Below are 57,671 nucleotides of genomic sequence, written 5' to 3'. Positions count from 1 at the left end.
GAGGTCCGCCAGCGTTTCGCATTCGAGCTCGGCGGATTGCGCCTGGGTCAGCGTGCGGTTCGCTTCCATAACCTCGAGGACCTTGGCCGGTGCCGGTGAGGCGTTGGAGGTCTTGGCCTCCACAAAGGCGCTGCCGGCCGCGACGGCGGCCGTCCAGCGTGCAGCGACCTCCGGTGCTGAGGGGTCGACGGCGTTGGCCCGCTCGGGCGCCACGGCACCGGAGATGACCTGCGCGGCCCAGGCGACGGACTGCTCCACGAAGTCGGCCGGTTCGAACATCGCGTCCGCCACGCCGAGCTGGTAGGCCTGCGGCCCGGTGAGGGTGCGGTTGCTGCTCAGCGGGTTCTCGATCATCACCTTGAGGGCGTTCTCGGGGCCGATGAGCCGCGGCAGGATGTAGACGCCGCCCCAGCCCGGGATCAGCCCGATGAACGCCTCCGGCAGGGCCAGCGCGCCGGCGCCGGTGGACACAGTGCGGTAGGTGGACTGCAGGGCGATCTCCAGCCCGCCGCCCAGGGCCAGGCCGTTGATGAAGGCGAAGCTGGGTACCCCGAGGTTGGCCAGGGTGCGGTAGACATCGTGGCCGAGCTGGGCCATCCACAGCCCGTGCTCGCGGCCGCTGATGGACTTGACCGTGGACAGGTCGGCCCCGGCCACGAGGAAGTACGGCTTGCCGGTGACGCCCACGCCCACGATCTCGCCGCGGGCGGCGCGTTCCCGCAGTCCTTCCAGAACGGTGCCGAGCTCGATCAGGGTGTTGGGGCCAAGGGTGGTCGGCTTGGAGTGGTCCAGGCCGTTATCCAGTGTGACCAGCGCGAAGGTGCCGGGGCTTTTGCTGTCAGTCGTCTTCCCACCTGCGGCGGGGAGCTCGATGTCCTGGACATAGGAATGGGTGACCGTCTCGTTCGGGAAGAGATCGGCAAGCTTGCGGAAATCGGCGGCGCTCATGCTGCGGCTCCAGTCTCGGTGGTGGTGGCGGTGGCTGGTTCAAATGCGGTGCCGTAGTCCGCGTGATGCGGGTTTTCCCAGATGACGGTGGCGCCCATGCCCAGCCCGATGCACATGGTGGTCATGCCGTAGCGCGCCGAGGAGTCCTCCTCAAACTGCCGCGCCAGCTGGTTCATCAGCCGGACGCCGGAGGAGGCGAGGGGGTGTCCGACGGCGATGGCGCCGCCGTAGCGGTTGACCCGGGGGTCGTCGTCGGCGATGCCGAAGTGGTCCAGGAAACTGAGGACCTGGACGGCGAAGGCCTCGTTGATCTCGAAGAGACCGATGTCCCCGATGCCGAGTCCGGCGTTCCTGAGAGCCTTTTCGGTGGCCGGGACCGGGCCGATGCCCATGACTTCGGGTTCCACACCGGCGAAGGCGTAGCTGACCAGGCGCATCTTGACCGGCAGCCCGAGTTCCTCGGCGGCGTCTGCGGAGGCCAGCAGGGCGGCGGTCGCGCCATCGTTGAGGCCGGCGGCGTTCCCCGCGGTCACGCGGCCGTGGGCACGGAAGGGGGTCTTGAGCGCGGCGAGGTCCTCAAGCGAGGTTCCCGGCCGCGGCGGCTCGTCCAGGGTGTTGACGGTCCAGCCCTGGCCCGGCTTCATCGTGGCGACCGGCACGAGGTCGGGCTGGATCTGGCCCTTGGCGTAGGCGGCGGCCAGCTTGTCCTGCGACGCGACGGCGTAGGCGTCGGTGCGCTCCTTGGTGATGGCCGGGAAGCGGTCGTGCAGGTTCTCGGCCGTGTTGCCCATATTCAGGGCGGCCGGGTCCACGATCCGTTCGGACATGAACCGCGGGTTGGGATCCGCGCCGGCGCCCATCGGGTGGTTGCCCATGTGTTCCACTCCGCCGGCAATCACGACGTCGTACGCGCCGAAGCCGATGCCGCTCGCCGTCGTGGTCACGGCGGTCATCGCACCGGCACACATCCGGTCGATCGCGAAGCCGGGCACCGTGCGGGGAAGGCCGGCCAGCAGGGCGGCGGTGCGGCCAATGGTCAGGCCCTGGTCGCCGCTCTGCGTCGTGGCCGCAATGGCCACCTCGTCGATGCGTTCGGCGGGCAGCGAGGGGTTGCGGCGCATCAGTTCGCGGATGCATTTGACCACGAGGTCATCTGCTCGGGTTCCGGCGTAGATACCCTTCTCGCCGGCGCGGCCGAACGGGGTGCGGACACCGTCGACGAAGACGATATCGCGGACGGTGCGGGGACTCGCGCTGCTGTGTTTTCCGCTGCGGCTCACGTGTTACTCCTCATTGAGACATGGATGCCGGATCCGCGCCTGCGGCGAACAGCCTGGGGCAGAGCGGATCCGGGCGACATCAATCAACATGTTACTCGTGAGTAACATAGCTGGCAAGGAGTTGTTCGGGGGCCCGTCAGAGGGCGGCGTCGGGCACAGTGCCCGGGGCTGCCCTGACTTCCTTTGCCGGCAGCGGCTCCGGGTTCTGGAAGGCCTCGGCGATGAGCGGCGCGGTGATTTCGATCTGCCACTGCCTGGCGCCGAGGTTCTGGAGCTCCTCGGCCACGCCCTCCTCGCTGAGTTCCGCCGGCGGACGCCACGCGACCCGGCGCAGGTAATCGGGGGTGAGCAGGTTCTCCACCGGCAGGTTCAGTTCCTCTGCCCGGGCCTGCAGCTTGGGCCGGGCGGTGCTGAGCCGGGCGGCAGCCTCGGGATCCCGGTCGGCCCAGACGCGCGGCGGCGGGGGAGCGTTGGTGGGCAGGTGCAGGGGCGGCAGCTCTTCGAGGCTCCGGGCGGTGCTGATGCAGCGCAGCCACCGCGGCGCCTCGCGCTGGGCCGCCCGGCCGTGGAAGCCTTTGGTGCCGAGCAGTTGCGGCACGGTGGTCGGCATTGCCTTGGCCGCGGCCACCAGGGCGGAGTCGGGGATGAGCCGGCCCGGGGCGACGTCGCGCTTCTGGGCCAGCGAGTCGCGTTCCAGCCAGAGTTCCCGGACGGCGGCCAGCTGGCGGCGGTCACGGATCTGGTGGAGTCCGGAGGTCTTGCGCCAGGGGTCGACGCGGGGCGGGGCCTGGCCGGACTCGAGAATGGCGGCGAACTCCTGCTCGGCGAAGTCAAGCTTGCCGTCGGCCACGAGCAGCTCGGTGAGCTCCTCGCGCAGTTCGGTCAGGACCTCGACGTCGAGGGCCGCGTAGCGCAGCCAGGGCTCGGGGAGTGGGCGGGTGGACCAGTCGGCGGCAGAGTGTTCCTTCGCCAGGCCGAAGCCCAGGAGCTGTTCGATCACCGCGGCGAGGCCGACGCGCGGCAGCCCGGCGAGCCGGGCGGCGAGTTCGGTGTCGAAGAGCTTGTCCGGCCACATGCCGAGCTCGGAGAGGCAGGGCAGGTCCTGGCTGGCTGCGTGCAGGATCCATTCCACGCCGCGCAAGGCATCGTTGACGATCCGCAAATCGTCGAAGGGTTCGGGGTCGATCAGCCAGGTGCCGGCACCTTCCCGGCGGATCTGAACGAGGAAGGCGCGCTGGCCGTAGCGGAAGCCGGAGGCCCGTTCAGCGTCCACCCCGGCGGGGCCGTGGCCCGCAGCAAGGGCAGCTGCGCAGCGTTCCAGGCCTGACTGGGTTTCGATCACCAGCGGTACGCCGTCTCGTGGGGAATCGAGGTCGATTACCTCGGGGACCAGGCTGTCGAAGCCTTCCACGGTGATATGGGCTGTGGTCTCAGCGGCCGGAGCGCCGGCCGTGGTGATTTCCGGTATTTGAGGGGTCATGATGAGTTCAGTTTACCGACAACACTGCGGGGAGGGCGGCGCATCGGCCAAAACCGGGCCGATTCGGCCCGGGCTCATGGCTGCTCCCGGCGCCGGCGCGGAAGCGGGGTGACGCCGTCGGGCAGCGGCGGAAGCCCCGCGAAGGTGCAGACCATGTCCGACCACGCCTCGAGGTGTGAGGTGATGTCCGCCGTCGCCGGGGTCCAGGAGGCGCGGAGTTCGATGTCGATGGAGTTGGGCCGGTCGGAGAGGCTGCCGAAGCTTTCGGAGAGCACTCTCGTCGCGGTGCCGCCGGCCGAACGGTAGGGTGCGGCGTGGTTGTCCAGGGCCTCCACCAGCCAGGTCCAGGCGACGGAGCCGAGCATTTCGTCGTTGCCCATCTCGGGCTCGAGCTGGGCGCGGATGTAAGTGACGATCCTGAATTCGCCGTCCCAGACAGCGGAGCCGTCGGGATCGTGGAGCAGGATGAACCGGCCGGTGGCCAGCTCGACGTCGTCGCTCCCCGAGGCCGGTTCGAGGGCTGCTGCGGCCGGACCGTGGATGGCGCCGGAGGTGTTTCCCGGGGCCATGACTTCGGCCCCGAGGGCGACGGCAAAGGGTGCGAGCCGTGAGGGGGCCGGAATCTCCTCCAGGCGCAGTTCACTGCGGCATCGTGCTTGTCGAAGGGTCCCCAAGGCAAAGAGAAAATCTGCCGGAACCTGGTCGAGTGCGCTCACAATGGAAGGCTATGCAACGCGGGCGTCGAAGCCCGGCAGGCTCGCCGCCGCCCGGCCGGGCAGATGCCGGGCGGGGCGGCGGCGGGCCTGGTCCGGGCTGGTGTCAGACGGCAGCGAGTTCGCGCTTGATGGCCGCGATGAAAGTATCAACGTCTTCCTCGGTGGTGTCGAAGGAACACATCCAGCGGACCTCGCGGGCCGCCTCGTTCCAGTCGTAGAAACGGAAGGACGTGCGCAGCCGGTCCGCCACACCGGCGGGCAGGATCGCGAAGACCCCGTTGGATTCGGTCTTCTGGCTCAGCTGGACGCCCGGGATCGATTCGACGCCGGCGCGCAGCCGCGCCGCCATGGCGTTGGCGTGCGAGGCCGAGCGCAGCCACAGGTCACCATCGAGGAGGGCGATGAACTGCGCGGACATAAAGCGCATCTTGGAAGCTAGCTGCATGTTCATCTTGCGCAGGTAGATCAGCCCGTGTGCGGCTACCGGGTTCAGGGCCACAACGACCTCACCGAACAGCAGGCCGTTCTTGGTGCCGCCGAAGGAGAGAATGTCCACCCCGGCGTCGCGGGTGAACGCACGCAGCGGCACGTTCAGGTGCGCTGCGGCGTTGGCCAGCCGGGCGCCGTCCATGTGCAGCTTCATGCCCTTGGCGTGGACGTGCTCGGCGATGGCCCGGACTTCCTCCGGCGTGTAGCAGGTGCCCAGCTCGGTGGTCTGCGTGATGGACACGGCCAGCGGCTGGGCGCGGTGCTCGTCGCCCCAGCCCCAGGCTTCCTTGTCGATCAGCTCGGGGGTGAGCTTGCCGTCCTCCGTGGGCACCTGGAGCAGCTTGATGCCGCCGATCCGTTCCGGGGCGCCGTTCTCGTCCATGTTGATGTGGGCCGTCGAGGCGCAGATGACCGCGCCCCAGCGCGGCAGCAGGGACTGCAGCGAGAGCACGTTGGCGCCGGTGCCGTTGAAGACCGGGAAGGATTGGATCCCTTCGCCGAAGTGCCCCTCCATCAGCTGCTGCAGCCGGGCGGTGTAGTCGTCCTCGCCGTACGACACCTGGTGTCCCTCGTTGGCGGCGGCGAGGGCCGCCAGCACCTCGGGGTGGACGCCGGAGTAGTTGTCCGAGGCGAAGCCCCGGACGGCGGGATCATGGAGCCGCACCGCGGTGCCGGCGGGGGAAGTCTCAACTGTGCTTGTCATCGATTTGCTCACGCTTTCAGTCTAAGGAGGTCCGGGCCCAGGGGCTAAGTCCAGGGTTCGGGTTCAGCGGCCCAAGAGCAGCCGCTGCCCGTTCAGCTCCGCCGCGGGGGTGGTAAAGAGCCCGACGGCGGCGGCGGCCAGGTCTTCCACATCGGTGAAGCCCGGGAATTTGCGTTCGGGCGACTTTGCCCGCATCCGGGCGTCGACGAGCGCTTTGACCACAAAAATGGCGGCGGCGCTGTGCTGCCCTGCGGGAACGCCGGAACTGCCCGCACCGGCGGCCGGGGCGGCCGCGGCCTGGTCCCGGCGGAAGCCGTCAGCCACCGCGAGGATCCAGGCCTCGGCGGCGGCCTTGGCTGCCACGTAGCTGGCGCCGCCCGACGTCGGGCTGGTGACGGCGGTGGACGAGACAATGGCGAAGCGGCCCGTGTCCGAGGCGGCGAGGTCGTCGTAGAAGACCCGGCTGACGTTCCGCACCGTCGTGATGGCGCCGCGTTCCAGGAAGTCCCAGTCCTCGTCGCTTTGGTCGGTGATGCCCTTGGCGCCACGCCAGCCGCCGACCAGGTGGATCACGCCGTCGACGGTCCCGGCCGCCGCGGCGATCGTGGTGTGCAGGGCACGGACCTCCGCGAGGTCCGCGAGGTCGCACACGAGCGGCGTGACGCCGCTGCCGGCTTCGGCAGCAGCCGCCTCGATCCGTGCCGCATCGGAGCCCACGGTGAAGACGTTGTGTCCGGCGTCGTGCAGGGCACGGGCGGTGGCGATCCCCGAGGGGCCGCTGCCGCCCGTGACCACGACGGTCAGGGTGCCTCCGGCGCTCATCCGGCGTTCAGGGCTGTGGTGCCCGGGCCGGTGGCCGTTCCGGTGTCCGAGGAGCCGATGATCCCGGCCGTCGATTCAATGACGGGCCGCATCTTCTTCTCCAGTGCCTCGTAGAACATAGACAGCGGGAACTCGTCGTCGAGCACCTGGTCCGTGAGGCCGCGCGGCGGCCCGGCAATTGGAAGCGCGTCGGGGCCCTTGGCCCACACGGAGGCCGGGTTGGGCGTGACCGTGCCGGAAATCAGCTCGTAGGCGGCCAGCCAATGCGCCATCTTGGGACGGTCGATCGAACGCCAGTACAGTTCCTCGATCTTCGCGCCGAGTTCAACCACGACGTCGGCAGCCTCGTCCCAGTCGATGCTGAGTTTGCTGTCGGTCCAGTGCAGGACGTGGTGCTGGTGCATCCAGGCGAAGAGCAGCTGCCCGCCCAGTCCGTCGTAGTTGCGGACGCGGCTGCCGGTGATGGCAAAACGGAAGATCCGGTCAAAGATGACGGCGTACTGGACCAGCTTGGCGTGCCGGCGGGCCTCGGGATCGGCTTCTTCATCCTTTTCGATTTTCACGGACTCGCGGAAGGCGGTCAGGTCGCAGCGCAGTTCCTCAAGGGAGTAGAGGAAAAACGGCATACGCTGCTTGATCATGAACGGGTCGAAGGGCAGGTCGCCGCGCATGTGGGTGCGGTCGTGGATGAGGTCCCACATGACGAAGGTTTCCTGGGTCAGCTCCTGGTCCTCGAGCAGGGCCGCCGCATCCTCAGGCAGCTGCAGGGAGGTGATGTCCGCCGCGGCGCGGAGCACACGGCGGAAGCGGGCCGCCTCGCGGTCCGCGAAAATGGCGCCCCACGTGAAGGTGGGGGTTTCCCGGACCGCGACGGATTCGGGGAACAGCACCGCGGAGTTGGTGTTGTAGCCCGGGGTGAAGTCCAGGAAGCGGATCGGGACGAAGAGCTTGTTGGAGTATTCGCCCTCTTCCAGCCCGGCGATGAACTCCGGCCAGATGACCTCGATCAGCACGGCTTCGACGAAGCGGCTGCTGCTGCCGTTCTGGGTGTACATCGGGAACACGACGAGGTGCTGCAGGCCGTTGATCCGGTGCTGCTGCGGCTGGAAGGCCTGCAGGGAGTCCAAGAAGTCCGGGACACCGAACCCGGCGTCGACCCAGCGGCCGAAGTCGCTGACGAGGAGGCTGAGGTAGTCCGCGTCATGCGGGAAGGCGGGGGCGAGTTCCCGGATGGCTGCCGTGATGGCTTCAACGTGGCCGGCTGCGGCCGCATGGTCTCCGGCTTCGGGAACGGACCCGTCCTGGGCCTGGAGGGCCTGGAGTGCGGTGGCGGCAGCCTTGAGGCGCAGCCACTCCGGGGAGCCGGCGGTGATGGGGGCTGTGGCGGCGATAGCGGTGGTAGTCATCGTCAGCGGCACCTTTCTGTTTGCTGGGAGCGTCGCTCTTTAGCGTCTATGGCGAGCGTAGCAAGCAAACAGGATTCCTAATGCAAAATTGCCTTGAGCATAAGAAAGTCTGTGGCAAGTGGGGCCGGACGCCCGCCCCAGCTACAGCGGAGGCGTGGCTGCCCGGTCCCAGCCCGGCTCCGGTGCGGAGAGCCGCCGGGCTACTTGCCGGCGTCGTCCGCTTGGACGAGCTTCAGCGAAACGGAATTGATGCAGAAGCGCTGGTCAGTAGGCGTTCCGTAGCCTTCGCCGTCGAACACGTGGCCCAGGTGGGAATCGCACGTGGCGCAACGCACCTCCACACGTTCCATGCCCAGGGTGCGGTCATGGATGTAGCGGACGGTGCCCTCGGCGAGCGGCGCCCAGAAGGACGGCCAGCCGCAGTGGGAGTCGAACTTCTCGTTGCTTGTGAAGAGCTCGGTGCCGCACGCCCGGCACTGATAGACGCCCGCGGTGTGCGTGTCCCAGTACTCGCCGGTGTACGGCCGCTCGGTGCCGGCCTGGCGCAGCACCCGGTACTCCTCCGGAGTCAGTTCCTGGCGCCAGTGCTCGTCCGACTTTCCCGCGGCTTCGGTGGACGTTTCGGCGCCGGCAGCGGAAACGTCAGAGGAAATGTCGGCGGGCAGGACTTTGGGCTTGTTGTGAAAGATGTTCATAGCCTGAATAACGCTCAGGAGTCCCCGATAAATCCCGATCCGGCGTACAGATGCAGGACCGGCAGTCCCAGTTTGTCCTGCGCCTTGTTGGCCCAGTCGGTGTGGAAGGTGTCCGCGACGGCATGCGGCCGGGTGATCACCACAGCCTGCCCCGCGCCGAGTTCCTTGACCTTGGCCACCAGGCCGTCCACCGCCTTGCCCTCGACAATTTCGCCCGAAACGCCGCCGCCCAGCCCGGCCAGGGCCGCGAGCGATGTTGCCAGCGTTTCGGCGGCTTCAGCCCGTTCCCCGGCAGGGTCGGAGTGCGCCGACAGTTCACGGAAGGCCTTGGCGATTTCCAGCAGGGAAAGGTTCTCCAGGAAATCCACCAGCAGGTGCCGCTCGGTGTTGGCCGGAACCAGGACCACCAGGGGAGCGTCACCGCCGGCAACCAGGGACTTGATGTTGACGCGGTCGTCCGCGCCGAGGGGCTCTTCTGTCAAAATGACGATTGGATCACTCATGCCCCCAGCCTAGTCCGGCCCCGCCGGCCCCGCACGAAATTGCCCGTGTCCGGGCCCCTGGTCAATCCCGGATGCCGCTGTGAGCGGCGACTTCGGTAAGAATGGTGCCATGGTTTCCTCCCAGCGCCTCCTGCCGGACCCGCACCGGATCCCGACCACCCGCGGCAAGGTGGCCTCCGCGGCCGCCGGGGCCGAACGTTCCCTGCCCGTCGGCGCCAAGTGGGCCCTGGGCGGCATCATCGGCGGGAGCGCCGCGGCCGGACTGCTCGCCGCCGGATCCTCCGCCCTGGCCGTGTACTTCGCCCGTCGGGTGATCACCCCGGCCCGGGTCCGCGACGAGGACCAGGAAATCCTTGCCGTGATCCGTGACGGACACGGGCTGCAGGTCATCCTCGCGGCCACCCCGGATAACACCGTTGAGGGCGTCTACGGCTTCTTTTTCGACGGTGGCCGGGGCCATGCGCGGATCGGCCGGATCGTGTCCTACTCGCCGGCCGAGCGCACTGTGCTGCGGGAAGTCGAAGCGGTCTACAGCGGCGACCTCACCAAGGCGCGGCGCGGCTGGTGGAGCGGCGCCGCCCACCCGGACGCCGCCACCATCGGCCTCGCCTGGGAAGAGGTGGAGATCGACGTCGACGGCGGGTCCGCACCGGCGTGGCTCATCCGGGCACCCGAGCCGGACACCTGGGCGATCATGGTCCACGGTCGCGGCGCGAACCGGCTGGAGGGCCTGCGGGCCGCCCGCACGGCACACGACCTGGGGATGTCCAGCCTGCTGATCTCCTACCGCAACGACGGGCTCGCGCCATCGGCACTGGACGGACGCTACGGCCTCGGCTCCACCGAATGGCGGGACGTTGAGGCCGCCATCGGCTTCGCCTTGGAGCAGGGCGCCCGCGAGGTCGTGTTGTTCGGCTGGTCGATGGGCGGTGCCATCTGCCTGCAGACCGCGGACCTCTCCCGCTACCACCACCTGATCCGGGCCATGGTGCTCGACGCTCCGGTGATCAACTGGGTGAACGTGCTGGCGCACCACGCCGAGCTCAACCGGATCCCGTCCGCCGTCGGGCGTTACGGGCAGCTGATGATGAGCCACAGACTGGGCCGCCGGCTGACGGGCCTCGCCGCGCCGGTGGACCTGAAAACCATGGACTGGGTCTCGCGCGCCGTCGAGCTGAGGACGCCGACGCTGATCCTTCACAGCGTCGACGACGAGTACGTCCCGTATGGACCGTCTGCGGCGCTGGCCGAGAAGAACCCTGAGATGGTCACCTTCGAGAAGTTCGACCGTGCCCTGCACACCAAGGAGTGGAATGTGGACCCGGAGCGCTGGGAGGGGCTCGTATCGGCCTGGCTCCGGCTGCAGCTCGCCCCGCGTCCCAACCCCGGCCAGTCCACCCCGGGCTAGTTCCCATCTCGGCGCTTCTGTTCGTGGCTAACCGCGGCCGGTGCCGATCCTGGCCGTCCGGGCACCGGTGAGCCGGATCAGTTCGGCCGGGCTCAGTTCGATGTCCAGGCCCCGCCGCCCGCCCGAGACAAGGATCGTGTCCAGGCCCAGGGCACTGTCATCGACCACCGTGGGGGAGGCCTGGCGCTGCCCGAGCGGTGAGATCCCGCCCAGCACATAGCCGGTCCGGCGTTCGGCGGCGGCAGGGTCCGCCATGGCGGCCTTCTTCGCCCCGAGGGCGGCCGCCATCGCCTTGAGGTCCAGGTTGCCGGACACCGGAACGACGCCGACGGCGAGCCGGCCATCGACGTCGACCATCAGTGTCTTGAAGACCCGGGCAGGATCGATGCCGAGCACCTCGGCGGCTTCCAGCCCGTAGCTGGCTGCCGCGGGGTCATGGCTGTAGGGGTGCAGGACAAAAGGAACCCCGGCCGCCGCGAGTGCGGCGGTGGCCGGGGTTCCCTGGGACGCCTGTTTGCGGGCCACTGACGTATCCTGCGGTCAGGACGGCTGCGGGAGGGCGGCAACCTTGCGCTTGATCCGGCCCAGCATCGCCGTCATTCCGCGCATGCGCAGCGGAGTGATGGCGCGGGTGAGGCCCAGCAGCTCCGGCATGTCGTCCGGCACGGCAAGGATCTCCGCGGCGCTGAGCCCGTCAAGGCCCTCATGCAGGACGCCGGCGAAGCCCCGGGTGGTGGGGGCTTCAGGCGGCGCCTTGAAGAAGAGCCGCACGCCTCGCGCGGGTCCGCCGTCGTGCTGTTCCGTCTCAATGGTCAGGAACAGCGGCGACTGGCACTCCACTACCTGTTCCATCAGCTCCGGGTGGTCCTTGAGCCGGTCCGGGAGCTCGGGAAGCTCGCGGGAGAACTCGAGCAGCAGCTGCAGCCGTTCGGGTTCCGTCAGGGCCTGGAAGTCGTCAACAATTTCCGCCAGCGCGGCGGGGAGGGCAGAAGTATTCATCAGTCCCAGCTTACGCCCGGTGCCTACTTGGCTGCCGGAACGGTGCCGCGCTCGGTGCCCTTGGCGATGGGGACGCGCACGGCGTTGCCCCACTCGGTCCACGAGCCGTCGTAGTTGCGGACGGTCTCGAAGCCCAGCAGGTACTTCAGCGCAAACCAGGTGTGGCTGGAACGCTCGCCGATGCGGCAATAGGCCACGACGTCGTCGCCGGCCGTCAGGCCCGCTTCGCCGAGGTAGAGCGCCTCAAGTTCGGGACGGTTGCGGTAGGTGCCGTCGCCGGCGGCCGCGCGGGCCCACGGGATGGAGGCCGCCGTCGGGATGTGGCCGCCGCGCAGGGCACCTTCCTCCGGGTAGGCGGGCATGTGCGTGCGCTGGCCGGTGTATTCCTCGGGGGAGCGGACGTCGATCAAGGGCTTGCCGAAGTGCGCCAGGACATCGTCCTTGAAGGCCCGGATCGGGGCGTCATTGCGCTCCACCACGGGGTACTCGCCGGGAACCGGCACGGTGGTCTCTGTGGTGAGGGCCCGGTCCTCGGCGATCCACTTGTCGCGGCCGCCGTCCAGGAGCCGGACGTCCTCGTGGCCGAAGAGCGTGAAGACCCACAGGGCGTAGGCTGCCCACCAGTTCGACTTGTCGCCGTAGATCACGACGGTGGTGTCGCGGGAGATCCCCTTGGCCGCTGCCAGGGCGGCAAACGCCTCGCCGTCCACATAGTCCCGCGTGACCTCGTCGTTGAGGTCCGTGTGCCAGTCGATCTTCACCGCACCGGAGATGTGGCCGGTCTCGTAGACCAACACGTCCTCGTCGGACTCCACCACCACCAGCTGGCCGCCTTTGAGGGCGCCGGCTTCGATTTCGGTGGCCAGCCACTCGGTGGAGACGAGCCGCTCGGGGTGGGCGTAGGCGGCAAACTTTTCGTTCTGCTCAAGGGGATAGGACATGCGATGGCCTTTCACTGAAACGGTCAGGGCCGGGCTGCGGAAGGATCGATCGCGGCGCCGGGTCTCCTAACACTAGCCACGCCCGGCCGGGAATGTCCCGCCTCGTTCATACTCTGAAACATGGCCTTCGTCACGTGGGGCCGGTGCGCGCCGGGCCGCGCTGCAGTCCCCACGCAGGCGGGGCCGTGCATTGCCGGTATTCTTTCTGGGGACAAGAGACCAGCAGAACGGACCACCTTGGTACAGATCGAACAGCTCGCCGCCCGCACCCCGGCAGTTTCAGTGGATGAACTCCTCAACGGATTTTATCCCTCGCCGCGTTTCGGTGAGGTGTCGTTTTCCAGCTACCGGCCGGATTCGTCCCAGCCCAGCCAGGCGGCGGCGGTCCGGGCGCTTGAGAGCTTCGCGGCCGGCGTCGGCGCACGCGACGGCGACGGGCTCTTCAAACGGATCTTCGGCAAGAAGGACACCTCGCGCGCCGGGATCTACCTCGACGGCGGCTTCGGCGTGGGCAAGACCCACCTGCTTGCCTCGCTGTGGCACGCGGCCCCCGGGCCCAAGGCCTTCGGCACTTTCGTCGAATACACCAACCTCGTGGGCGCGCTGTCCTTCCGCAAAACGGTGGAGGCGCTGAGCCACTACAAGCTGGTCTGCATCGACGAATTCGAGCTCGACGATCCGGGCGACACCGTGCTGATGTCCCGGCTCATGCGCGAACTGGCCGACGCCGGCGTCAAGCTGGCAGCCACGTCCAACACTTTGCCGGGGTCCCTCGGCGACGGCCGCTTCGCCGCCGTCGACTTCGCCCGCGAGATCCAGGTGCTGGCGGACCAGTTCGACGTCGTCCGGATCGACGGCGAGGACTTCCGGCACCGTGGCCTCCCGGCCGCACCGTCGCCGCTGCGCAATGATGACCTCACGCACCACATGCACGCCGAATTCGACGGCAAGACGGTGGCCCGTGACGAGTTCAGCACGCTGATCAACCACCTGGCCGGTGTACACCCGAGCCGCTACCGGCAGATGCTGGACGGCATCGAGGGCGTGGTGTGGAAGAACGTCCACACCATTACGGAACAGGCTGTTGCGCTGCGGTTTGTGGTCCTGGCCGACCGGCTTTACGACAAGGACGTTCCGATCCTCGCCAGCGGAGTGCCGTTCGACCAGCTGTTCACCGAGGAAATGATGACCGGCGGGTACATGAAGAAGTATTTCCGCGCCGTGTCCCGGCTGACTGCCCTGGCCCGTGAAGGCCAGAACCACGAGCCGTCCTAGGTTTTTGCGCCGCGGTTAGACGCCGAAATCCTCGTTAAACGCCGAAGGTGCCGGTGCCGCCTCTCGGCGGGACCGGCACCTCACTGACGTATCTGGGTCAGAGGCCCTGCTGCCGGGGTTCCCCGGCAGCGGGTGGCTCACCGGCGACGGGAGTCTGATCGGCGACCGGGGCCGCATTCGGCTGGTCGTCTGCCTTGTCCACGAAGTCGGAAGCGCCCCGCTGAACGGAATCGATTTTGTCGGCGTACTTTCCGCCGGTCTTGGTGTCGACGAAATCGCCGGCCTTTTCGATGCCGTTCTTGATGGCTTGTTCGTTGCCACCAATTACTTTCTGAGCCTTGCCCTTTAGATCGTCAAGTAATCCCACGGGCACCTCCCTTCTGTCGCGGAGCCAGATCGCTCCTTGCGCTATCTACCCTAGCCGCCGTCCGGTGGCCTGCCAAGGATACGAACGGGGATCAATGTCCAGGGTCTTGTGGCCCGGTGATGCATGCCAGGTGGGGAGGCGGCGAAGATGGCACAGAAAAAGCAGCCCCGGGGGAGCTGCTTTCATGGTGGGCGATACTGGGATCGAACCAGTGACCTCTTCCGTGTCAGGGAAGCGCGCTACCGCTGCGCCAATCGCCCTCAACCGGAAGGATCCGGAGTGGAGTTGTAAATCAAAGAGCGGACGACGAGATTCGAACTCGCGACATCCACCTTGGCAAGGTGGTGCTCTACCAGCTGAGCTACGTCCGCATTTAGTCCATGCCGGCTGGGCCGGTGGTACTGGATAAAGCAAGTTGCCTTGCTTTGGTGGGCGATACTGGGATCGAACCAGTGACCTCTTCCGTGTCAGGGAAGCGCGCTACCGCTGCGCCAATCGCCCCTTGCATCCGGCCGGAACCGGAAACCAGGGTTTTCACCGAGGTGGGTACGGGATTCGAACCCGTGTATACGGCTTTGCAGGCCGCTGCCTCGCCTCTCGGCCAACCCACCGTGTAGACAGGATTCCGAAGAACCTTTGCCGTGACAGTGTCCTGCGAGCGGACGACGAGATTCGAACTCGCGACATCCACCTTGGCAAGGTGGTGCTCTACCAGCTGAGCTACGTCCGCATTATTGTCTGCAATTCCCCGCCGCAATCGGCATTTCCTCGCGTTCCAACGAGTAAGAACTCTATAGGAGGTTCAGGGAATCTACAAATCGCGACGTCGCAGGATTCCCCTGAACCCCGCAGATCCTTGAATTCTAGGGCTTTTTACTAATTACAGGCCTGTAATTCGCTTCCTCGAGCGGGCGGTCGGCGGCGCGACGGCGGGGCGGGAGTTGCGGCCCGTCCTCACCTGGACGACGATCTGACCCGGACACAATCCGCCGCCGGCGGGCCCGATTTCAAATATCCGCTGAGGTGGGCTAGCATTCAATGGCATTGGGGCGATTGGCGCAGTGGTAGCGCGCTTCGTTCACACCGAAGAGGTCACTGGTTCGAACCCAGTATCGCCCACCCAATACATGGTCCGTTCCGCTCACCGAGCGGGGCGGACCATTTTTGTTTTGGCCCGTTGAGTTGGCCCGTTGATGCGGCTGCCGCTCAGTGATTGTTGGGGACCGCCTTCGCGGTTCACGGCTTGCGTCCAATGTCCGACCCCTGTGAAAGAGTCTTTCCATGACCGCTCCACTTCTTGCCCACGCCACGGACTATGGCCGGATGTACGCCCGCTCCACGTCCGAGCAGTACACCGTCCCGTCCATCACCACCGTGATCGGCCAGCAGCCCCACGGCCTGGACGGCTGGTTCGGGTACATGGGAGCGAACAGCCTCGCCCAGGACCCCACCCTGCCCGGCATCCTCGGGAGCCCCGCCAAAGTGCGGCAGGCGGTGAGCCGTGCCGCCAAGGCAGCCGAAACATACCGTGACGACGCCGCTATGCGTGGGGACCGGGTCCACAACTACTGCGAGCAGGTGGCCCTCCGTGCCCTCGGCAGGCCACACCGGATGAAGGAAACCCGCGAGGCCCTGGCGGCCAACGGCGAGGAAGCCTTCGCGGCGCGCTTCGACGAATGGTGGGAACTCTTCCAGGTGGAACCGATCGCGCCGGAGATCACGGTCTGGAACAAAACGGTCGGCTACGCCGGAACCCTTGACCTCGTCGCAAAGATCAACGGCCGCATCTGCCTCATCGACTACAAGACCAAGGGCACCAGCCGGGACGGCACCGTCAAGCCCCTCGACGACAAAGTCGTTATGCAGCTCGTTGCCGGCATGAAGGCCGAGGAAAGCCTCGTAGACCCGGTGGCGGGGGAGTGGGAGTCCTGGAAACACGGTGAATCCCCGATCCTGCTGGCAGTTGCCGTCGGCGAGACGGAGGTGCGCCCCCTGCGGGCAAACCCGGAAGTCCTGAAGCACCACTGGTGGAAGTTCTGCGCCCTGCGGCGGGTCTGGGAGACGTCCGCGGACACTGCCGTGGCCGGAGCTGCCCTCCTCCCGCTCGCCCCGCCCCCGCAGCGCTAACTCCTACGCGGCCCGGACACTGCTTCACTTGTATCGGCTGGGCTCGGCTGGGCTCGGCTGGGCTGGGCTGGGCTGGGCTGGGCTGGGCTGGGCTGGGCTGGGCTGGGCTGGGCTGGGCTGAGGCCACAGCCAGCCGAAATACACATTGCCACCCGCCTGCGGCCCTTCCGGGTCAAGGGGCACTCCTGTCACCGGGCCGTATCTGGGCCTTGGTGCTGGAAGTAGTGGTTGCGGCGGGGGTGTTGTTGGGGGTCGATGTGTGGTGGCGGGATGAACCAGGGGATCCCGGTTTTGAGTTGGATGGTCCAGTGTTCTTTGTGGATCAGGTGGTGGTGGTGGGAGCAGAGCAGGGTTCCGTTTTCGGTGCCGGTGGTGCCGCCGCGAGACCAGTAGGTGATGTGGTGGGCTTCGCACCAGGGTGCGGGGATGGTGCAGCCGGGGAAGGCGCAGCCCTGGTCGCGGGCGGTGAGGGCTTTGCGGAGGTGCGGCGGGAAGACCCGGGAGGCCCGGCCGATGTCCAGGATCCGGCCGTCGCCGCCGAGCAGGACCGGGATGATGTCCGCGTCGCAGGCGATCTTGCGGATGGTGGCGGCGGTGACGGGTCCGGTGAACAGCAGCGACCCGGTCCCCGTGCCCGGCCGGCGGGGTGACTGACGGATTCCCGAAGTCGCGGTACCTGCCGGATCTGCGGGATCGGCCGGTTCTGCGGGATCTGGTGCGGCGCCGGTGGTGCCGGATGGGTCCTGGAGGCGGGTGAGGAGGTCGCGGTAGTCGATGGTGGCCATGATCTGCGGGCGCAGTCCGCCGGCGGCGGGCAGGCCTCCGGCGGCGAGGGCGACCTTGCAGGCGCCGACCAGGCCGTCGAGCAGCTTCTGCGGCCGGGAGCGGTGATCCAGGACCGGCAGCCCGGGCTCCTCCGGCGCACCGGCGGCAGGGCCGTGCCCGGAGACCTCACCGTCCGCACCAGACCCGTCACGTGTTCCGGCGGTGGCGGTGATGGTGCGGGGGTTGGTGGCGGTGTTCATGACGGTCAGGAGGTGTTCGAACTGTTCGGGCGTCGCGTAGATTTCGAGGTGCTGGAGGCCGTGGCGGGGCGGGCGGATGAAGGCGCCCTGGATCCGGCGGAGGACTTCCTCGGACGGTTCGGCGCCGTCCGTGTCCAGGGCCTCGGTCCAGCCGCGGGCGACGCGGGCCAGGAAGTCCGGGTCGTGCTCGGCCGCGGTGCGGGTCAGGGTGTGTTCCATCCGGGCGGCGGTGGCCTCGTCGCAGAGGTGCCGGACCCGGTCCAGGGCCGCGGTGATGATCGAGGCGGAGCGGGACGCGATTTCCCCGGCGGCCACGGCGGCGCCGAGTTCCGGGTGGGCCGGGGGCTGGGACGCACCGGTGAGTCCCGGCCGGGGCAGCAGGCCCCGGGCCAGGCCGAGCACGCGCTTCGCCTCGCCGGCACCGATCCGCAACCGCGCCCGCAGGAATTCCTCGGTGTTCCGGTACCCGTCATCCACCCCCGCGACCCCGGCCACCGCCGCCGCGGCCGGCACGGGCACCGCCGAGGTCCCGGCAGGATCCGCGGGCACATCCGCGGCCGCAGAGGGTCCCCCGCCGGTCACCCACCCGCCCGGACTGTCCTGCCAGCCGGTCATCCACGACCCGCCGCCCCCGGCAGTTGAGGCCGCGGCGGCCGAGTTGGCGGCTTGTTTCCGGGTCCGGTCCACGGCGCCGGCGGCCACGAGCTGCAGATACTCCATCGTCCGGGAGAGTTCCTCCACGCTCCCGGCGAAATCCGCCGCCGCCTGGACACCCCAGAGCTCCGCGTCCTGCGCCGCCGTCGAACCGATGTTCTGCAACAATGCCAGGGCACCGTCCACACCGGAGTGCTGGACCGGGACTGAACCCTGGTCCGTGTCCAGATCCTCGTCCTGGAAAGGAATGAAATCCCTTACGGCTTCCATAACCCAATACTCCCAAGGGGGTACGACAGTATTAGCCTCCGCAGGCCGGCATAACTCAGGACCACTGATCCGCCCCCCCGCCGGAGGACTCGCCGGCCCCGCCCCTCCGCCGGGAGACCCGCCGGAAGACCCGCCCCCAGGACCCGCCCCAGCACCCGTCCAACGCCCACTCCACCCGGGCAGATCCGTCGAAGTCGTCAGGGACGACGCCGGGGCAACTAAACTGGATTGAATTCCGTAGCCGCCCATCGTAAGGACAGTTTGCACATGGCCATTTTGAATATCCGCATCATCGGCGATCCTGTGCTGCGCACAGTTGCAGATCCCGTGACGGAATTCGGGCCAGAACTGGCAAAGCTCGTGGCGGACATGACCGAGACCATGGAGGACGTCGACGGCGCAGGCCTGGCCGCTCCCCAGATCGGTGTGAGCCAGCGCGTCTTCACCTACCGGATCGGCGGGGTGGAGGGACACATCATCAACCCGGTGCTGGAAAACAGCGAGGACTTCCAGCCGGACGAGGTGGAGGGATGCCTCTCCATCCCCGGGCTGAGTTTCCCGGTCCGGCGCCGCAGCCACACCCGCGTCACCGGCGTGGACCTGCACGGCAACCCGGTCGCTGTGGAAGGCGTAGGCATGCTGGCCCGTTGCTTCCAGCACGAAACGGACCACCTTGACGGCATCCTGTTCACCGACCGCCTCGAGGGCGAGGACCGCAAGACCGCGCTGCGCGCCATCCGCAACGCGAACTACGACTCCATCACGGAACAGACGACGGCCAAGCGCGCCAAGACGGTAGGGTCCAGCTTCGGCGGTGGCGCCTTCGGAACCCCCCAGTGAGGGTTCTCTTCGCCGGGACACCCGCTGTCGCGGTGCCGTCCTTGGACGCCCTCGTTGCAGTCGGGTTCGACGTCGTCGCTGTCCTCACCCGGCCGGACGCACCGTTGGGGCGCAAGCGCGTGCTGACGCCGTCACCGGTGGCTGCCCGGGCCGCGGAACTCGGCATTGAGGTCATCCACGCGGCAAAGGTCGACGCCGACGTCACCGCACGGATCGCCGCCGCCGCCCCCGACGTCGCCGCGATCGTGGCCTACGGCGGACTGATTCCACGGGACGCCCTGGATGTTCCCCGGTACGGCTGGATTAACCTGCACTTCTCCCTGCTGCCGGCCTGGCGCGGCGCCGCACCGGTGCAGCGGGCAGTCATGGCCGGTGACGACGTCACCGGCGCCGTCACCTTCCTCCTCGAAGAAGGGCTGGACACCGGCCCGGTGCTCGGCACCCTGACCGAAAGCGTCCGCCCCGACGACACCGCGGGTGCGCTGCTGGAACGGCTCTCCCACAGCGGCGCCGTGCTGCTCACCCAGACGCTGTCCGCCGTCGACGCCGGCAAAGCGGCGGCCGTGCAGCAGCAAGGCGACGTCAGTCTGGCCCCCAAACTGACCCTCGACGACGGCCGGCTCGACTGGCGGCAACCCGCCCTCGCAATCGGGCGGCGGGCGCGCGGCGTCACGCCCGAGCCCGGCGCTTGGACCATGATGGACGGCCAACGGGTGAAACTCGCCCCCGTGCTACTCCGGCCCGAGGCCCCCGCCCTGCAACCCGGTCGGCTGGCGATGGACGGCAAAAGCGTGATCGTGGGTACAGGCTCACACCCGGTGGAACTCACCCGGATCCAGCCTTCGGGCAAGAAAATGATGACCGCCGCTGATTGGGCGCGCGGACAGGCAACACTTGAAAGCGTGGTATTCGAATGAGCGAGTCCGGGACTAGCGGCAGCGGCCGTGGCAGGGGCCCCCAGCGCGGCGCCGGTCAGAGTGGCGGCCAGGGCGGCCGCGGACGCGACGGCAGCATGCGCAACGCGCAGGGCCGCGAACGCAACCGCGGTCCGCAGCGCGGCTTCACCGAGAACGCGCCGTCACAGCGGACCCGCCGGGCGGATCCTGCCCGGCTGGTGGCTTTCGAAGTGCTGCGCGCCGTCGCGTCCGAAGACGCCTACGCCAACCTCGTGCTGCCGGCCCGGATCCGGCACCACGGACTGGACAAACGCGACGCCGGCTTCGCCACCGAACTGAGCTACGGCGCCCTGCGCGGCCAGGGCACCTATGATGCGATCCTGACCCGCTGCGTGGACCGGCCCCTGGACCAGCTGGATCCGGCCATCCTCGATGCACTCCGGATCGGCGTCCACCAGCTCGTCGCCATGCGCGTCCCCGCCCACGCCGCCCTGGACCAGACTGTCGGCCTGGCCCGCGCCGTGATCGGCGCCGGACCCTCCGCCCTCATCAACGCGGTCCTGCGCAAGGTCTCCGCGCACACGCTGGAGGAGTGGCTGGAACTGTTGCTCAGCGATGAGACGGACGAAACCAGGATCGCCTCGATCCGCTACGCCCACCCGGAATGGATTGTCCGCGCCTTGCGGCAGTCCCTCGTGACCCACGGCCGTCCGGTCAGCGAAATCAACGAACTTCTGGACGCCGACAACGCCGCCCCGGTGGTGAACCTCGTGGCGCTGCCCGGGCTCGGAAGCCTCGATGAAGCCCTCGACGGCGGGGCCACGCCCGGCGAACTCGTCGAAGGCTCGGCACTCTCCAGCGGAGGCGACCTCGGCCGCCTCGCCTCGGTCCGCGAAGGCAGCACCCGGGTCCAGGACGTCGGCTCGCAGCTCGTGGCCCGCGCCATGGCCGCCGCCGACCTCGGCACCGGCACCGGAACCGGCGCCGATGGGGCAGGCGAACGCTGGCTCGATCTGTGCGCCGGTCCCGGCGGCAAGGCCGCGCTGCTGGGCGCCCTCGCCCGCCAGCAGGGCGCAACCCTGCTGGCCAACGAACCCGCACCGCACCGCGCCAAGCTGGTCCGGCAAGCCCTGGCCGCCGTTCCGCACGAGGTCTGGCACGTCCGCACGGGCGACGGCCGCGAGATCGGCACGGAGATGGCGGAGAGCTTCGACCGCGTCCTGGTCGACGCGCCGTGCACCGGGCTCGGCGCCCTGCGCCGCCGCCCCGAGTCACGCTGGCGGCGCACCCCCAAGGACCTGGCGGACCTCGGTCCGCTGCAGCGCGAACTGCTCAAGTCCGCGCTGGCCGCCGTTAAACCCGGCGGCGTCGTCGCCTACGTGACGTGCTCGCCGCACCCCGCGGAGACCACCGCCGTCGTCAGCGATGTGCTGCGCAAACGCGACGACCTCGAACTGCTCGACGCCGGTGCGGCGCTGGACAGCGTCAGCCTCACCGGCCACCTCGAAGCCGGACACGAACTCACCGCCCAGCTCTGGCCGCATGTGCACCGGACCGACGCAATGTTCCTGGCGCTCATTCATAAGAAGGCCTGAGTTTCACCGATACTGGGGCACTGACAGCTAAGTACGAACGAAAAGGAAATCCATGGCCCAGTGCTGCATCAACCCGAGCATCCTTTCGGCTGACTTCGTCAACCTTGAGGCCGAACTGCGCCGCATCAGCAACGCAGACGCGGTGCACGTGGACGTCATGGACAACCACTTCGTGCCCAACCTGACCATCGGGCTGCCCGTGGTGCAGCGCATCCTGGCCGTCAGTCCGGTGCCGCTGGACGCCCACTTGATGATCGCCGACGCCGACCGCTGGGCGCCGGGCTTCGCGGACGCGGGGGTGGCCTCGGTGACTTTCCACGCCGAAGCCTCGATCGCGCCGATCAAACTCGCGCGGGAATTGCGCGCCCGCGGCGCCAAGGCCGGCATGGCGCTGCGTCCGGGCACCCCGGTGGAGCCCTACCTGGACATGCTCCCGGAACTGGACCTGCTGCTGATCATGACGGTGGAGCCCGGCTTCGGCGGACAGTCCTTCCTGGACCTGACCCTGCCCAAGATCCGGCGGGCCCGTGCGGCCATTGACGGCTCCGGCGTCAGCGTGGCGCTGCAGGTCGACGGCGGCATCACCGAGGAGACGATCGTGCGGGCCGCAGAAGCGGGAGCGAACGTCTTTGTGGCGGGGTCCGCCGTCTACGGCGCCGCAGACCCGGCTGAAGCCATCGAGCGGCTCCGGGCGGCCGGGAGCCGCTGACGCGGCAGCCTGACGCTACGGGGGCGGGACGAAGATGACGCCCGGCGACATATCGGCAGCGGGGGAATACCCCGGGCTACCCGGCAGTTGTGTCAGAATAACAACACACATACGTGCTCCGGGGTCGGTGTAAGTCCGAACCGGCGGTTATAGTCCGCGACCCGCGAGTCGGCGTTTTCCTTCGGGAGGAAGCCGGCGGACGGTTGAACCGGTGGAACTCCGGTACCGACAGTTAAAGTCTGGATGAGAGAAGCACGTACAGCTGTTACTGCGGTGTCCAATTAACGCCGTGGCATTGCGCTGTCGTATACCCCCGGAGCCATCGCGGTTCTTGAGGGAAGGAACGACACACGCATGGACCTCTTGCGATGGCTCTTCGAAGCGCAGATCCCGGTAGGCGGATCTGTTCTGATTCTTCGTGAAGTGCTAGGCAACATCTTTGGCCTCGCCAGCGCCTTCGGCGGCATGCGCCGCCGGGTCTGGGCATGGCCCGTCGGCATCGCCGGCAACTTACTGCTCCTGACCGTCTTCCTGGGCAACGTCTTCGGCTCCGCCACCCCCGCCACGCTGTGGGGACAGGCCGGTCGCCAGGTCATGTTCATCGTCGTCGCCCTCTATGGCTGGCACCGCTGGCAGCAGGGCAGGCAGTCAGCCGACGGCGGCGCCGCCGTCGCGCCGCGCTGGGCAAGCAACAAGACCCGGCTAATCCTGGCTCTCAGCCTCGTTGCGGGGACCGCCTCGCTGACGCCGCTCTTCGACTCGCTGGGCTCATACCCTCCGGTCTGGGCAGACGCCTGGACTTTCATGGGCTCGCTGCTGGCGACGTACGGCATGGCCCGGGGATGGACCGAATTCTGGCTCATCTGGGTGGCCGTGGACATCGTCGGTGTGCCGCTGCTGTTCAGCGCGGGCTACTACGCCAGCGCCGTCATGTACCTGTTCTACGGTTTCTTCACGCTCACCGGATTCTTCGTCTGGTGGCGCGCTTCGAAGCTGGCGGACCGGCCGGTAACGGTCGAAACCGCCTTCCCCGACCCGCAGGTGGCCAAATGAGCGCCCTCAACAGCGCCCTATTCAGCGCCGGATTCAGCGCCGCCGAGGTCACCGCCATGGACACTGCCCTCGAAACAGCCCGGCAAGGGCCACGGGGCGCCAACCCCCTGGTGGGCGCCGTCGTCATCGCCGCGGACGGAACCAACGTCGTCACCGGCTACCACCGCGGCGCCGGCACGGCCCACGCGGAAGCGGACGCAATCGCACAGGCGGCCGCCGCCGGCCTCGACCTCAGCGGCACCACCATGCTGGTCACACTGGAGCCCTGCAACCACTGCGGCCGCACCGGACCATGCGCCCAGGCGATCATCGACGCCGGTATCACCGACGTCGTCTATGCCGTCGACGACCCGCACGACCCGGCCGCCGGCGGGGCGGCGACGCTGCGTGCCGCCGGAGTCCGGGTCCGTTCCGGGCTCGGGGCCGGCGCAGCACTGGACCTGAACCGGCGCTGGTTCGACTCCGTCGCCGCCAAACGGCCCTTTGTCACCCTGCACATCGCGCAGACCCTGGACAGCCGGATCGCGGCCAGCGACGGCACCAGCCAGTGGATTTCCAGCCCGCAATCCCTCGCCGACAACCACGCCCTCCGCGGCCGGATCGACGCCATCCTCGTCGGAACCCAGACCGTGCTGGTCGACAACCCCCGGCTCACCGCCAGGAACGCCGACGGCGAACCGGCCGGCAGGCAGCCGCTGCGCGCCGTGATGGGCTACCGCGGAATTCCCGAAGGCGCGGCCATCAACGGCAACGACGGCAAGGTGCTGCACCTGCCCACCCGCGACCCGGTTGAGGCGCTGGACGTGCTGTTCGCGGCCGGTGTGCGGCACCTTATGGTCGAAGGCGGTTCCCGGATCCTGAGCGCGTTCCTCGCAGCGGGCCTCGTCGACGAACTGATTGTCTACCTCGCGCCGACGCTCCTGGGTTCCGGCACGCCGGCACTGGACGACCTTGGCGTCACCACCCTGGCCGAGGCACAGCAGTGGGACTGGGACCCCGCGTCCGGAGGGGCCGTCCAGATGCTCGGCCGCGACCTGCGGCTGCACCTGCGTCCCGCACCGAAAAACGGCTCCCAAGCAGCCGCCCCCACCACTTCATCCGATTCCATCCCGCGCCGCACGGGCGCGGAGACCGCCGCAGGAGGCATTTGATGTTCACCGGAATTATCGCCGAGCAGGGGCAGGTGTTGTCCGTTGAGCGCAACGGCGACATCAGCGCCACCGTCCGGCTGCACGCGCCCGGCTCCACCGAGGGGCTCGCCCTGGGCGGCTCGATCGCCGTCAACGGCGTCTGCCTCACCGCCACGGAGATCGACGGCAAGGACTTCAGCGTCGACGTCATGGGGGAAACCCTGACCCGGAGTACCATCGGCGAACTCGCCGCCGGGGACCCTGTCAACCTGGAGCGGTGCGTTCCGGCGGGCGGCCGCCTCGACGGCCACGTCGTCCAGGGCCACGTCGACGGCGTCGGGGAACTGCTGGAGCGCGAGGCCCTCGGCAACTGGGACCGGCTCCGTTTCGGGGTTCCCGCCGGACTGGCCAGGTACATCGCGGAAAAAGGCTCCATCGCCGTCGACGGCGTGTCCCTCACCGTGACCACCGTGAGCCGGGCATCGGAGCCGGCCCCGTGGTTCGAGGTGGGTCTGATCCCCACCACCCTGGCCGAAACCGGTCTGGGCGCGAAGAGCCTCGGCAGCCGGATTAACCTCGAAGTGGACGTGCTGGCGAAGTACACTGAGCGCCTGCTGGCATTTTCCGGCGGAGCAGCCGGGGGAGCAGCGCACGGGGAGGTGGCGGCACGATGAATGACCTTCAGGACCTGTCCGCAACAAAGAGCTCTCCGCACTCGGGACTCGATCCGATCGAGGACGCGATCCGCGCCATGGCGGCCGGCCGTCCCGTCCTCGTGGTCGACAACGAGGACCGCGAAAACGAAGGCGACATCATTTTTGCCGCGCAGCATGCCACCCCGGCCCTCATGGGCTGGACGGTCCGCTACAGCTCCGGGGTGATCTGCGTGCCCCTCGACGCCGACCGGGCCGACGCGCTGGCGCTCCCGCCCATGGTGGAAATCAACGAGGACGCCAAGGGCACTGCCTACACCGTGTCCTGCGACGCTGCAGTCGGCGTCAGCACCGGAATCTCCGCCACGGACCGGGCCCTGACGGCCCGGATCCTCGCCGACGCCGGCAGCGCGCCGTCCGCCTTGACCCGCCCCGGGCATGTTTTTCCCCTCCGCGCTGTTAAGGGAGGAGTGCGGGAACGTCCGGGCCACACCGAGGCGGCCGTGGACCTGTGCCGGTTGGCCGGCCTGGAACCCGTGGGAGTGATTTCAGAACTGGTGCACGACGACGGAGAAATGATGCGGCTGGACGGACTTCGCGGCTTCGCCCTGGAGCACGGCTGCCCGCTGATCTCGATCGCGGACCTGGTGGATTACCTTAATGCTGGACAGCGTGCCGGCAGTGCAGCGGACACCGTCTGAATGCCGTTTGACGAAGGAGAGACGATGACGACGTCGGAAGTACAAGAGATGAGCACGGGACGCCAGCCGCACCCGGTCAGCGGAGGACCGATCGTCCAGCTGCCCACGGCCTTCGGCACCTTTGTGGCGCAGGCGTGGACCGATCTGGCTACCGGGGCGGAGCACCTCGCGGTCAGTTCGCCGCTGCCGCCCACCGACGGGATGGCGCCGCTGGTGCGGCTGCATTCAGAGTGCCTCACCGGCGATGTGTTCGGTTCCTACCGCTGCGACTGCGGCGAGCAGCTGGCCTACGCGCTGGAGCTGATCAACGAGTCCGGCGGTACGCTGCTGTACCTGCGCGGGCAGGAAGGCCGCGGGATCGGCCTGGCCAACAAGGTGAAGGCCTACGCCCTGCAGGAAGCCGGCTTTGACACCGTGGAGGCCAACGAGCAGCTGGGCCTGCCCGTCGACGCGCGCTGCTACAAGGCCGCGGCCCAGATCCTGGCCGAGATGGGTCTGCATGAGGTCCGGCTGTTGAGCAATAACCCGGACAAGCAGGACCGGCTCGCCAAGGCCGGCGTCCGGGTGGTGGAGATGGTTCCCACCGAGGTGCCCTCCCGCGACGAAAACATCCGCTACCTGCAGACCAAAAAGGACCGGATGGACCACCGGCTCGTGCTGGACGTGCAGCCGGCGGCGCCCCTGGCCGGCCCGCGGGGCTTTGAACACGATCAGGACTGACCACGTACCACCCAACGACTTAGCAGAACAAGGAATTGCAGATGAGCGGACACGGCGCACCACAGATTGACCTCAGCACATTCAAGCCGGAGGAGACCTCCCAGCTGAAACTGGCCATCGTGGCCGCCAGCTGGCACACCCAGATCATGGACGGGCTGCTGGACGGCGCCCTCCGGGCGGCCCAGGACGCCGGCATCGGCGAGCCCACCGTGCTGCGCGTTCCCGGCACCTTCGAACTCCCCGTCGCGGCGGCCCGGCTGGCGCCGCACTTCGACGCCGTCGTGGCGCTGGGCGTCGTGATCCGCGGCGGAACCCCGCACTTCGAATATGTCTGCGAGGCCGCCACCCTGGGCCTGACCGAAGTCTCGGTGCGCACCGGCGTCCCCGTCGGCTTCGGCGTGCTGACGTGCGACACCGAACAGCAGGGCATCGACCGGGCCGGGCTGCCCGGCTCCACGGAGGACAAGGGCCACGAGGCCGTCACCGCCGCCCTCGCCACCGCCGTAACACTCCGCCAGTACAGCTGAAGCCCTGGCCCGTCCGCCCTTGCACGGCGGCCGCGGAATTGTGGAATCGCTCACAACCCGGCCGTCATGCAAGGGCCCGGCAGGCACCGCCCAGCTGCGAGCAAGTAGGCTGGAGGGTGTGAAGAATTTCGAATCGCTGTTCGCAGAACTGAGTGAGAAGGCCGCCGTCCGTCCGGAGGGCTCCCGCACCGTCGCCGAACTGGATTCCGGAGTCCACGGCATCGGCAAGAAAGTCGTGGAAGAAGCAGCCGAGGTCTGGATGGCTGCCGAGTACGAATCCGATGAAGCCGCGGCGGAAGAAATCTCGCAGCTGCTCTATCACCTGCAGGTTCTGATGCTCGCCAAAGGACTCAGCCTGGAAGACGTCTACAAGCATCTCTAGCCACGTCCGCACCGGAAGCCCGCCGGAATTTTTGGCGGAACCGGTGAAATGCGTGGCCCGCTGTGCCTGAACCGACTGTTCCTAAACCCAGAAAGACCTCCCCAATGCTGAGAGTTGCCGTCCCCAACAAGGGATCCCTGTCCGAAGCCGCCTCCGCCATGCTCGCCGAGGCCGGCTACCGCCAGCGCCGCGACACCCGCGAGCTGGTCATGGTGGACCCGGACAACGACATTGAATTCTTCTTCCTCCGCCCGCGCGACATCGCCGTGTACGTCGGGCAGGGCACGCTCGACGTCGGTATCACCGGACGCGACCTGCTGCTCGACGCCGAGGTGGAAGCCGAAGAGCTGCTGCCGCTGGGCTTCGCCGCTTCCACTTTCCGCTTTGCCGGCCCGGTGGGCGACTTCACCTCCGTTGACCAGCTGGAAGGCAAGCGCCTCGCCACCAGTTACGACGGGCTGCTCCGCGGCTACCTCGCCGAGCGCGGCATCAAGGCCAAGGTGGTGCGCCTCGACGGAGCCGTTGAATCCTCCGTCCGGCTGGGCGTCGCGGACGCGATCGCCGACGTCGTCGAAACCGGCAGCACCCTCAAGGCAGCCGGAATGGAGATCTTCGGCGAGCCGATCCTGCGCTCCGAATCCGTGCTGATCGGCCGCAAGGGCGAACAGAACCCGGCCGCCGAGGTGCTGATCCGCCGCCTGCAGGGCGTCCTGGTGGCCCGGCAGTACGTGCTGATGGACTACGACATCCGCAAGGAACTCGTCGAAGAAGCCGCTGCCCTCACGCCGGGACTGGAATCGCCCACAGTCTCGCCCCTGCGCGACTCGGACTGGGTGGCTGTGCGCTCGATGGTGCCCAAGAAGGACACCAACCGGATCATGGACGAGCTCTACGACCTCGGCGCCCGCGCCATCCTCGTCAGCAGCATCCACGCCTGCCGCATCTGAGCACCGGCGCGTCCGTGACTCAACTTTCCGTCAGTGAATCTTCCGTGAGCGAATACCAGGAGAAGCCATGACCGTAGCCGTGCGCGTCATCCCGTGCCTTGACGTCGACGCCGGCCGCGTGGTCAAAGGCATCAATTTCGAAGGGCTGCGCGACGCCGGTGACCCCGTGGAACTCGCACACCGCTATGACAACGGCGGCGCCGACGAACTGACGTTCCTCGACGTCACCGCGTCCTCGGGCAACCGCGAGACCACCTTCGACGTCGTCCGCCGCACCGCCGAGGAAGTCTTCATCCCGCTGACCGTCGGCGGCGGCGTCCGCGGCGTCGCCGAAGTGGACAAGCTCCTGCGCTACGGCGCGGACAAGGCAGCCATCAACACGGCCGCCGTCGCCCGGCCCGACGTGATCGACGAGATCACCCGGCACTTCGGCTCCCAGGTCCTCGTGCTGTCCCTCGACGCACGCCGCACCCGCCCGGGCTCGGAGCCCACCACTTCCGGCTTCGAGGTGACCACCCACGGCGGCCGCCAGGGGACCGGGATTGACGCCATCGCCTGGGCGCGTGAAGCCGCAGACCGCGGCGTGGGCGAAATCCTGCTCAATTCGATCGACGCCGACGGTACCAAGGACGGCTTCGACCTGGAACTCATCCGCCTCGCGCGGGCCGGAGTGAAGGTGCCGCTCATCGCGTCGGGCGGGGCCGGGAAGCCGGAGCATTTCCCGCCGGCCGTGGCGGCAGGCGCCGACGCCGTCCTTGCCGCCTCAGTGTTCCACTTCGGCCCGCTGGACATGATTGCCCAGGTCAAGAAGGCCATCCGCGACGCAGGCTTCGAGGTCCGCTGACGCGGGCCAGGCAGCGGGGACAGCAAGAACGCGGGGCCGGTAACCTTGATAACCGGCCCCGCGTTTTCGTTTGTATTCGTTCGCCGGAGCGCCGGTTCAGAGCCCGACTTCGGCGGACTGCAGCAGTGCGACGGCGTCCGGCTGGCCTTCGAAGGTGACAAGGGCGTGGCGGGTGCGGCCATGGGCATGCATCAGCAGTTCGCCCGGTTCGCCGACAATGGCCACCGAGACGGGAGCCCGCTTGGCCACATGGCGCGGCCCGGAGGGGCGCACCAGGACAATGCCCAGGTCCACGCCGCGGTAGAGGATCGCCGCACGCTTGACCAGCTCGTCCCACAGGGCGTCCGAGTACTCCTCATCGAGCGCGCGCGGAGCCCAGCGGTCGACTGCCCGGCGGACGTCCTCGGTGTGGACGAAGTACTCGATCAGGTTGGAACTTTCGTCCAGGGCCTTGATCTTCATGGGCGAGAGCGGGGGAGGGCCGGCGCGGAACGTGTTGACCAGCTTGTTGTAGTCCTCGGGCGTCTGGAGCTTGGCCGCCAGCTTGGCTGTGGCCTGGTCCGAGGCCTTGGACAGCCGCTTAATCAGGAGGCCCAGCCCGACCGCGGCTTTACGCTCCCGAAGGTACAGGTGGGCGGCAAGGTGCCGGGTGAGCCAGCCCCTGCAGAGCGTGGGGGAGTCAGGACCGGCCGCCAGCAGGGTTTCGGCCAGGACTTCTCGGGACGGATCGACGAAATGCATCACTTGTGAAACTAGCACGAGACTGCGGGGCGTGCGCACCGGAACCGCCGTCGTGTGGCTGCGGGGGGCATTTCACCCCTAATTGGCTCCGATGTTAAGCGCAGCTGTGGGGAGGCCAAGCCCCGCCCCTCGGCAGGCATTAGACTTGAGCTGATGTCTGAGCAGCCCGCCCCCGCCCCCGTCCCGAGTCGGACCGTCCCGAATCCGACCGCCGCGAGTCCGGCCGCCGCGAGTCCGGCCGCTCCGAGTTCGACCGCCGGTCCGACGCCGCCGGTCAGCCCCCTCCCTGCCGGCCTCGCCGAGGCCTTGAAGCGCGACAACGCCGGCCTGGTGGCCGCGATTGTCCAGCAATTCGACACCAACGAAGTGCTGATGCTCGGCTGGATGGATGACGAGGCGCTGCACCGCACCATGACCACCGGCCGCGTGACGTTCTATTCGCGCTCCCGCCAGGAATACTGGCGCAAGGGTGACACGTCCGGCCACGTGCAGTGGGTCAAGTCCCTCGCGATGGATTGTGACGGCGATGCCTTGCTGGTCCGCGTCGACCAGGTCGGCGCGGCCTGCCACACGGGGACCCGGACCTGTTTTGACGGCCGGGACCTCGACGTCGTCATCAGCTGAAGACTCAGCCGGACCGGCACGCACAGCATTTGAGGCTTCGGGACCGAAGCTTCCGGAACCATTGACAGAACAGGCGGAAACCACAGCCATGCAGGACCTTGGAATCATCAGCCCGGGCCTGGAGGAGTTCCGTGAACTCGCAGGCCACAGCCGCGTCATCCCCGTCCGGCTGAAGGTGCTTGCCGACGCGGAAACCCCGATCGGGCTGTACCGTAAGCTCGCCCAGGGCCAGCCCGGCACCTTCCTGATGGAATCGGCCGCTGTCGGCGGTGCCTGGTCCCGCTACTCGTTCATCGGCGCCCGTTCCCGGGCCACCCTGACCACCAAGGACGGGCAGGCGCACTGGCTCGGCCAGCCGCCAGTCGGGGTGCCGCTCGACGGCAGCCCGGTCGAGGCGATCCGGGACACCATCGAGGCGCTCCGCACCGAACGGTTCGAAGGACTGCCGCCGTTCACCTCCGGGCTCGTCGGATTCCTCGGCTGGGAAACAGTCCGGCACTGGGAAAAACTGACCAGCCCGCCGGAAGACGACCTCGACCTGCCCGAGATGGCCCTGAACCTCGTCACGGACATGGCCGTCCACGACAACATGGACGGCACCGTGCTGTTGATCGCCAACGCCATCAACTTCGACAACAGCTCCGAACGCGTCGACGAGGCGTGGCACGACGCCGTCGCCCGGGTGAAGGCCTTGCTGGCCCAGGTCAGCACCCCCGTGAGGCAGCCCGTCTCCGTGCTGGAGACCGCCGCCCTGGACTTCGCCTCCAGCGTGCAGGAACGCTGGGACGAGACCGACTACCTCGCCGCCCTGGACCGCGGCAAGGAAGCGATCGTCGACGGCGAAGTCTTCCAGGTGGTCATCTCGCGCCGCTTCGAAATGGAATGCGGCGCGGACCCGCTGGACGTCTACCGGGTGCTCCGGAACACCAACCCCAGCCCGTACATGTACATCTTCAGCCTCGAGGACGCCGACGGCCGGCAGTATTCGATTGTCGGGTCCTCCCCGGAGGCCCTCGTGACCGTGACCGGGGAAGAGGTCATCACGCACCCCATCGCCGGTTCAAGGCCGCGCGGCAAGACGATCGAAGCGGACAAGGCCCTGGCAGAGGAACTCCTGGCGGACCAGAAGGAACGCGCCGAGCACCTTATGCTGGTGGACCTTTCCCGCAACGACCTCTCCAAGGTCTGCGTCGCCGGCTCCGTCGACGTCACGCAGTTCATGGAAGTCGAACGGTTCAGCCACATCATGCACCTGGTGTCCACGGTGGTCGGCAAGCTCGCCCCCGTGGCCAAGGCCTATGACGTGCTGCGGGCCACGTTCCCCGCCGGTACCCTCTCGGGCGCCCCCAAGCCGCGGGCACTGCGCCTCCTGGACGAACTCGAACCCCACCGCCGCGGCATCTACGGCGGTGTGGTGGGCTACCTCGACTTCGCTGGGGACATGGACATGGCGATCGCCATCCGCTCCGCCCTGCTGTGCGAAGGCCGGGCCTACGTCCAGGCCGGCGGCGGGATCGTGGCCGACTCGGTCAACCCCACCGAGGCCCTCGAAACCGTCAACAAGGCCGCCGCCCCGCTCCGGGCCGTGCACACCGCCGGCTCGCTGCACAACATCACGGCCGATTCCATCACCGACGCTGCGACGGAGAACCCATGACCAGCCCCGACACCACGCCAGGGACCACCTCCGGGACCACCGTCAAGAGCACCAGCCGCGCCGTGCCGCGCTGGGCCCGGAAGTCCACCCTCGTGCTGGTCATCGCCGCGCTGTCCCTGGCGGTCTTCGGCAGCACCACCCAGACCTGGCTGACCGTCCACCTCGACCCCACCCAGCTGGGCCAGGCCGTCAACAGCCAGGACGGCCTGCAGGTACAGGGCAGCAAGGCCGCCACCACCGTGACGGCCCTCGCGCTCGTGGCCCTCGCGGGCGGACTCGCCGCCTCGATCGCCGGCCGGATCGCGCGCTGGATCATCACCGCCATTATCCTGCTCGCCTCCGCCGGCATCGTCAGCGCGGCCGCCATCGTGCTCGCGGATCCACTGGCCGCCGCCCAGGGCTCGATCGCCGCCGCCACCGGCATCAGCGGCAGCAACGTCCAGGTGGCCGTCACCGCCTTCCCGGCCCTCGCCGTCGTCGCCGGCTCCCTCCTGGGACTCAGCGCCCTGGCGATTGTTCCCGCGGGACGCTACTGGAAGGCGCGCACGAAATATGACGCAGTACCTGCCGCCGCCGCCGCGGGCTCCGCTGCCGACGCGCCTGCCGGGCCGGCGGACGAAATCGACAGCTGGGACCGGCTGTCACGCGGCGACGATCCCACCTGAGCCGATGCCGCGTGCGCGCCCAGCAGCGCGTCCAAAAAACACGGCCAATAAATGGCAGAATGTAAGCAGTATTCATCCCGAGGAGATTTCAATGAGCAAAGCCACTGTGTCCGCCGCTAAGCCTGCCGCCGGAACGTACAACTACGACGACATCGACCACAGCGAGCCCACCGGCCACGGCAACAGCCCCGCCGCCTGGACCACCGTCTTCGTTATGCTCGCCGGGGCCTTCGTCATGTCCATCGCTTTTGTCATCGCCAACACCCCGATCTTCATCGCCGGCGGCGTGGTCATGGTGATCGGCCTGCTGACCGGCTTCGGCATGCGCAAGGCCGGCTACGGCGTCGGCGGCAGCAAGCTGAAGAACTCCGGCCACTAAGGGTGAGCGTTCTCGATGACATCAATGCCGGTGTCAGGGAGGATATGGAGGGCCGCCAGCGGCTCGTCACGCTCGCGGAACTGAAGGAACGCGCCGCCGCGGCAGCTCCCGCGCGCGACGCTTGGGCCGCCCTCGGCGGTGATTCCGCCAGCCGGGAGCAGCTGAAGGTGATCGCCGAAATCAAGCGGCGCAGCCCGTCCAAGGGCGACCTCGCCAGCATCACGGACCCCGCCTCCCTCGCTGTGCAGTACGCCGAGGGCGGCGCGGCAGCGATCAGCGTCCTGACGGAACAGCGCCGCTTCAACGGCTCGCTGGCCGACTTCGACGCCGTCCGGGCAGCCGTGGACACTCCGCTGCTGCGCAAGGACTTCATGATCGACGAGTACCAGATCTGGGAAGCCCGCGCACACGGCGCCGACCTCATCCTGCTGATCGTCGCCTCCCTCTCCGATGCGCAACTGCGCGAGTTCAGCGCCCTCAGCCGCGAACTCGGCATGAACGTGCTGGTAGAGACCCATACGGCGGAGGAAATCGCGCGGGCAGTTGCCGCTGAGGCCCGGATCATCGGTGTCAACGTGCGCAACCTCAAGACGCTCGACGTCGACCGCTCCGTCTTCGCGGAACTCGCCGGGGGCATGCCCGCCGGCGCGCTCGTGATTGCCGAGTCCGGCGTGCGCGGCGTCGACGACGTCCGGCACTACGCGGCCAACGGCGCCAATGCGGTCCTCGTGGGCGAGGCCCTGGTCAGCGACGCCACCCCGCGGGAGCGGATCGCCGAATTCATGGCCGCCGGCGCGGAAGAAATCGCCGCCCGACACTGAGGCACATGCCGGACACCCCGACCCCACGGGGCCGTCCGGACACCTGGCCCGGCGGCCGAACAACTTTGTAGAGGCTTTACTAGCTAGCAGTGGAACAGGATGGTGAGACTGATGGTCGATGCGCCAGCAGCGGGCTCAGACGAAAGCGCGGTGGACGCGTTCCTGCAGGGTGGAGAATCCCTGCGGCATGCCCCCGGGCCCTACTTCGGCTCCTACGGCGGCCGATGGATGCCGGAGTCGCTCATCGCGGCCCTGGACGAGCTTGAAGAGACCTTCGAGAAAGCCAAAGCCGATCCTGACTTCACCGCGCAGATCGCCGAGCTGAACAAGAACTACTCGGGCCGGCCCTCGCTGCTGACCGAGGCCAAGCGCTTCGCCGAGCACGCCGGGGGAGTGCGCATCTTCCTCAAGCGCGAGGACCTCAACCACACCGGCTCGCACAAGATCAACAACGTCCTGGGCCAGGCGCTGCTCGCCAAGCGGATGGGCAAGACCCGCGTCATCGCCGAAACCGGCGCCGGGCAGCACGGCGTCGCCAGCGCCACGGCCGCCGCCCTCATGGGCCTGGAATGCGTCGTCTACATGGGCGCCGAGGACTGCCGCCGGCAGGCCCTCAACGTGGCCCGGATGGAGCTCCTCGGGGCCACGGTCATCCCCGTGACCAACGGATCCCAGACACTCAAGGACGCCATCAACGAGGCACTCCGCGACTGGGTTGCCAATGTGGACAACACCCACTACCTGCTCGGCACTGCCGCCGGGGCCCACCCCTTCCCGGCCATGGTCCGCTACTTCCACGAGGTAATCGGCGAGGAGGCCCGCGCCCAGATCCTGGACCAGACCGGCCGCCTGCCGGACGCCGTCTGCGCCTGCATCGGCGGCGGCTCCAACGCCATCGGCATCTTCCACGGCTTCCTGGACGATCCCTCGGTAAGAATCTTCGGCTTCGAAGCCGGCGGCGACGGCGTCGAAACCGGACGCCACGCTGCCACCATCACGCTCGGCAAGCCCGGAGTGCTGCACGGCGCCCGTTCGTACCTCATGCAGGACGACGACGGCCAGACCATCGAGTCGCACTCCATCTCCGCCGGCCTGGACTACCCGGGCGTCGGCCCGGAGCACTCCTACCTCGCGGACATCGGGCGCGTCAGCTATGAGCCGATCACGGACAGCGAGGCCATGGAAGCGTTCAAGCTGCTGTGCCGCACCGAGGGCATCATCCCGGCCATCGAGTCCGCGCACGCCCTCGCCGGGGCCATCAAGGTGGGCCAGCGCCTCGCCGCCGAGAGCTCCGAGGGCGGGGCCGAAGGCAGCGCCGCAGGCAACGCATCAGACAAGATCGTGATCGTGAACCTGTCCGGCCGCGGCGACAAGGACGTGGCCACCGCTGCTGAATGGTTCGACCTGCTGGACAAGGATTCACCCGAGTCCGAGATCGCAAAAGAGGGGGAGCAGCTGTGAACGGCGCCCAGGACATCACGAGCACCAGCAAGTCGGCCGCAGCGATTGACCGCGCCAAGGCGCAGGGCCGTTCGGCACTGATCGGCTACCTGCCCGCCGGCTACCCCACCGTTGCGGACACCATCGCAGCCGGGATCGCCCTGGCCGAGAACGGCGCCGACCTGATCGAGATCGGCGTCCCGTACTCGGACCCCGTCATGGACGGCCAGGTCATCCAGGCCGCCACCACCGAGGCCCTCGCCAACGGCTTCCACGTCCACGAGGTCTTCGACGTCGTCCGCGGCATCACGAGCAAGACCGATGCCGCCGTCCTCGTCATGACCTACTGGAACCCCGTGGTCCGGATGGGCGTGGACGAGTTCTCCCGCCGACTCGCTGAAGCCGGCGGCGCAGGGCTCATCACCCCGGACCTCATCCCGGACGAAGCGTCCGAATGGATGGCCGCTTCGGACAAATACGGCCTGGACAGGGTGTTCCTCGTGGCACCCTCGTCCTCCCCGGAACGGATGAAGCGTACCGTGGAAGCGAGCCGCGGTTTCGTCTACGCCGTCTCCATCATGGGCGTCACCGGCGCCCGGTCCTCCGTCAGCTCGGCAGCCGAGGGCGTCGTCGCTGCGGCGCACGCGGCCGGCGCCGAGCGCGTCTGCGTGGGCCTCGGAGTGTCCAGCGCGGCCCAGGTCCGCGAGATCGCCGCCTACGCCGACGGCGTGATCGTGGGCACCGCCCTCGTCGCGGCGATCCGCGACGGCGGAGTGGATGCGGTGGCGTCGTTGACGAAAGACCTCAGCACCGGCCTTACCAAGGAAGAAGCGTAAGCAATGCAGTCAGTCCTCCACATGGCGGCGATGGTTCCCGCGAGCATTCCGAGCCCGGACTGGTCCGGATTCGACATCCCGCTGCCGTGGGGGTCCCTGCGTATCCACGCTTACGCGCTGTGCATCCTGGCCGGTATCATCGCTGGCCTGTGGCTTACCTCCGTCCGCTGGGCGCGGCGCGGGGCGCCGGAGGGAAGTGTCTGGGACATCGCTATCTGGGCCATTCCGTTCGGCATCATCGGCGGCCGGCTCTACCATGTGGTGTCCTCGCCGGACGCGTATTTCGGCCCGGGCTTCGACGGCACCGGTGACCTGTCCCTGATCCCGCAGATCCAGCGCGGCGGCCTGGGCATCTGGGGCGCCGTGCTGCTCGGCGCGGTGGGCGCCTGGATCGGCTGCCGCCGTGCCGGCGTCAAGCTCACCGCGTTCCTGGACGCTGCCGCTCCCGGGTTGCTGCTGGCCCAGGCGATCGGCCGCTGGGGCAACTACTTCAACCAGGAACTCTTCGGCGGCCCCACCACGCTGCCGTGGGGACTGCAGGTCGACGCCGACAACCCCAACTTCCCGCCCGGCATGCCGGCCGACACGCTCTTCCACCCGACGTTCCTCTACGAATCCCTGTGGAACCTCGCCGGCGTCGCCATCCTCCTGGTGCTGGACCGCAGGTTCAACTTCCGCCGCGGCCGGCTGTTCTGGCTCTACGCGATCTACTACACGCTGGGCCGGGTCTGGATCGAAGCGATGCGGATCGACGACGCCGAGCAGATCAACCTCTTCGGCATCACCACGCGGCTGAACGTCTGGACCAGCATCTTCGTTCTCCTGGCAGCCCTGGTCGCCTTCATCGTCCTGGGCCTGCGCAAGCGCGACGAACCGGACACCCCGTACCTGCCCGGCCGCGCACCCGCCGACACAGACGAGGCCGACACAGACTCGGCTGCCGACGAGGCCGACACGGCCGACAAGGCCGACACGGCTGACGTCAATAAGTCCGACGCAACCGACGCCGAGAAGGCTGAAGACACGGCTGACGCCGACGCCGGTGCAGGGGACGCCGCCGTCGTGAAGACCGACGCCGGAACCAAGGAACCGGCGACGGTTCCGGCCGGGGCTGAGAGCGTCCGCCATTCGGACTCTGCTGTCTCAGATAGTGAATCGCGTGGTAATCTCCCTGATAACCAAAGCGGTCCAGGTGTCGCTTCTGCTCCGGCGGAAGCGGCTAAGAAATCCACGAGCGGCAACACGTCCGCTACGGGAGCCCAGGCGGCCGGAGCACCCGGCCGGCCAGCCAATGGATCCGCGCCGGAAGCTGGCGGCACCAAGTAACCCAGCGACGGCAAACCGGGCCGCAGAGCCACCGCTCGCAGGTCCGGTTCCACAGCGTCGTGGCAGCAGGGAATGCTCCGGACTGCAGACCATTGCTATCCGCGCAAGCCCGGGCCACCCGGCCGCGTAACTGTTCGTACAGGACGCCGGGCTGGCCTACAATTCCAGTTAGAAACTCTTTGTTGTGCCCGTCACACCGGCGCACCGATCCGGGCCAATGTTGTCCCTCCCATACGCACGATCAGGAGGAAGGACGTCTCCCATGACCCAAACCCTGCACAGCCCCAGTTGGTCCGAGCCTAGCGAGCCGGCGGCCGCCATGTCACCGTTCAAGCGGTTCGCGGCATTGCCTGAAGCCGCCGGGCTCTACAACCCGGAGCAGGAGAAGGACGCCTGCGGCCTCGCCATCATCGCCACGCTGCGCGGGGAGCCGGGCTACGACATTGTCGATGCCGCCCTCACCGCCTTGCGCAACCTTGAGCACCGCGGCGCCGTGGGCGCCGATGAGGGCACCGGCGACGGCGCCGGGCTTCTCATGCAGGTGCCGGACGAGTTCTTCCGGGCGATCACCGAGTTCGAACTCCCCGCCCCAGGCCAGTACGTCGTAGGCACCGCCTTCCTGCCGGCCGAGCAGCGCGAATCCGACGCCGCCAAGGCCGGGATCGAGAGCCTCGCCGCCGATGAGGGCCTCACCGTCCTGGGCTGGCGCGAAGTTCCGATCGTCGCCGACCTCGTCGGCGCCATGGCCCGGGCCTGCATGCCGTACTTCTCGCAGCCGTTCTTCGCCTCCAGCACCGGGGAAGTCTTGGAGCGCAATGAACTCGATTCGCGTGCCTGGCGGATCCGCAAGCGCGCGCAGAACAAGTTCGGCGTGTACTTCCCGTCGCTGTCCTCCCGGACCATCGTCTACAAGGGCATGCTGACCACCGCCCAGCTGGAGCCGTTCTACCCGGATCTCTCGGACAAGCGCTTCAAGACCAAGCTCGCGATTGTCCACTCGCGCTTCTCCACCAACACGTTCCCGTCCTGGCCGCTGGCCCAGCCGTTCCGCACCATCGCGCACAACGGTGAGATCAACACGGTCAAGGGCAACCGGAACTGGATGCGGGCCCGCCAGTCCCAGCTGGCCAACCCGCTGCTGGGGGATTCGCCCGAAGAGCTGTACCCGATCTGCACACCGGGTGCGTCCGACTCGGCATCCTTCGACGAGGTCGCAGAACTTCTGTGGCTCTCCGGACGCCCCATCACGCACTCGATCATGATGATGATCCCCGAGGCCTGGGAAAACCACGCCACGATGGACCCGGCCCGCCGGGCCTTCTACGAGTACCACTCCCTGCTGATGGAACCGTGGGACGGCCCCGCCGCCGTTTCCTTCACCGACGGCAACCTCGTCGGCGCCACCCTCGACCGCAACGGGCTGCGCCCGGGACGGTACTGGATCACCGAGGACGGACTGGTCATTTTCGCCTCCGAGGTCGGCGTGATCGACGTCGAACCCTCCAAGGTGGTCAAAAAAGGCCGCGTCTCGCCCGGCAAGATGTTCCTCGTGGACACCGAGGCCGGCCGGATCATCGGCGACGCCGAGGTCAAGGCCGAGGTGGCGGCTGCCAACCCGTGGGCCGACTGGGTCAAGGACAACCTGATCGACCTCAATGAGCTGCCGGAACGCGAACACGTCGTGCACACCGCGGCGTCCGTCAACATCCGCCAGCGGACCTTCGGCTACACCACGGAGGAACTGAAGATCCTGCTGGGCCCGATGGCCCGCACCGGCGCCGAGCCGCTCGGCGCGATGGGATCCGACACCCCGGTGGCTGTCCTGTCCAAGCGCCCGCGGCTGCTCTTCGACTACTTCGTGCAGTCCTTCGCGCAGGTCACCAACCCGCCGCTGGACGCCATCCGCGAAGAACTCGTCACATCCCTGATGTGCGCGATCGGCCCCAACGGCAATCTGCTCGACACCAAGCAGGTCCGCCAGCCGCAGGTCTCGCTGCCGTTCCCCGTGATCAACAACGACCAGCTCGCCAAGATCGCGAACATCGAGAGCGCCGACGGCGACAGGGTTGCGATGAAGGTCCGCGGCCTCTATCGCCCCGAAGGCGGCGAGAACGCGCTGCGCGCCCGGCTGACCGAAATCTGCGAGCAGGTCTCCGGCGCCATCAACCGCGGCGTCCAGTACGTGGTGCTTTCGGACCGCGACTCTAACGCCCAGTGGGCACCCATCCCGTCCCTGCTGCTCGTCAGCGCCGTACACCACCACCTGCTCCGCAGCGCCAACCGCACCAAGACCGCACTCGTGGTCGAGGCCGGCGACGTCCGCGAAACGCACCACGTGGCCGTGCTGGTCGGCTACGGCGCCTCCGCCGTGAACCCGTACCTGGCGATGGAATCCGTCGAACAGCTCATCAGTTCCGGCGACGTCGTCGGCGTTACCCCGCAGGACGGCGTCTACAACCTTATCAAGGGCCTCGGCAAGGGCGTACTGAAGATCATGTCCAAGATGGGCATCTCCACCGTGGCCTCCTACACGGGCGCCCAAACGTTCGAGGCGCTCGGCCTGGGCCAGGAGCTCGTGGACGAGTTCTTCTCCGGCACACACTCCCAGCTCGGCGGCGTCGGCCTCGACGTCATCGCGGCCGAAGTCTCCGCACGCCACCAGATGGCATACCCGGAGAACGGCATCGAACTGCCGCACCAGCCTCTGATGGGCGGCGGCGAGTACCAGTGGCGCCGCGACGGCGAGCCGCACCTGTTCAACCCGGAGACCGTCTTCCGGCTGCAGCACGCCACCCGTGAGCGCCGCTACGACATCTTCAAGGCCTACACCCGCGGGGTGGACGACCAGTCCGAAAACCTCATGACCCTGCGCGGGCTGCTGAAGTTCAGGGACGGGCTGCGTCCCGCGGTTCCGCTCGAGGACGTGGAGTCCGTCTCCAGCATCGTCAAGCGCTTCTCCACCGGCGCCATGAGCTACGGCTCCATCTCGCAGGAAGCGCACGAGACCCTCGCGATCGCCATGAACCGGCTGGGCGGCAAGTCCAACACCGGCGAGGGCGGCGAGGACGTGGACCGGCTCCTGGATCCCGAGCGCCGCTCGGCGGTCAAGCAGATAGCCTCCGGCCGTTTCGGCGTCACGAGCCTGTACCTGTCCAACGCCGACGATATCCAGATCAAGATGGCGCAGGGGGCCAAGCCCGGCGAAGGCGGCCAGCTGATGGCGCAGAAGGTCTACCCCTGGGTGGCCCGGACGCGGCACTCGACGCCCGGCGTCGGGCTCATCTCGCCGCCGCCGCACCACGACATCTACTCGATCGAGGACCTCGCGCAGCTGATCTACGATGCCAAGCGCGCCAACCCCTCGGCCCGGGTGCACGTCAAGCTGGTCTCCGAGGTTGGGATCGGCACCGTGGCCGCCGGTGTCACGAAGGCCAAGGCCGACGTCGTGCTGGTTTCCGGTCACGACGGCGGTACCGGTGCCTCGCCGCTGAACTCGCTCAAGCACGCCGGTGTCCCCTGGGAACTCGGCCTGGCCGAGACCCAGCAGACGCTGATGCTCAACGGCCTGCGCGACCGCGTGGTGGTCCAGGTGGACGGGCAGCTTAAGACCGGCCGCGACGTCGTCATCGCCGCGCTGCTCGGCGGCGAAGAGTTCGGATTCGCCACGGCGCCGCTGGTGGTTTCCGGCTGCATCATGATGCGCGTCTGCCACCTCGACACCTGCCCGGTGGGCGTCGCGACGCAGAACCCGGAACTCCGCTCGCGCTTCAACGGCAAGCCCGAGTTCGTCGTCAACTTTTTCGAGTTCCTCGCCGAGGAAGTCCGCGAGATCCTGGCCGAACTTGGTTTCCGGACCATCGAAGAGGCGATCGGCCACGCCGAAATGCTCGACACCCGGGAAGCGATCAACCACTGGAAGGCCGAAGGGCTGGACCTGGATCCGATCCTGCACGGCCTCGAGTTCGACGACGACGCCCCGCTGCGCAACCTGACCGGCCAGAACCATGAGCTGGACAAGCACTTCGACCAGCGCCTCATTGCGATGGCGGCCGAATCGCTGAGCGACCGCTCCCCGGTGAAGATCTCGGTCAACGTGATCAACACGGACCGCTCCGTCGGCACCATGCTCGGCCACGTGGTCACCAAGACCTTCAGCACCGACGTGCTGGCTCCGGACACGATCGACATCACGCTGACCGGCACCGCCGGCCAGTCGCTCGGCGCGTTCCTGCCGGCAGGCATCACGCTGCGCATGTTCGGTGACTCCAACGACTACGTCGGCAAGGGCCTCTCCGGCGGACGGATCATCGTGCGGCCGGACCGCACCAACGTCTTCCCGGCGGAAACGAACGTCATCGCCGGCAACGTGATCGGCTACGGCGCCACCAGCGGCGAAATGTTCCTCCGCGGCCAGGTCGGCGAACGCTTTATGGTCCGCAACTCCGGCGCTACCGCGGTGGCCGAAGGCATCGGCGACCACGGCTGTGAGTACATGACAGGCGGCCAGGCGCTCATCCTCGGACGCACCGGACGCAACTTCGGTGCCGGCATGTCCGGGGGCACGGCCTTCGTCCTGGACCTGCAGACCGACCGCGTCAACAAGCAGGCCCTGGAGTCCGGTGAGCTGCAGCTGCGCGAACTGGATGCCGAGGACCGCGACATCGTCCACGGACTGCTCGTCAAGCACCTTGAGGAAACCGAGTCGCTGCTCGCGGCCCGGCTGCTCGAGAACTTCGACGACACCGCAGCCCGCACAACCAAGGTGCTGCCGCGCGACTACGCGGCCGTCCTGCAAACCCGTCTTGACGCCATCGAAGAGGGCCTTGACCCCGACGGCGAAGAAGTTTGGTCTCGAATCCTGGAGGTGACCGGTGGCTGATCCACGCGGATTTCTGAAAGTACGTCAGCGTGAAACCCAGCCACGGCGTCCCGTCCCGGTCCGCATCATGGACTGGAAAGAGGTCTACGAGGCCCAGGAAAAGGGTGTCCTGAAAAGCCAGGCCGGCCGCTGCATGGACTGCGGCGTGCCGTTCTGCCACCAGGGCTGCCCGCTGGGCAACCTGATTCCCGAGTGGAACGACCTCGTCTGGCGGGACAAGGGCGAGGAAGCGATGGAGCGGCTGCACGCCACCAACAACTTCCCCGAGTTCACCGGCCGGCTCTGCCCGGCCCCGTGCGAGGCGTCCTGCGTGCTCGGCATCAACCAGCCGGCCGTGACCATCAAGCAGGTCGAGGTTTCGATTGTGGACCAGGCGTTCGAGAACGGCTGGGTCAACCCGCTGCCGCCCGCGCGCCTCACCGGCAAGACGGTCGCCGTCGTCGGGTCCGGCCCCGCCGGGCTCGCCGTCGCGCAGCAGCTGACCCGGGTGGGCCACACCGTCGCCGTCTACGAACGCGATGACAAGATCGGCGGCCTCCTGCGGTACGGGATCCCCGATTTCAAGATGGAAAAAGAGCAGGTGGACCGCCGGCTGGAGCAGATGAAGGCCGAAGGCACCCGCTTCCGCACCGGCGTCGCCATTGGCACGGACGTGACCTGGGAGCAGCTGCGCCGCCGGTATGACGCCGTCGTGGTCGCCACCGGCGCCACCGTCCCGCGGGACCTGCCGATCCCGGGCCGCGGGCTCGAGGGTGTGCACTACGCGATGGACTACCTCGTCCCGTCCAACCGCGTGGTGGCAGGGGAGACGGTGGAGAACCAGATCCACGCCGCCGGCAAGCACGTCGTCATCCTCGGCGGCGGCGACACCGGTGCGGACTGCATCGGCACCGCCCACCGCCATGGCGCCACCTCCGTGACCACCCTGGCAATCGGCAAGCAGCCCCCGGCGGAGCGCGCCAACCACCAGCCGTGGCCCACGTTCCCGACCCTCTTCGAGGTCGCCAGCGCGCACGAGGAAGGCGGCGAACGCACCTACCTCGCCTCCACTGTCGAGTTCGTGGGGGAGAACGGCAAACTGACCGGCGTGAAGGTGGCGGAGACGGAGTTTGTCGACGGCAAGCGCCTTCCGAAGGCCTGCACCGAGCGGATCATCCCCGCGGATCTGGTGTTCCTGTCCCTCGGCTTCACCGGAGCCGAGCCCGCCGGTATCACCGAGCAGGTCAGCGCCGCATTCGACGGCCGCGGCAACGTGGCCCGTGACGGCTACTACATGACCAACACGGAGGGCATCTTCGTGGCCGGCGACGCCGGCCGTGGACAGTCGCTCATCGTCTGGGCTATCGCCGAGGGGCGCGCCTGCGCGGCCGCGGTGGACAAGTTCCTTATGGGCAAGACGATCCTGCCGGCTCCCGTGGCACCGACCGACCGGGCGATGGCCGTCCTCTGACCGGTACAACTTCATCCATGCAAATCGACTACTAGGGTAGGTATATGAGACGCGCTAAAATAGTGGCCACCTTCGGACCGGCAATCGCGAGCTTCGAGAACACTCTCGCCGTGCTCGAGGCCGGCGTCGACGTGGCCCGCATGAACATGAGCCACGGCGACTACGCCGTACACGACACCACGTACGAGAACGTCCGCAAGGCAGCGGGCCAGCTCGGCAAGCCCGTCGCCATCATGGCGGACCTGCAGGGCCCGAAGATCCGGCTCGGCCGCTTCGTTGACGGACCGCACCTCCTGGCCGTCGGTGACACCTTCACCATCACCACCGAGGATGTCCCCGGCACCAAGGACATCGCCTCCACGACGCTCAAGAGCCTCACCCAAGACGTCAACCCCGGCGACGCCCTGCTGATCGACGACGGCAAGGTGGCCCTGCGGGCCATCGACGTCGACGACGTCAAGGTGGTCGCCCAGGTGATCGTCGGCGGGTACGTCTCCAACAACAAGGGCATCAACCTGCCAGGTGTTGCGGTTAACGTTCCGGCGCTGAGCGAAAAGGACGAGGACGATCTGCGCTGGGCCATGCGCCGCGGCGTGGACATGGTTGCCCTCTCCTTCGTCCGCGACGCCACGGACATCAAGCGCGTCCACGAGATCATGGACGAAGAAGGCCGCCGCGTGCCGGTGATCGCCAAGATCGAGAAGCCGCAGGCCGTTGAGCAGCTTTCCGAGATCATCGACGCCTTCGATGCCATCATGGTGGCCCGTGGCGACCTCGGCGTGGAACTTCCCCTCGAGGAAGTGCCGATCGTGCAGAAGCGTGCCATCGAACTGGCGCGCCGCTGGGCCAAGCCGGTCATCGTGGCCACCCAGGTGCTTGAGTCCATGATCGACAACCCGCGCCCGACGCGCGCCGAGGCCTCCGACTGCGCCAACGCCGTGCTCGACGGCGCCGACGCGGTTATGCTCTCGGGCGAGACCAGCGTGGGCAAGTTCCCGATCGAGACCGTTAAGGTCATGGCCCGGATCATCGAATCCACCGAGGTCCACGGCCTGGAGCGCGTCCCCCCGCTGGGCACCAAGCCCAAGACCCGTGGCGGCGCCATCACCCGTGCCGCCGTCGAGATCGCCGACCAGCTGGATGCGAAGTACATCTGTACCTTCACCCAGTCCGGTGACTCGGCACGCCGTTTGTCGCGGCTGCGCCCGATCCGTCCGGTGTTCGCCTTCACGCCGGTGGAGCACGTCTGGAACCAGCTGGCGTTGACCTGGGGCATCATGCCGGTCCTGGTCCCGATGGTGGGCCACACCGACGAGATGACCGCCCAGGTCGACCGCAGCCTCCTGGAACTCGACGTCGTAGAGGACGGTGACCTCGTCGTCATCGCCGCCGGTTCCCCTCCCGGAAAGGCGGGTTCCACGAACCTGCTGAAGGTCCACAAGGTCGGCGATCTGGCCGACTTCGGCAGCACCAGCGAAGCCGCGGTTGCCAAGGACAAGCTCGGTCCCTGGCCGGAAAAGAAGAAGAAGGGCAGCAAGCCCTAGCTTCTTTGGTTCACTAAAAAGGGAGGATCCCCGCCACGCGGTTTACGCGGCGGGGACCCTCCCTTTTTCGTTTTGCTTCTTGCCTCTTACCGGCCGGCGCTAGTTGACCTGGTTGATGATGGTCTCGGCAACCTCGCGCATGCTGAGACGGCGGTCCATAGAGGTTTTCTGGATCCAGCGGAACGCCTCCGGCTCCGTGAGGCCCATCTTGGTGGTCAGTAGGCTCTTGGCGCGCTCCACGAGCTTGCGGGTGGCGAACTGCTCCTGCAGGTCCGTCACTTCGCTTTCGAGGGCCTTGATTTCCTCGTGCCGGGACAACGCGATTTCGAGGGCCGGGATGAGGTCCGCCGGGGTGAAGGGCTTGACGACGTAGGCCATGGCACCGGCGTCGCGGGCGCGCTCCACGAGTTCCTTCTGGCTGAAGGCGGTGAGCAGGACCACGGGGGCGATCCGGGCCTTGACGATCTTTTCGGCGGCTGAAATGCCGTCCATGACCGGCATCTTGACGTCCATCAGGACCAGGTCCGGCTTCAGTTCTTCGGCGAGCTGAACGGCCTTCTCGCCGTTGTCCGCCTCGCCGACGACGTCGTAGCCCTCGCCCCGCAGGATCTCGATGATGTCCAGGCGGATGAGGGTCTCATCCTCGGCGACGACAACGCGGCGCGCCGGCTTGGAAGTAGGGGATGACTCCGTCTGTTCTGACACGGGAACTCCTTGGAAAGGTACGGCGGGAACTAGACCATCTTAGGTTGTGACCGCTGGTGTACTTGGACCGGTTTGGTTCGATGCGGCGTCACTGGCGCGATTCTGGAATTCAGCCTATCTGCATGTAGAGTAATTTCGCGCACTGGAAGCGATCGCGTTGCTCACAGCAGTCTCGGGCCCGCGATTATTACACCGGTGTTCTCCGCGCCCGAGTGGCGGAATTGGCAGACGCGCCGCACTCAAAATGCGGTATCGAAAGGTGTGTGGGTTCGAGTCCCACCTCGGGCACAGTGTTTCCGCAGGTCAGACGCCTTTTGTTTTTCTAGTGTTGACAAAGCTTGACTGTTTAGATTTTGTGGACTAAAGGCCGCCCACTCCGCGCCGCTTGTCTCATATGGCACTCGACTTACTCGCTGGGCGCCTGCGCTTTTTCGACATGGTGGCCTACGTCCTTGCCGGCGAACACTCGGTACAGTGGTCCAGATCGTGCGAGGTTTCAGACTCCATAGACTCGGCTCGACATTGCTGCGGAATGGGACCATGTCAGCCGCGGAGACCTACGCCATGTGCAGCGGCGGGCCTGACCTCTGAGAATGAGGACTGATACCGACCTGGTCAACGGAGTTACGTTACACCCCGAAGCAATACTGGTAGCCGTTTTAGCTGGGTCCAATGTCAACTCGTGACCAGGGTCCAACGGGCGCGCCACGGTGACACGCTCCAGGAAGACCATGCAAAGAGGCATTCAACGCATGGCAAGATGGGGGAAGACGCGCACTGACGTGTCGCCCATCCGCGAGGCGCGGAGACTTTTCGCACCTGGGGGGCTGGAATGAGCAATGAACCTGCAAGAACAGTTCCGGCTGTATTGGAGAAGTTTGACGCCACGTTTTCAGAGTTCTCTTCTGGCTTCAATGCGGGACAGTACGTCTTTTGGTTGGGCTCGGGGATCTCGCGCGAGAGGGTGCCGAATGTTAACGACCTCCTTGAGCGTGTAATCGAGCATCTCCGGTCGCACATCGATCCAGGTAACCCCGAATGTGAGTACCGGATAGCCCTCGATGAAGTCCTTCGGCTCACGCCATTGACGCGAGAAGAGCTCGAGTCTATCGATTTCTCCATCGTGGTCAGCAACTGGGACCTGCGGAAGCAAATCCTCGCCGCACTCGTGACGAAGTACTCAAGTGTGCTTGATGTACCCGTTGGGGACGATAGTCCAGAAGATTATCTCGTCTGGACCGGGCTCGATGTTCCGGACACGTACGGGGCACCGGACCTTGAACCCGATGTAGAGCACTACTGCATCGCTATCCTCCTGCTGGAAGGGTTGGTGCCAACAGCGGTCACGGCCAACTGGGACGGCCTTCTCGAGAAGGCATTGAATGAACTGACCCCGGCATATGCGTCGCTCGTCCGCGTGGTGGTGAAACCTGACGACTTCCGTGACCCCGGTCCGCGTATCGACATCATCAAGTTCCACGGGTGCGCGGTACGCGCCCGAGACTTCCAGGGGGAGTATCGAGATCGTCTCATTGCTCGTGAGTCGCAGATCTCGACATGGACCACGAAGCAAGAGAACCGGTCAATGCGGAAGCATCTTGAAACGCTGTACACGGACAGACTGACCCTGATGCTGGGCCTGTCGGCGCAGGACGCGAACCTCCACACGATGTTTGCGAATTCCATTCAGGACCTTTCCCGCCCGTGGCCCGAGGCTCCTCCTTCTGTTGTGCTCAGTGAAGAGCGACTCGAGTCGTACCACCGGCACTTGCTCAAAATTACGTTTGGTGAGAATCATCAGGGCAACTCGAAGGCGATCGCGGAGTCTGCACTGTTGGGGGCGTACGCCAAGCCGACACTGTTGGCTTTGGTTCTGGCGTCTCTCACGGAGAAGCTGAGCTACCTGCTCGAACATAGCGTAGAGGGCGTCTGGGGGCCGGCGGCCGCGCAGCCGTTGCAGGCCCACCTCTTCGAGCTGCGCGACCTTGCCGCCAGCCTTGCTCAACCCGACAACTTTGAAACATTCGAGTTTTCGGAGATCTTGGAGTTTCAGCGCGAGTTCACAGCCCGTTTGATTGATGTCGTGAATCTGACCCTGACAATCTTCCGCGCGGGCCGGACCCCGGATGAGACTACTAATCGCTACGAACCGCTATCGGAGCGTCCCATCGCCCATGCGGTGCTCAACCCGGATTACCCGTCGAAACAGTTCGGTCGGCTCGCCATCGCGTTGGCCCTCATAGGTAGAGGACTCAGCGCCGGACAGTGGTCGGTTGAGCCAGGCTACAGTAAAGTGCCTGACGGTGGCGTTATCCGTCTTTTGGCCGGTCCCAGAGAAACGCGTGTCTTCTTCGTGAAGGACGCCACGGCCTTGACGGGGCTCGAGTTGGATGGTGCACTCGACGATGGCAACGCGAGTGCTCTGGTCGTTGTTGCGGACGAGGAGCCTCGAACGCAGACCAGGTCCCCAAGGTCCCGTTATGGACGCGATGGCAAGTCCGGCGCTGGACGGTTCAACGTCGCATCCAGCATGTGCGAGACGTCCTCAGTTGACGAGTTGTATGAGGCATTCAAACTGGCAGGAGGATTCTGATGACGAGTGTCTACAACGTCCTCGCTGTACTCGAACGGGCTGGCTTCGAACGGCTGCCGAAGCCCTTGACGATCGTCGGTACAGAGTTTGACTTCGAAGCGGCCGCACGAGGAACCAAGAGTTCGCACGACTTGGTACTGATTGCCACTGACCAAGTTCCTCCTCGCCGCTTGCAGCGCCTTATCGCAGGTCTAGCTCGTTCCCTCGATCTGGCCGAGTCTCGTCGCCCGGTCAGCCTCGTGGTTCTCGGCGGAGTTGCTGCCAGAGATCGATTGGAGCTCGAACGCTATGCACGGATCCTTCCCATATCGTCAGCGACGCCAGATGTATCCGAAATCGAGGAAGCAGTCGCTGTCTTGCTGCCCCTCAGCCTCCCCAACGCGGATCTCATGCATGGAAGCGACCCGCTCAACGATGTGATGGGTGCCCTTGGACCTTCTAAGTCATCATCGGAGCACATCGCACTCATCCAAGCCGCCCAAGACGGACCAGAAGCAGTCCGGGAAGCTCTGCGGCGGTACGCGAACGCCGGGGCAGGCTGGACAGACAAGAAGGGAGGCGAAGATGCGTGACCTTCCGGTTCGTCGACTGACGGTTTCTGACTTTCGCCGTATCGAGGGCACGCGCGAGTTCCCGCTGGATGCCCCCATCGTTCTCATTCATGGGCCCAACGGGACAGGAAAGACCAGCGTGTTGTCCGCGCTCGAGCTTGCGCTGACCGGTTCCATCCGGAGCATGGAACGCAGCTCACCGCGCTACCGAGCTCATCTACCATTCTTCGGTCAGCCATACGCGACTGTTCGTGTCGATGTCGCCGAGAGTCTGCAAGCAGGTAATTCCGGGCAGCCGCTGACGGTCGGCGGTGCGCGTACGGAAGGGACCCCGGCGTTCAGCACGTCGGCGGCAAAGTTTTACGCCGAACGCTGCTATCTGGACCAGGCCTCCCTGAGTCGTCTGCTCGATTTGTATCAGGACCGCGAAGGAAACAATCAGTCGGCGCTGGAGAAGTTCGTCAATGAACTCCTCGGTTTGGAGAAGCTAGATGCCCTTCGCGACGGGCTCCGTGAGGCCCTCGACCTGAGGCTTCTTAGGAAGCTCGCACTTGGCGTAGACGACGCCGACCTTGAAGCAAAATCCGCAGCAGCTGAACTCAAGAAACACACCGCCCTGTTGGCAGAGTGTCGGTCGGAGGTTGCCGGCGCGCGAACCGCGCTGAGCGAGACGATCGCAGGCCTCAACCATGGTGGGGCCGAACAGGAGACCGATCAGGCCCTCCTCGAATACGCGGACGCACTCCGACACGACACCTCCACCCTTACAGAGTTGGAGGGTGCGACAAGACGCCAGCAAGAGCTCATCGCCTTAGGCGGTCGCATCTCCGCGCTCCTTGAGCGCCCCACCCCGCAGCGCCTCGAGGAAACACGCACCGCATTAGCAGCTACGGCGACCCGAAAGAAGGAATGGGAAGCCACGAGCGGGGTAGAGATTCGGGCATGGGAAGCAGCTGCGGCGGCCGCCGGCGCCAGCCTCCAGACCGATCTGCGAAGCGCGATCGAACATGCCAAGGCTGTCGCTGCTCAGAAACTGCGCAGCGATTTGGATCTTCACAGGCAGACCGAGTCCGTCCGCACGGATTTGGTGAGCGACCAGGACGAGCTTGATGCAGTTCAAACGAGGCTTACCGAGGCTCACGAGCATTCAAGTGCACTCGTGGAGAGCCTGGCCGCAGCCCGCGCTGTGGCCGAAGAAAGCAACACGTGCCCAGTCTGTGATCGAGACTTCGCTGAAACCGCCGGGCACAATTTGTTGGCCCACATCGATGGCAAACTTGCCGACCTAGCGACCCATGGCCAGCAACTCGTGGTCCTTCGCCATGATCGCGATCGCCTGGTCGCACGAATTGCACGTGCTGAAGTCGAACTCACCCAGCTTTCGGGCACCCTACTCACTCCTGACCAGCGGCAGTCCATCGAGGACCGTCTCACGACGCTTACCGAACTCGCTGTCCAGGTCGGTGATATCGAATTGGCGAAGTCCTTTGGCAAAGATCTGGAGCGGGCCGAGCGCGATCTTCAACAGACACTGGACGGCCTTGAGGTTGCGACCTTGGAAGAGGCACACATCAGCCGCGAGATCGCAAAGTATGCGGACGTGCTGCGGGCAGCCGCGCCAACGACCCCGGATTTGCCGGCTGCGTTGAACGAACTGCGTGACCACGCGGACGCTCACGTTGCCGGCCTCAAGGGCAAGGCCGAGCAGAGCAAGAAGGCCGTTGAGCAAGCTGCCCTCCTAGTGAAAGCCCTTGAGCGTGACTCTCTGATCGGTCGCCAAGTGGTTGACGTGGTGGAACAGAAGAAGCACTGGGAAGACCGGTTCGCGGAAGCCAAACGCCGTCAAGGAGTGGCGAAGGAGGTCCACGAAGCCGCATCACAAGCGCGAACCGCCATCGTCCACCGCGTGTTCACTGAGTCCCTCAATGACGTATGGAAGTCTGTGTTCACCAGACTCGCCCCCGACGAGAGCTTCATTCCAAGATTCGGCATCCCAAGCGCGGCCAAGAAGACCTTCGACATCAAACTGGAAACCATTCACCGCGACGGGGAAGCCAGCGGGCCACCGCAAATGATGTTGTCCGCAGGCAACCTGAACACCGCAGCACTGTCGTTGTTTCTCGCGCTCCACCTCGCAGTCGAGCCTCTCGTCCCTTGTCTGGTGTTCGACGACCCAGTGCAAGCGATGGACGAGGTGCATGTCGCGCAGTTCGCTGCCCTCGTCCGTCTCTTGTCGAAACAGAACGAAAGACAGGTCATCATCGCAGTGCACGAGCGAGAGCTGTTCGACTATCTTGCGCTCGAGTTAAGTCCCGCCTATGAAGGTGACGAACTCATAACCATCGAGCTGGGTGAACGCGCTGCCGACGAAGACCAAGGCATCACCCGTCATTTCTGGGAGCCGGACGTTGCCATCATCAACTAGTCCCCGACGCCCATGGCTCGCCACTCGGCGTGACGCTCGTGCCGAAGGCTGTCCATCCGGAGGTAGGTTTGGCCATCTCGCCGCCACCCACCACCACCTACAAGCTCCAGTCGTAGTTGCCGATGGTCAAAGTGCACCAAACATAGAAACGTAGGGCGTAGACGCCGCGGCCGCTTAGCGACGTGCTCTCCACGAGTAAAGGAAGTTCAGAGCCTAGGAAGTTAAGCGGCTGCACGCCCCATCAACCGAGGTCTCGTCCGCTTCTTCTCGGCGTACCTTCGAAGATCTTCAAGTCTGCTGACATTCGGGCATGGATCCTAGACTCTGCATAAGGGTGTGAGCCGCTGTGATCTTCTTTAAGTTCCATCCGGTCGAACCAGTGCAGCACGATCAGCGCTAGCTTGTGGGTGGTCAAGAAGTTGCGGAGGAAGGATGCTCTTACGAGTAAGGCGTGGCTGTTGTTCCCTTCTTCTTCGTAGTACGTGAAGACAGGAATACCGGCTGCGTTCAGCCAGCTTGGCCCGCGCATGTCGAATGTTAGTCCTGCAGTTTGTTGGATGAACGTTGAGGGAAGAACGGTGCTTGCGGTCTCGCCAATGGAACAGTCGAGGACACTTCCCTCCCAGGAATATTGCTCCACAGTTGATACGAGCCGGAAGGTCTTGTTGCCGACCTCGATCGGCTGAAGCTGGTCGTGTCGGTGAAAGCAGCCTCCACCGACCCGACCAACCTCGCCGACGTAGCAGCAGCCGGTGTGGCCATAAGAATCGAAGAGGTCAGGAACTTCATGGTGCGGATCGTCAGGCACGTCGGCGAGAAACTCCTCAGCGGCGTCTGCTGCGATGAGCAGGGTGTCGACAGCGGCTTGCTCGCGAAGGCCCCTCCAGCCCTTTCGCGCCCGGGGATCCACCTTCTTCACGACGCTTTCAAGAACTACCCAGTCGTTGCCAGCACGGTCCTGAAGGAACATGGAGCCTGCAACTGTTGGTTCTGAGTCTGTATCGGCGAGGAAGCGTCGGATGTCTCCTCGGTACTGGTTGAAGTCGAGCCGTGCGGGCGGCCATTCCTCAAGCTGGATCAGCGGAGGTTGCCACGCGGTTGTGCCGGTCCCGTCATTTTCGTTGAAGGCCCGGAAATCGATTGGAGGGAGACTGGGGTCGATTTCTCGCTCGCCGGTGATCTGATGCAATCCTTCATAGGGCCGGTTTTCGTCGAAACGTCGAGAAGGGTGGTAGTTGTCAGCAACGCGGGCCAGCAGCTCGTGGTAGGCCATCCACTGGTATTTCTTGCCCCAGCGTTCAGCCTTATGCCCTTCCCGTCCTCGACCCCGCCCAATAGTACGGTCCTGCAGCCCGAACAGCTCAGGCGTCCAGCCGAGGCTGAGCGTCCGGCGGAAGACCCAGCGCCGTGCGTCTCTGGCCGGGTACTCGTCATTGACCGCTTTTGGATAGACGTACACGCTGTCGAGTAGCTTGTATTGCTCGTCGGTGAGCAGATCGTCACCGCGATACTGGAGGAGGCTGAGTTGAATCACCCGCCCGGGCTCGGGGTCGCGCACGAGGGTCTCGAGAGCATGCTTCTGGTCATCGCTCAGCGACGTGACGAACGTCTTCCACCTGGCCCGGACGAATCGTGGCTTCTTGTGCAAGGGCTCTGGGTATTCGGAGCCTGTGCGATAGCGTGAGAAGTGATGCAGGCCTGATTCAACTACGTAGCGCCCGAAATCTCCTAGGCTCAACAGCGAAAAGTAGATGGAGGAGTAGCTTTCATCGTCCGGTTGATCCTTGTCCCAGCCGTATTTAGCGTCAATCGTGGTCTCACTTGGTGGCGGACCGGGTGGCTTAAGCCCGTAGGGGCTCCGGGACGAATCCAGGACTGAGTTGGACACCAACTTGTGTGCGGCTGCCCATCGAGCGATGCTACGCGCAGCGTCCAGGAGCAGTTCGTCCGCCCGGACTGGACGTGAGAAGGCCCGCGCGCACACGGCCTGCGCGAGCTCCTTCGCCTGTTCACTCTGTGCCGGCGTGCTTCGTAGAAGCGCGCCGTAGGCGATTGCGGCAACTCGCTGTACGACGTAGGGGTCATCGACGGTCCAGAACCGCTCAAAGAGCGCCCGCGTGACATCGAGGTGACCGTGTAGGAGTTGCACGAGCGCCTTGGTGACCCAGTCCCGCATGAAGCGATTCGGCGACGACAATAACCAGCACAGCGGGATGCACGCGAGCTCGACTACCTCGGCGTCGTACGCTGGGTAAGGGCCGGCCGCCGCCCACCGGGCGAGGCGGGCCGCAGGGCTGAACGTGTCGGATAACTCGTGGTAGGTAGCGAAGCCGAAGTCGCGGTCTCGCTGTGGCATGCGAAGCCTCGTCAGATAGCGGTGAAGACCATCGCCGTTGAGTGGACTTCCCGGCTGCGGGGCCAACGAAAATAACACCTGGTAGAACTCGTCACGCGACAGGTACCGCTGCGCCTCGTTAAGCAGTTCGATGGTGCGCTGTGAGACTGCCTGTGTTGCGCGGTAGGGCAGCATGATCACGAGTGATCGGTAGAGCTGGCGGGCGCGATGGTGGCGCTTCCAGGCGTCTGGGTCATCCGGGTTTTTCTCTTCCCGGTCCAGTTTGATGTTGAGAAGGTCTGGGACTTCGACATCGAAGGCTTCGGGAAACAGGATAGTTGCAGCTTCGTTGATACCCCAGCTGCAGTCCTCTGTCAGCCATTTCTTCAGCCTTGGGTCATGGATCGGGTCTTCGGAAAGCGACAGACGGCGCTTCAGGAGGAGGAAGTCAGCAAAGGCCTGGAAGAGGATCCGAACGCCCTCATCGGTGATGCCTTCGCCTAGGTAAAGGTGCTCGCGGGTGAGGACACCCTCCTCCTGAAAGAGGCCGAGAATTCTTGTCGCGTCGGATTGCACATTGCCCAGGGCAGCGTGGGCGACCGATTCGGCCGTGGCGGCGCTCATGCTCTCGCGGCCGAGCCGGGAAAGTTCGTCGAGCAAGGCGTCGAGTACGCGCCTCGTCTGTGACTTGGCCACGTTCAATTCATAGCTTGAGGTGGCCGATGGCCGGTATCGCCTTGCGACAATTGCCAATTTGGTCGCAAGGTAGCGTTCAAAGATGGCAATCCGTCCATGATGTCCTTGGGGGATCGAGCCCTTCTCTGACTGTGACAGGCTTTCGCAGTACAGCCGCAGGAAGAGTGGGAGCGTAAACTCTGGCGTCAGCAGCGGAATCTTGGGTGCCTCGAGCCTGTAGTGCTCAAAGTAGCGCTGGGTGGCTTCGATTTCCCGTTCTGCGAATCCAGGGTGGGCCTGGCGAACGTAGTGGGAACCTTCGGTGCCCTCTAAGACGAGATCCTCGTAGGTGTCTCGGCAGGAGACAGCAATGGCGACGTGGGGATGAGCTGCGATGGCGGCCCGCAGTGCGGGTAAATGAATACGCCAGAAGTCGGGTTGAGTGGTCTCGTTGAGAGCATCGATGAAGATCACGAACCTGCTCCCAACTAGTGATGCCGCCTCACCTGCTGCGTCCATGGCACGCAGCAGCACATCTGCTCCAAGCGGTTCAAGACCGAGCTGGTCTGCGATGCTCGCCCACAGGTTGCCTTGGCCGAACTGGGCACCGGCGAGAAAGACTGCGGGACGTCCAGCTTCGAGCGCACGCCGAGTAGAGTCCAGTAACAGGTGAGTCTTCCCAGACCCGGCCTGACCGGTCAGAAAGTAGGCCCGGGTCCGAAACGAACGTCCAGCAGACGAGCGAAGCCAGGACGACAACTCCTGGATAGCCGAGGCCAGCTCGCGGACGCTGTAGCTGCCAACTTGTTCAGACGGTTTGTTGGCCTTCTTCTGGTCGTCATCGGGTAGCGCCTGCCACGAGGCCTTGACTCTTCGTTCGTGTTCTTGCGCGGCGTAGATGGCACTTTGGCAGGCCTTCAGTTGAGCCAGCAAGGGATCAAGCGCGGTTGGGGGATCGCCTGCCTGCAGCCCCAGAGTTTCGGCCGTGGCGTTCAAGGCGGCGGCCGTGTCCCGAATTGCTTGATAGGGCGCCGACGCCGCGGAGCCCTCGTTTTCTACCCGTATGCGGGCATCGCTGACTGCCGCGGCGACTTCGCGGAGCAGGCGCCTAACGACCGAAAGGACTGACTGGTCAAATCCGAGCGCCAGGAGATCTTCCTGGACGGGGACATCAACCTGGAGGTCAGGACGATACTTCTCGCTTGCCGCAGCAGCCTGTTGCTGATACCTGTTATCTAGCCAGTCGTTGCCGAAGACGAGGTCCCCCCACCAGAACCAGCGTCGACCGTTGTGTTGCGGTTTAGCGAGTTCGTCCAGCAGGTCACTTTCTTGAACCAGGTCAAAATCGATCGCGTTCCCGCCGGGGATGTTGGTGCGCCATTTGGCGACCTTGTCCTCGTACTTCATTCGCTGAGACTTCCGCTCGCGACCGCCGAGGCCAGTGGCTAGGTTCCAGGAAATGACGAAAGTCAGCTTTCGCAGAGCCGGGCGTTCCTTGGCGACGCGCCGAACTGAATCCGTCATGGCGGTCAAGAGCGCGTCGATGCCGTGGACATGCTTTGCCTGCCAACCCCACTCGGTACCGTCCGGCAGCGTGGCATACCACTCCACTCCTCCGTCAGGGTTGCCAGTTCGTATGGCTCGTGTCCCATACGGCGCCCGGTCCTTGAGGAGCTGAAACGCAAGCTCCTCAAACGCCCGGCTCTGTTCACCGTTCCAGGTGCGTAGCGTGTCGAAACTGGATGCGACTACCTTTGCCATGCCAGTCCATTCAGCGGCGTTTTGTTTTTGGAGGCCGGTGAGAAGCCAGCTGTTAAGGAGGACTCTCTAAGAATGGTGAGCAAGGTTATCACCCCGGTTGTCGATGAAATTCGGGACACACTGCTCACACTAGTGCTCACAGTTACGTCCGAAGGCGACTGCTGCCTTGAGCCGGTGAGTGTCGCCCACTCGTTCGTCACGCCCGTTTCCCTGGGTAGTCGGCATCAAAACCTCAAGGATCAATTCAAACTCCGGATCTAAGCTAGCAACGTGGCAGGCCCGGCGGACGTTCGAGAGTGAATCAGCAGTGTCGAAATGCGATGTCTGGTGCCAGGCCCGTGTTCCTGAACTTTCGACCTGGCCAAAGTCGGTTCAGTCACGGTAACCCAGGCAATCGTTGTTCTTGCCGCCAAGGCCGGGGTAACGAGGTCGAGGCAGAATCCTTATTCAAGAGAGCCGCTGACAGGGCCGTGTCGATGGTGAACTCGGAGGCGATCGAATTCAGATCGCCCGACGCGGGCAACTGGACCATTACTCATGTGCCTCTTGGTCTCCGGGGAGAGGGGTCCATAAATGGATAAATCGGGAGTGTTGACACTGTCAACACTTTTCCCTCGGACGGGGTCGTATATGGGCCGGACTCGGTTGGATGGGCGATGTTTTCTGGGGTTCCCCGTGTTTTCAAGGCCTAGAAGACGGTTCGAGTCCCACCTCGGGCACAGTGTTTCCGCAGGTCAGAGGCTTTTTGTCTTTTTAGTGTTGACAAAGCTTGACTTTATCGAAACCTAGGGCAGGAACTTTCCTCTTTTGATGGCCGGTAGGGTACCGGTAGACGGGTTGCAGACGATGGAACCTAGATGCACTGGCCTCGATGCTGGAGACCTACGGCATTCTGGTGCCGCGGCAGCCACTATCGGCGGCTGGATGGCCCCCTGCCTGATGCAGCATCCGCGCGCACACGGACTGCCGTTACTTGAAGACGCGCACGAGATCACTATCAAACCCTGTGGTTTTCTTTCCAAACGCTCAGCCTGAAAGGAACTCGTCGCCTCGGACTTGGGATGTGGGGTTGCCCGCAAATCGTGGACAGTTGATCAGGCGGCTTGTGCCGGCTGAGGTTTTGTTATGGCGAGGAATCGTTCGTGTTCCACGGGTGTGG

The 57,671-nt window shown here is 66.2% G+C and carries 47 protein-coding genes, 7 tRNA genes and 1 riboswitch (1 of these 55 running past the window's edge); of the genes, 32 read left to right on the top strand and 22 right to left on the bottom strand.

Annotated features, from left to right (window positions below):
- From ABIB51_RS13880 to ABIB51_RS13840, 9 genes are all read right to left on the bottom strand, one after another.
- On the bottom strand, window positions 1–948 hold the 5' end (the start) of the coding sequence (locus tag ABIB51_RS13880; protein WP_354188940.1) for a 3-hydroxyacyl-CoA dehydrogenase NAD-binding domain-containing protein. It extends 1,230 nt beyond the left edge of the window; 948 of the gene's 2,178 nt are visible here — the first part of the coding sequence; its start codon is at window positions 946–948; the stop codon falls past the left edge of the window.
- A complete protein-coding gene (locus ABIB51_RS13875; protein WP_354188938.1) occupies window positions 945–2,228 on the bottom strand; it encodes a thiolase family protein in 1,284 nt (427 codons plus the stop codon). The genes ABIB51_RS13880 and ABIB51_RS13875 overlap by 4 nt, the downstream gene beginning before the upstream one ends.
- A 136-nt stretch (window positions 2,229–2,364) precedes the next feature.
- On the bottom strand, window positions 2,365–3,708 hold the full coding sequence (locus ABIB51_RS13870; protein WP_354188936.1) for an HRDC domain-containing protein: 1,344 nt from the start codon (window positions 3,706–3,708) through the stop codon (window positions 2,365–2,367).
- A 74-nt stretch (window positions 3,709–3,782) separates the two neighbouring features.
- On the bottom strand, window positions 3,783–4,427 hold the full coding sequence (locus ABIB51_RS13865) for a DUF3000 domain-containing protein (RefSeq protein WP_354189033.1): 645 nt from the start codon (window positions 4,425–4,427) through the stop codon (window positions 3,783–3,785).
- Window positions 4,428–4,527: 100 nt separating this feature from the next.
- A complete protein-coding gene (locus ABIB51_RS13860) occupies window positions 4,528–5,616 on the bottom strand; it encodes a threonine aldolase family protein (RefSeq protein ID WP_354189031.1) in 1,089 nt (362 codons plus the stop codon).
- A gap of 63 nt (window positions 5,617–5,679) precedes the next feature.
- On the bottom strand, window positions 5,680–6,438 hold the full coding sequence (locus tag ABIB51_RS13855; RefSeq protein WP_354188934.1) for an SDR family oxidoreductase: 759 nt from the start codon (window positions 6,436–6,438) through the stop codon (window positions 5,680–5,682).
- Window positions 6,435–7,844: a DUF6421 family protein gene (locus tag ABIB51_RS13850; protein ID WP_354188932.1), complete on the bottom strand. Its 1,410-nt coding sequence runs from the start codon at window positions 7,842–7,844 to the stop codon at window positions 6,435–6,437. Before ABIB51_RS13850 ends, ABIB51_RS13855 begins: the two co-directional genes overlap by 4 nt.
- 200 nt (window positions 7,845–8,044) lie before the next feature.
- Window positions 8,045–8,539, bottom strand: a complete 495-nt coding sequence (msrB, locus tag ABIB51_RS13845; protein WP_354188930.1) for a peptide-methionine (R)-S-oxide reductase MsrB — start codon at window positions 8,537–8,539, stop codon at window positions 8,045–8,047.
- A gap of 14 nt (window positions 8,540–8,553) precedes the next feature.
- Window positions 8,554–9,042 carry a hypothetical protein gene (locus tag ABIB51_RS13840; RefSeq protein WP_354188928.1) on the bottom strand — a complete coding sequence of 163 codons (489 nt, stop codon included), beginning with the start codon at window positions 9,040–9,042 and terminating at the stop codon, window positions 8,554–8,556.
- A gap of 109 nt (window positions 9,043–9,151) precedes the next feature.
- On the opposite strand from ABIB51_RS13840, the gene ABIB51_RS13835 reads away from it, so the two are divergent.
- Complete coding sequence (locus ABIB51_RS13835; RefSeq protein ID WP_354188926.1) at window positions 9,152–10,450, top strand: alpha/beta hydrolase family protein; 1,299 nt, start codon at window positions 9,152–9,154, stop codon at window positions 10,448–10,450.
- Window positions 10,451–10,477: 27 nt separating this feature from the next.
- On the opposite strand, the gene ybaK is transcribed toward ABIB51_RS13835, so the two are convergent.
- The 3 genes from ybaK to ABIB51_RS13820 are packed head-to-tail and all read right to left on the bottom strand — an operon-like array spanning window position 10,478 to window position 12,390.
- The gene (gene ybaK / locus ABIB51_RS13830; protein ID WP_354188924.1) at window positions 10,478–10,975 is read right to left on the bottom strand and encodes a Cys-tRNA(Pro) deacylase; all 498 of its coding nucleotides are present in this window, start codon (window positions 10,973–10,975) and stop codon (window positions 10,478–10,480) included.
- 15 nt (window positions 10,976–10,990) lie between these two features.
- Entirely contained in the window at window positions 10,991–11,449 is a 459-nt protein-coding gene (locus ABIB51_RS13825) for a SufE family protein (protein ID WP_354188922.1), read from the bottom strand.
- 23 nt (window positions 11,450–11,472) lie between these two features.
- Entirely contained in the window at window positions 11,473–12,390 is a 918-nt protein-coding gene (locus ABIB51_RS13820; RefSeq protein WP_354188920.1) for a sulfurtransferase, read from the bottom strand.
- A gap of 237 nt (window positions 12,391–12,627) precedes the next feature.
- On the opposite strand from ABIB51_RS13820, the gene zapE reads away from it, so the two are divergent.
- Window positions 12,628–13,665: a cell division protein ZapE gene (zapE, locus tag ABIB51_RS13815; RefSeq protein WP_354188918.1), complete on the top strand. Its 1,038-nt coding sequence runs from the start codon at window positions 12,628–12,630 to the stop codon at window positions 13,663–13,665.
- Between the two features lie 97 nt (window positions 13,666–13,762).
- Here zapE and ABIB51_RS13810 read toward each other — a convergent pair whose 3' ends face one another.
- The 6 genes from ABIB51_RS13810 to ABIB51_RS13785 form a co-directional block, all read right to left on the bottom strand.
- Window positions 13,763–14,032: an antitoxin gene (locus ABIB51_RS13810; RefSeq protein WP_354188916.1), complete on the bottom strand. Its 270-nt coding sequence runs from the start codon at window positions 14,030–14,032 to the stop codon at window positions 13,763–13,765.
- Between the two features lie 185 nt (window positions 14,033–14,217).
- A tRNA-Val gene (locus ABIB51_RS13805) sits at window positions 14,218–14,292 on the bottom strand.
- 38 nt (window positions 14,293–14,330) lie between these two features.
- Window positions 14,331–14,403: transfer RNA gene (locus ABIB51_RS13800), tRNA-Gly, on the bottom strand.
- Between the two features lie 55 nt (window positions 14,404–14,458).
- Window positions 14,459–14,533, bottom strand: a tRNA-Val gene (locus ABIB51_RS13795).
- Window positions 14,534–14,572: 39 nt separating this feature from the next.
- Window positions 14,573–14,643, bottom strand: a tRNA-Cys gene (locus ABIB51_RS13790).
- A gap of 46 nt (window positions 14,644–14,689) precedes the next feature.
- Window positions 14,690–14,762: transfer RNA gene (locus ABIB51_RS13785), tRNA-Gly, on the bottom strand.
- A 317-nt stretch (window positions 14,763–15,079) separates the two neighbouring features.
- On the opposite strand from ABIB51_RS13785, the gene ABIB51_RS13780 reads away from it, so the two are divergent.
- Together ABIB51_RS13780 and ABIB51_RS13775 are read left to right on the top strand one after the other, a co-directional pair.
- Window positions 15,080–15,151, top strand: a tRNA-Val gene (locus ABIB51_RS13780).
- 162 nt (window positions 15,152–15,313) lie between these two features.
- Window positions 15,314–16,159 carry a cytochrome gene (locus tag ABIB51_RS13775; protein WP_354188914.1) on the top strand — a complete coding sequence of 282 codons (846 nt, stop codon included), beginning with the start codon at window positions 15,314–15,316 and terminating at the stop codon, window positions 16,157–16,159.
- Window positions 16,160–16,347: 188 nt separating this feature from the next.
- On the opposite strand, the gene ABIB51_RS13770 is transcribed toward ABIB51_RS13775, so the two are convergent.
- Window positions 16,348–18,108: an HNH endonuclease gene (locus ABIB51_RS13770; protein WP_354188912.1), complete on the bottom strand. Its 1,761-nt coding sequence runs from the start codon at window positions 18,106–18,108 to the stop codon at window positions 16,348–16,350.
- Window positions 18,109–18,375: 267 nt separating this feature from the next.
- On the opposite strand from ABIB51_RS13770, the gene def reads away from it, so the two are divergent.
- The 13 genes from def to hisF all read left to right on the top strand — a co-directional run bounded on the left by def (window position 18,376) and on the right by hisF (window position 29,105).
- Window positions 18,376–18,948, top strand: coding sequence for a peptide deformylase (gene def / locus ABIB51_RS13765; protein ID WP_354188910.1), 573 nt, complete (start codon window positions 18,376–18,378; stop codon window positions 18,946–18,948).
- Window positions 18,945–19,865, top strand: a complete 921-nt coding sequence (gene fmt / locus ABIB51_RS13760) for a methionyl-tRNA formyltransferase (protein ID WP_354188908.1) — start codon at window positions 18,945–18,947, stop codon at window positions 19,863–19,865. The genes def and fmt overlap by 4 nt, the downstream gene beginning before the upstream one ends.
- Window positions 19,862–21,439, top strand: a complete 1,578-nt coding sequence (locus ABIB51_RS13755; protein WP_354188906.1) for an RsmB/NOP family class I SAM-dependent RNA methyltransferase — start codon at window positions 19,862–19,864, stop codon at window positions 21,437–21,439. Before fmt ends, ABIB51_RS13755 begins: the two co-directional genes overlap by 4 nt.
- A gap of 52 nt (window positions 21,440–21,491) precedes the next feature.
- Window positions 21,492–22,148 carry a ribulose-phosphate 3-epimerase gene (rpe, locus tag ABIB51_RS13750; protein WP_354188904.1) on the top strand — a complete coding sequence of 219 codons (657 nt, stop codon included), beginning with the start codon at window positions 21,492–21,494 and terminating at the stop codon, window positions 22,146–22,148.
- Window positions 22,149–22,257: 109 nt separating this feature from the next.
- Window positions 22,258–22,408, top strand: a riboswitch (FMN riboswitch).
- A gap of 94 nt (window positions 22,409–22,502) precedes the next feature.
- Complete coding sequence (gene pnuC, locus ABIB51_RS13745; RefSeq protein WP_354188902.1) at window positions 22,503–23,201, top strand: nicotinamide riboside transporter PnuC; 699 nt, start codon at window positions 22,503–22,505, stop codon at window positions 23,199–23,201.
- Window positions 23,198–24,352 (top strand): bifunctional diaminohydroxyphosphoribosylaminopyrimidine deaminase/5-amino-6-(5-phosphoribosylamino)uracil reductase RibD, encoded by a 1,155-nt coding sequence (gene ribD / locus ABIB51_RS13740; RefSeq protein ID WP_354188900.1) that lies wholly within the window; start codon window positions 23,198–23,200, stop codon window positions 24,350–24,352. Before pnuC ends, ribD begins: the two co-directional genes overlap by 4 nt.
- Window positions 24,352–25,005: a riboflavin synthase gene (locus tag ABIB51_RS13735; RefSeq protein WP_354188898.1), complete on the top strand. Its 654-nt coding sequence runs from the start codon at window positions 24,352–24,354 to the stop codon at window positions 25,003–25,005. Before ribD ends, ABIB51_RS13735 begins: the two co-directional genes overlap by 1 nt.
- Window positions 25,002–25,685, top strand: a complete 684-nt coding sequence (gene ribB / locus ABIB51_RS13730; RefSeq protein ID WP_354188896.1) for a 3,4-dihydroxy-2-butanone-4-phosphate synthase — start codon at window positions 25,002–25,004, stop codon at window positions 25,683–25,685. The genes ABIB51_RS13735 and ribB overlap by 4 nt, the downstream gene beginning before the upstream one ends.
- Window positions 25,686–25,709: 24 nt before the next feature.
- Window positions 25,710–26,405: a GTP cyclohydrolase II gene (gene ribA, locus ABIB51_RS13725; protein ID WP_354188894.1), complete on the top strand. Its 696-nt coding sequence runs from the start codon at window positions 25,710–25,712 to the stop codon at window positions 26,403–26,405.
- Window positions 26,406–26,446: 41 nt separating this feature from the next.
- On the top strand, window positions 26,447–26,932 hold the full coding sequence (gene ribH, locus ABIB51_RS13720) for a 6,7-dimethyl-8-ribityllumazine synthase (RefSeq protein WP_354188892.1): 486 nt from the start codon (window positions 26,447–26,449) through the stop codon (window positions 26,930–26,932).
- A gap of 118 nt (window positions 26,933–27,050) precedes the next feature.
- The gene (locus ABIB51_RS13715; RefSeq protein ID WP_024367461.1) at window positions 27,051–27,314 is read left to right on the top strand and encodes a phosphoribosyl-ATP diphosphatase; all 264 of its coding nucleotides are present in this window, start codon (window positions 27,051–27,053) and stop codon (window positions 27,312–27,314) included.
- A 104-nt stretch (window positions 27,315–27,418) separates the two neighbouring features.
- Window positions 27,419–28,261: an ATP phosphoribosyltransferase gene (gene hisG, locus ABIB51_RS13710; RefSeq protein WP_354188890.1), complete on the top strand. Its 843-nt coding sequence runs from the start codon at window positions 27,419–27,421 to the stop codon at window positions 28,259–28,261.
- 67 nt (window positions 28,262–28,328) lie between these two features.
- Window positions 28,329–29,105, top strand: coding sequence for an imidazole glycerol phosphate synthase subunit HisF (hisF, locus tag ABIB51_RS13705; protein ID WP_354188888.1), 777 nt, complete (start codon window positions 28,329–28,331; stop codon window positions 29,103–29,105).
- A gap of 96 nt (window positions 29,106–29,201) precedes the next feature.
- Here the strand turns inward: hisF and ABIB51_RS13700 are convergent, their stop codons facing one another.
- Complete coding sequence (locus tag ABIB51_RS13700; protein ID WP_354188886.1) at window positions 29,202–29,846, bottom strand: TIGR03085 family metal-binding protein; 645 nt, start codon at window positions 29,844–29,846, stop codon at window positions 29,202–29,204.
- 153 nt (window positions 29,847–29,999) lie between these two features.
- Here ABIB51_RS13700 and hisI point away from each other — a divergent pair, with 153 nt between their 5' ends.
- The 11 genes from hisI to pyk all read left to right on the top strand — a co-directional run bounded on the left by hisI (window position 30,000) and on the right by pyk (window position 45,467).
- A complete protein-coding gene (hisI, locus tag ABIB51_RS13695) occupies window positions 30,000–30,470 on the top strand; it encodes a phosphoribosyl-AMP cyclohydrolase (protein WP_354188884.1) in 471 nt (156 codons plus the stop codon).
- An 88-nt stretch (window positions 30,471–30,558) separates the two neighbouring features.
- Window positions 30,559–32,127: an anthranilate synthase component I gene (locus tag ABIB51_RS13690; RefSeq protein ID WP_354188882.1), complete on the top strand. Its 1,569-nt coding sequence runs from the start codon at window positions 30,559–30,561 to the stop codon at window positions 32,125–32,127.
- A complete protein-coding gene (locus ABIB51_RS13685) occupies window positions 32,124–32,792 on the top strand; it encodes a Trp biosynthesis-associated membrane protein (RefSeq protein WP_354188880.1) in 669 nt (222 codons plus the stop codon). The genes ABIB51_RS13690 and ABIB51_RS13685 overlap by 4 nt, the downstream gene beginning before the upstream one ends.
- A gap of 91 nt (window positions 32,793–32,883) precedes the next feature.
- Window positions 32,884–33,171 carry an HGxxPAAW family protein gene (locus tag ABIB51_RS13680; protein WP_354188878.1) on the top strand — a complete coding sequence of 96 codons (288 nt, stop codon included), beginning with the start codon at window positions 32,884–32,886 and terminating at the stop codon, window positions 33,169–33,171.
- Window positions 33,172–33,173: 2 nt separating this feature from the next.
- Window positions 33,174–33,992, top strand: a complete 819-nt coding sequence (gene trpC, locus ABIB51_RS13675) for an indole-3-glycerol phosphate synthase TrpC (protein ID WP_354188876.1) — start codon at window positions 33,174–33,176, stop codon at window positions 33,990–33,992.
- A gap of 111 nt (window positions 33,993–34,103) precedes the next feature.
- Window positions 34,104–35,453 carry a tryptophan synthase subunit beta gene (gene trpB, locus ABIB51_RS13670; protein WP_354188874.1) on the top strand — a complete coding sequence of 450 codons (1,350 nt, stop codon included), beginning with the start codon at window positions 34,104–34,106 and terminating at the stop codon, window positions 35,451–35,453.
- Window positions 35,450–36,268, top strand: coding sequence for a tryptophan synthase subunit alpha (trpA, locus tag ABIB51_RS13665; RefSeq protein ID WP_354188872.1), 819 nt, complete (start codon window positions 35,450–35,452; stop codon window positions 36,266–36,268). Before trpB ends, trpA begins: the two co-directional genes overlap by 4 nt.
- A gap of 3 nt (window positions 36,269–36,271) precedes the next feature.
- Window positions 36,272–37,594 (top strand): prolipoprotein diacylglyceryl transferase, encoded by a 1,323-nt coding sequence (gene lgt, locus ABIB51_RS13660; RefSeq protein ID WP_354188870.1) that lies wholly within the window; start codon window positions 36,272–36,274, stop codon window positions 37,592–37,594.
- Window positions 37,595–37,856: 262 nt separating this feature from the next.
- Complete coding sequence (gltB, locus tag ABIB51_RS13655; RefSeq protein ID WP_354188868.1) at window positions 37,857–42,473, top strand: glutamate synthase large subunit; 4,617 nt, start codon at window positions 37,857–37,859, stop codon at window positions 42,471–42,473.
- Window positions 42,466–43,923: a glutamate synthase subunit beta gene (locus ABIB51_RS13650; RefSeq protein WP_354188866.1), complete on the top strand. Its 1,458-nt coding sequence runs from the start codon at window positions 42,466–42,468 to the stop codon at window positions 43,921–43,923. The genes gltB and ABIB51_RS13650 overlap by 8 nt, the downstream gene beginning before the upstream one ends.
- Window positions 43,924–43,967: 44 nt before the next feature.
- Window positions 43,968–45,467: a pyruvate kinase gene (gene pyk / locus ABIB51_RS13645; RefSeq protein ID WP_354188864.1), complete on the top strand. Its 1,500-nt coding sequence runs from the start codon at window positions 43,968–43,970 to the stop codon at window positions 45,465–45,467.
- Between the two features lie 99 nt (window positions 45,468–45,566).
- Here the strand turns inward: pyk and ABIB51_RS13640 are convergent, their stop codons facing one another.
- Window positions 45,567–46,172 (bottom strand): ANTAR domain-containing response regulator, encoded by a 606-nt coding sequence (locus tag ABIB51_RS13640; protein WP_354188862.1) that lies wholly within the window; start codon window positions 46,170–46,172, stop codon window positions 45,567–45,569.
- A gap of 206 nt (window positions 46,173–46,378) precedes the next feature.
- On the opposite strand from ABIB51_RS13640, the gene ABIB51_RS13635 reads away from it, so the two are divergent.
- The 4 genes from ABIB51_RS13635 to ABIB51_RS13620 all read left to right on the top strand — a co-directional run bounded on the left by ABIB51_RS13635 (window position 46,379) and on the right by ABIB51_RS13620 (window position 51,741).
- Window positions 46,379–46,460, top strand: a tRNA-Leu gene (locus ABIB51_RS13635).
- A gap of 544 nt (window positions 46,461–47,004) precedes the next feature.
- Window positions 47,005–48,765 (top strand): SIR2 family protein, encoded by a 1,761-nt coding sequence (locus ABIB51_RS13630; RefSeq protein WP_354188860.1) that lies wholly within the window; start codon window positions 47,005–47,007, stop codon window positions 48,763–48,765.
- Window positions 48,765–49,337 carry a hypothetical protein gene (locus ABIB51_RS13625; protein ID WP_354188858.1) on the top strand — a complete coding sequence of 191 codons (573 nt, stop codon included), beginning with the start codon at window positions 48,765–48,767 and terminating at the stop codon, window positions 49,335–49,337. The genes ABIB51_RS13630 and ABIB51_RS13625 overlap by 1 nt, the downstream gene beginning before the upstream one ends.
- The gene (locus ABIB51_RS13620; protein WP_354188856.1) at window positions 49,330–51,741 is read left to right on the top strand and encodes an AAA family ATPase; all 2,412 of its coding nucleotides are present in this window, start codon (window positions 49,330–49,332) and stop codon (window positions 51,739–51,741) included. The genes ABIB51_RS13625 and ABIB51_RS13620 overlap by 8 nt, the downstream gene beginning before the upstream one ends.
- A 241-nt stretch (window positions 51,742–51,982) precedes the next feature.
- Here ABIB51_RS13620 and ABIB51_RS13615 read toward each other — a convergent pair whose 3' ends face one another.
- Entirely contained in the window at window positions 51,983–56,512 is a 4,530-nt protein-coding gene (locus ABIB51_RS13615; protein ID WP_354188854.1) for an NACHT domain-containing protein, read from the bottom strand.
- Window positions 56,513–57,671 lie beyond the last annotated feature (1,159 nt).

The organism is Arthrobacter sp. UYCu712, from assembly GCF_040547005.1.
Classification (GTDB): domain Bacteria; phylum Actinomycetota; class Actinomycetes; order Actinomycetales; family Micrococcaceae; genus Arthrobacter.
This window is presented reverse-complemented; position numbering and strand designations above follow the sequence as displayed.

Bases quoted from the DNA above. Each gene is read 5' to 3' on its own strand.
- ABIB51_RS13735 (WP_354188898.1), top strand. From the start codon at position 24,352: ATGTTCACCGGAATTATCGCCGAGCAGGGGCAGGTGTTGTCCGTTGAG.
- gltB (WP_354188868.1), top strand. From the start codon at position 37,857: ATGACCCAAACCCTGCACAGCCCCAGTTGGTCCGAGCCTAGCGAGCCG.
- ABIB51_RS13825 (WP_354188922.1), bottom strand. From the start codon at position 11,449: ATGAATACTTCTGCCCTCCCCGCCGCGCTGGCGGAAATTGTTGACGAC.
- ABIB51_RS13860 (WP_354189031.1), bottom strand. From the start codon at position 5,616: ATGACAAGCACAGTTGAGACTTCCCCCGCCGGCACCGCGGTGCGGCTC.
- def (WP_354188910.1), top strand. From the start codon at position 18,376: ATGGCCATTTTGAATATCCGCATCATCGGCGATCCTGTGCTGCGCACA.
- trpB (WP_354188874.1), top strand. From the start codon at position 34,104: ATGGTCGATGCGCCAGCAGCGGGCTCAGACGAAAGCGCGGTGGACGCG.
- ABIB51_RS13630 (WP_354188860.1), top strand. From the start codon at position 47,005: ATGAGCAATGAACCTGCAAGAACAGTTCCGGCTGTATTGGAGAAGTTT.
- ABIB51_RS13820 (WP_354188920.1), bottom strand. From the start codon at position 12,390: ATGTCCTATCCCCTTGAGCAGAACGAAAAGTTTGCCGCCTACGCCCAC.
- ribH (WP_354188892.1), top strand. From the start codon at position 26,447: ATGAGCGGACACGGCGCACCACAGATTGACCTCAGCACATTCAAGCCG.
- ABIB51_RS13855 (WP_354188934.1), bottom strand. From the start codon at position 6,438: ATGAGCGCCGGAGGCACCCTGACCGTCGTGGTCACGGGCGGCAGCGGC.
- ribD (WP_354188900.1), top strand. From the start codon at position 23,198: ATGAGCGCCCTCAACAGCGCCCTATTCAGCGCCGGATTCAGCGCCGCC.
- hisI (WP_354188884.1), top strand. From the start codon at position 30,000: ATGTCTGAGCAGCCCGCCCCCGCCCCCGTCCCGAGTCGGACCGTCCCG.
- ABIB51_RS13870 (WP_354188936.1), bottom strand. From the start codon at position 3,708: ATGACCCCTCAAATACCGGAAATCACCACGGCCGGCGCTCCGGCCGCT.
- lgt (WP_354188870.1), top strand. From the start codon at position 36,272: ATGCAGTCAGTCCTCCACATGGCGGCGATGGTTCCCGCGAGCATTCCG.
- ABIB51_RS13625 (WP_354188858.1), top strand. From the start codon at position 48,765: ATGACGAGTGTCTACAACGTCCTCGCTGTACTCGAACGGGCTGGCTTC.
- ABIB51_RS13850 (WP_354188932.1), bottom strand. From the start codon at position 7,844: ATGACTACCACCGCTATCGCCGCCACAGCCCCCATCACCGCCGGCTCC.
- ABIB51_RS13615 (WP_354188854.1), bottom strand. From the start codon at position 56,512: ATGGCAAAGGTAGTCGCATCCAGTTTCGACACGCTACGCACCTGGAAC.
- msrB (WP_354188930.1), bottom strand. From the start codon at position 8,539: ATGAACATCTTTCACAACAAGCCCAAAGTCCTGCCCGCCGACATTTCC.
- ABIB51_RS13690 (WP_354188882.1), top strand. From the start codon at position 30,559: ATGCAGGACCTTGGAATCATCAGCCCGGGCCTGGAGGAGTTCCGTGAA.
- ABIB51_RS13770 (WP_354188912.1), bottom strand. From the start codon at position 18,108: ATGGAAGCCGTAAGGGATTTCATTCCTTTCCAGGACGAGGATCTGGAC.
- ribA (WP_354188894.1), top strand. From the start codon at position 25,710: ATGACGACGTCGGAAGTACAAGAGATGAGCACGGGACGCCAGCCGCAC.
- pnuC (WP_354188902.1), top strand. From the start codon at position 22,503: ATGGACCTCTTGCGATGGCTCTTCGAAGCGCAGATCCCGGTAGGCGGA.
- ABIB51_RS13835 (WP_354188926.1), top strand. From the start codon at position 9,152: ATGGTTTCCTCCCAGCGCCTCCTGCCGGACCCGCACCGGATCCCGACC.
- ABIB51_RS13620 (WP_354188856.1), top strand. From the start codon at position 49,330: ATGCGTGACCTTCCGGTTCGTCGACTGACGGTTTCTGACTTTCGCCGT.
- hisF (WP_354188888.1), top strand. From the start codon at position 28,329: ATGACCGTAGCCGTGCGCGTCATCCCGTGCCTTGACGTCGACGCCGGC.
- hisG (WP_354188890.1), top strand. From the start codon at position 27,419: ATGCTGAGAGTTGCCGTCCCCAACAAGGGATCCCTGTCCGAAGCCGCC.
- ribB (WP_354188896.1), top strand. From the start codon at position 25,002: ATGAATGACCTTCAGGACCTGTCCGCAACAAAGAGCTCTCCGCACTCG.
- ABIB51_RS13755 (WP_354188906.1), top strand. From the start codon at position 19,862: ATGAGCGAGTCCGGGACTAGCGGCAGCGGCCGTGGCAGGGGCCCCCAG.
- ABIB51_RS13700 (WP_354188886.1), bottom strand. From the start codon at position 29,846: ATGCATTTCGTCGATCCGTCCCGAGAAGTCCTGGCCGAAACCCTGCTG.
- ABIB51_RS13680 (WP_354188878.1), top strand. From the start codon at position 32,884: ATGAGCAAAGCCACTGTGTCCGCCGCTAAGCCTGCCGCCGGAACGTAC.
- ABIB51_RS13840 (WP_354188928.1), bottom strand. From the start codon at position 9,042: ATGAGTGATCCAATCGTCATTTTGACAGAAGAGCCCCTCGGCGCGGAC.
- pyk (WP_354188864.1), top strand. From the start codon at position 43,968: ATGAGACGCGCTAAAATAGTGGCCACCTTCGGACCGGCAATCGCGAGC.
- ABIB51_RS13685 (WP_354188880.1), top strand. From the start codon at position 32,124: ATGACCAGCCCCGACACCACGCCAGGGACCACCTCCGGGACCACCGTC.
- ABIB51_RS13775 (WP_354188914.1), top strand. From the start codon at position 15,314: ATGACCGCTCCACTTCTTGCCCACGCCACGGACTATGGCCGGATGTAC.
- rpe (WP_354188904.1), top strand. From the start codon at position 21,492: ATGGCCCAGTGCTGCATCAACCCGAGCATCCTTTCGGCTGACTTCGTC.